General features: G+C 39.9%; 52 protein-coding genes (2 of these 52 running past the window's edge). 20 read left to right on the forward strand and 32 right to left on the reverse strand.

Features of this window, described 5'->3' with window-relative positions:
- The 22 genes from MusilaSJ_RS19065 to MusilaSJ_RS19170 all read right to left on the reverse strand — a co-directional run.
- On the reverse strand, window positions 1-1,133 hold the 5' portion of the coding sequence (locus MusilaSJ_RS19065; protein ID WP_274986444.1) for a glycosyltransferase. The gene continues 13 nt to the left of window position 1, outside the view; only the first 1,133 of its 1,146 coding nucleotides appear in the window; the start codon lies at window positions 1,131-1,133; the stop codon falls past the left edge of the window.
- Complete coding sequence (locus MusilaSJ_RS19070; protein WP_274986445.1) at window positions 1,112-2,011, reverse strand: NAD-dependent epimerase/dehydratase family protein; 900 nt, start codon at window positions 2,009-2,011, stop codon at window positions 1,112-1,114. The genes MusilaSJ_RS19065 and MusilaSJ_RS19070 overlap by 22 nt, the downstream gene beginning before the upstream one ends.
- Window positions 2,008-2,634 (reverse strand): acyltransferase, encoded by a 627-nt coding sequence (locus tag MusilaSJ_RS19075; RefSeq protein ID WP_274986446.1) that lies wholly within the window; start codon window positions 2,632-2,634, stop codon window positions 2,008-2,010. Before MusilaSJ_RS19075 ends, MusilaSJ_RS19070 begins: the two co-directional genes overlap by 4 nt.
- Window positions 2,634-3,542 carry a nucleotide-diphospho-sugar transferase gene (locus tag MusilaSJ_RS19080; RefSeq protein WP_274986447.1) on the reverse strand — a complete coding sequence of 303 codons (909 nt, stop codon included), beginning with the start codon at window positions 3,540-3,542 and terminating at the stop codon, window positions 2,634-2,636. Before MusilaSJ_RS19080 ends, MusilaSJ_RS19075 begins: the two co-directional genes overlap by 1 nt.
- A gap of 4 nt (window positions 3,543-3,546) precedes the next feature.
- Entirely contained in the window at window positions 3,547-4,575 is a 1,029-nt protein-coding gene (locus MusilaSJ_RS19085) for a glycosyltransferase family A protein (protein WP_274986448.1), read from the reverse strand.
- Window positions 4,572-5,153, reverse strand: coding sequence for a hypothetical protein (locus MusilaSJ_RS19090; protein ID WP_274986449.1), 582 nt, complete (start codon window positions 5,151-5,153; stop codon window positions 4,572-4,574). The genes MusilaSJ_RS19085 and MusilaSJ_RS19090 overlap by 4 nt, the downstream gene beginning before the upstream one ends.
- Window positions 5,146-5,676, reverse strand: a complete 531-nt coding sequence (locus MusilaSJ_RS19095; RefSeq protein WP_274986450.1) for a glycosyltransferase family protein — start codon at window positions 5,674-5,676, stop codon at window positions 5,146-5,148. The genes MusilaSJ_RS19090 and MusilaSJ_RS19095 overlap by 8 nt, the downstream gene beginning before the upstream one ends.
- The gene (locus MusilaSJ_RS19100; protein ID WP_274986451.1) at window positions 5,669-6,772 is read right to left on the reverse strand and encodes a DegT/DnrJ/EryC1/StrS family aminotransferase; all 1,104 of its coding nucleotides are present in this window, start codon (window positions 6,770-6,772) and stop codon (window positions 5,669-5,671) included. Before MusilaSJ_RS19100 ends, MusilaSJ_RS19095 begins: the two co-directional genes overlap by 8 nt.
- A 39-nt stretch (window positions 6,773-6,811) precedes the next feature.
- A complete protein-coding gene (locus MusilaSJ_RS19105) occupies window positions 6,812-7,816 on the reverse strand; it encodes a ketoacyl-ACP synthase III (RefSeq protein ID WP_274986452.1) in 1,005 nt (334 codons plus the stop codon).
- Between the two features lies 1 nt (window position 7,817).
- Window positions 7,818-8,564 (reverse strand): SDR family NAD(P)-dependent oxidoreductase, encoded by a 747-nt coding sequence (locus tag MusilaSJ_RS19110; RefSeq protein WP_274986453.1) that lies wholly within the window; start codon window positions 8,562-8,564, stop codon window positions 7,818-7,820.
- Entirely contained in the window at window positions 8,557-9,615 is a 1,059-nt protein-coding gene (locus tag MusilaSJ_RS19115) for a 3-oxoacyl-ACP synthase III family protein (RefSeq protein ID WP_274986454.1), read from the reverse strand. The genes MusilaSJ_RS19110 and MusilaSJ_RS19115 overlap by 8 nt, the downstream gene beginning before the upstream one ends.
- Entirely contained in the window at window positions 9,615-9,854 is a 240-nt protein-coding gene (locus MusilaSJ_RS19120) for an acyl carrier protein (protein WP_274986455.1), read from the reverse strand. Before MusilaSJ_RS19120 ends, MusilaSJ_RS19115 begins: the two co-directional genes overlap by 1 nt.
- 4 nt (window positions 9,855-9,858) lie before the next feature.
- Window positions 9,859-10,365 carry a GNAT family N-acetyltransferase gene (locus MusilaSJ_RS19125; protein ID WP_274986456.1) on the reverse strand — a complete coding sequence of 169 codons (507 nt, stop codon included), beginning with the start codon at window positions 10,363-10,365 and terminating at the stop codon, window positions 9,859-9,861.
- Window positions 10,366-10,392: 27 nt separating this feature from the next.
- Window positions 10,393-10,815 (reverse strand): sugar 3,4-ketoisomerase, encoded by a 423-nt coding sequence (locus MusilaSJ_RS19130; protein ID WP_274986457.1) that lies wholly within the window; start codon window positions 10,813-10,815, stop codon window positions 10,393-10,395.
- On the reverse strand, window positions 10,805-11,209 hold the full coding sequence (locus MusilaSJ_RS19135; protein ID WP_274986458.1) for a sugar 3,4-ketoisomerase: 405 nt from the start codon (window positions 11,207-11,209) through the stop codon (window positions 10,805-10,807). Before MusilaSJ_RS19135 ends, MusilaSJ_RS19130 begins: the two co-directional genes overlap by 11 nt.
- 6 nt (window positions 11,210-11,215) lie before the next feature.
- Entirely contained in the window at window positions 11,216-12,481 is a 1,266-nt protein-coding gene (locus MusilaSJ_RS19140) for an ABC transporter ATP-binding protein (RefSeq protein WP_274986459.1), read from the reverse strand.
- Entirely contained in the window at window positions 12,481-13,344 is an 864-nt protein-coding gene (locus MusilaSJ_RS19145; RefSeq protein WP_274986460.1) for an ABC transporter permease, read from the reverse strand. The genes MusilaSJ_RS19140 and MusilaSJ_RS19145 overlap by 1 nt, the downstream gene beginning before the upstream one ends.
- Complete coding sequence (locus tag MusilaSJ_RS19150; protein ID WP_274986461.1) at window positions 13,337-14,458, reverse strand: glycosyltransferase family 4 protein; 1,122 nt, start codon at window positions 14,456-14,458, stop codon at window positions 13,337-13,339. Before MusilaSJ_RS19150 ends, MusilaSJ_RS19145 begins: the two co-directional genes overlap by 8 nt.
- A complete protein-coding gene (gene asnB / locus MusilaSJ_RS19155) occupies window positions 14,448-16,235 on the reverse strand; it encodes an asparagine synthase (glutamine-hydrolyzing) (protein WP_274986462.1) in 1,788 nt (595 codons plus the stop codon). The genes MusilaSJ_RS19150 and asnB overlap by 11 nt, the downstream gene beginning before the upstream one ends.
- Window positions 16,236-16,395: 160 nt before the next feature.
- Window positions 16,396-16,893: a UpxY family transcription antiterminator gene (locus MusilaSJ_RS19160; RefSeq protein ID WP_274986463.1), complete on the reverse strand. Its 498-nt coding sequence runs from the start codon at window positions 16,891-16,893 to the stop codon at window positions 16,396-16,398.
- A 36-nt stretch (window positions 16,894-16,929) separates the two neighbouring features.
- Window positions 16,930-19,350, reverse strand: a complete 2,421-nt coding sequence (locus MusilaSJ_RS19165) for a GumC family protein (RefSeq protein ID WP_274986464.1) — start codon at window positions 19,348-19,350, stop codon at window positions 16,930-16,932.
- A complete protein-coding gene (locus MusilaSJ_RS19170; protein ID WP_274986465.1) occupies window positions 19,351-20,133 on the reverse strand; it encodes a polysaccharide biosynthesis/export family protein in 783 nt (260 codons plus the stop codon). It lies immediately after the preceding gene.
- Between the two features lie 106 nt (window positions 20,134-20,239).
- On the opposite strand from MusilaSJ_RS19170, the gene MusilaSJ_RS19175 reads away from it, so the two are divergent.
- The 7 genes from MusilaSJ_RS19175 (at window position 20,240) to MusilaSJ_RS19205 (ending at window position 27,512) form a co-directional block, all read left to right on the forward strand.
- Window positions 20,240-20,977 (forward strand): glycosyltransferase family 2 protein, encoded by a 738-nt coding sequence (locus MusilaSJ_RS19175; protein ID WP_274986466.1) that lies wholly within the window; start codon window positions 20,240-20,242, stop codon window positions 20,975-20,977.
- A 79-nt stretch (window positions 20,978-21,056) separates the two neighbouring features.
- Window positions 21,057-22,154, forward strand: a complete 1,098-nt coding sequence (locus tag MusilaSJ_RS19180) for an MraY family glycosyltransferase (protein ID WP_274986467.1) — start codon at window positions 21,057-21,059, stop codon at window positions 22,152-22,154.
- A gap of 92 nt (window positions 22,155-22,246) precedes the next feature.
- The gene (gap, locus tag MusilaSJ_RS19185) at window positions 22,247-23,254 is read left to right on the forward strand and encodes a type I glyceraldehyde-3-phosphate dehydrogenase (RefSeq protein ID WP_274986468.1); all 1,008 of its coding nucleotides are present in this window, start codon (window positions 22,247-22,249) and stop codon (window positions 23,252-23,254) included.
- Window positions 23,255-23,379: 125 nt separating this feature from the next.
- Window positions 23,380-23,814 carry a GNAT family N-acetyltransferase gene (locus MusilaSJ_RS19190; RefSeq protein WP_274986469.1) on the forward strand — a complete coding sequence of 145 codons (435 nt, stop codon included), beginning with the start codon at window positions 23,380-23,382 and terminating at the stop codon, window positions 23,812-23,814.
- Window positions 23,815-23,914: 100 nt separating this feature from the next.
- Window positions 23,915-25,105, forward strand: coding sequence for a phosphoglycerate kinase (locus tag MusilaSJ_RS19195; RefSeq protein ID WP_274986470.1), 1,191 nt, complete (start codon window positions 23,915-23,917; stop codon window positions 25,103-25,105).
- A 137-nt stretch (window positions 25,106-25,242) separates the two neighbouring features.
- Entirely contained in the window at window positions 25,243-26,958 is a 1,716-nt protein-coding gene (locus MusilaSJ_RS19200) for a GMC oxidoreductase (RefSeq protein ID WP_274986471.1), read from the forward strand.
- Window positions 26,959-27,074: 116 nt separating this feature from the next.
- Complete coding sequence (locus MusilaSJ_RS19205) at window positions 27,075-27,512, forward strand: GNAT family N-acetyltransferase (RefSeq protein WP_274986472.1); 438 nt, start codon at window positions 27,075-27,077, stop codon at window positions 27,510-27,512.
- Between the two features lie 300 nt (window positions 27,513-27,812).
- Here MusilaSJ_RS19205 and MusilaSJ_RS19210 read toward each other — a convergent pair whose 3' ends face one another.
- Complete coding sequence (locus MusilaSJ_RS19210; RefSeq protein WP_274986473.1) at window positions 27,813-29,042, reverse strand: endo-beta-N-acetylglucosaminidase H; 1,230 nt, start codon at window positions 29,040-29,042, stop codon at window positions 27,813-27,815.
- A 387-nt stretch (window positions 29,043-29,429) separates the two neighbouring features.
- Between MusilaSJ_RS19210 and MusilaSJ_RS19215 the strand changes: the two genes are divergently transcribed.
- The 4 genes from MusilaSJ_RS19215 (at window position 29,430) to MusilaSJ_RS19230 (ending at window position 35,721) form a co-directional block, all read left to right on the forward strand.
- Entirely contained in the window at window positions 29,430-31,301 is a 1,872-nt protein-coding gene (locus tag MusilaSJ_RS19215; protein ID WP_274986474.1) for a CocE/NonD family hydrolase, read from the forward strand.
- A 98-nt stretch (window positions 31,302-31,399) separates the two neighbouring features.
- Window positions 31,400-31,822 carry a hypothetical protein gene (locus MusilaSJ_RS19220; RefSeq protein WP_274986475.1) on the forward strand — a complete coding sequence of 141 codons (423 nt, stop codon included), beginning with the start codon at window positions 31,400-31,402 and terminating at the stop codon, window positions 31,820-31,822.
- 145 nt (window positions 31,823-31,967) lie between these two features.
- Window positions 31,968-34,430, forward strand: coding sequence for a TonB-dependent receptor (locus MusilaSJ_RS19225; protein ID WP_274986476.1), 2,463 nt, complete (start codon window positions 31,968-31,970; stop codon window positions 34,428-34,430).
- 55 nt (window positions 34,431-34,485) lie between these two features.
- Window positions 34,486-35,721, forward strand: coding sequence for a PepSY-associated TM helix domain-containing protein (locus tag MusilaSJ_RS19230; RefSeq protein ID WP_274986477.1), 1,236 nt, complete (start codon window positions 34,486-34,488; stop codon window positions 35,719-35,721).
- A gap of 24 nt (window positions 35,722-35,745) precedes the next feature.
- Here the strand turns inward: MusilaSJ_RS19230 and MusilaSJ_RS19235 are convergent, their stop codons facing one another.
- The 8 genes from MusilaSJ_RS19235 to MusilaSJ_RS19270 form a co-directional block, all read right to left on the reverse strand.
- Window positions 35,746-36,375 carry a GNAT family N-acetyltransferase gene (locus tag MusilaSJ_RS19235; protein ID WP_274986478.1) on the reverse strand — a complete coding sequence of 210 codons (630 nt, stop codon included), beginning with the start codon at window positions 36,373-36,375 and terminating at the stop codon, window positions 35,746-35,748.
- 463 nt (window positions 36,376-36,838) lie between these two features.
- Window positions 36,839-38,143: a nucleotide-binding domain-containing protein gene (locus MusilaSJ_RS19240; RefSeq protein WP_274986479.1), complete on the reverse strand. Its 1,305-nt coding sequence runs from the start codon at window positions 38,141-38,143 to the stop codon at window positions 36,839-36,841.
- Window positions 38,140-38,658, reverse strand: a complete 519-nt coding sequence (locus MusilaSJ_RS19245; RefSeq protein WP_274986480.1) for a Pycsar system effector family protein — start codon at window positions 38,656-38,658, stop codon at window positions 38,140-38,142. Before MusilaSJ_RS19245 ends, MusilaSJ_RS19240 begins: the two co-directional genes overlap by 4 nt.
- Before the next feature lie 2 nt (window positions 38,659-38,660).
- Window positions 38,661-39,908 (reverse strand): hypothetical protein, encoded by a 1,248-nt coding sequence (locus MusilaSJ_RS19250; RefSeq protein WP_274986481.1) that lies wholly within the window; start codon window positions 39,906-39,908, stop codon window positions 38,661-38,663.
- A 280-nt stretch (window positions 39,909-40,188) separates the two neighbouring features.
- Window positions 40,189-40,782, reverse strand: coding sequence for an RloB family protein (locus tag MusilaSJ_RS19255; RefSeq protein ID WP_274986482.1), 594 nt, complete (start codon window positions 40,780-40,782; stop codon window positions 40,189-40,191).
- Window positions 40,766-42,085 carry an AAA family ATPase gene (locus MusilaSJ_RS19260; RefSeq protein WP_274986483.1) on the reverse strand — a complete coding sequence of 440 codons (1,320 nt, stop codon included), beginning with the start codon at window positions 42,083-42,085 and terminating at the stop codon, window positions 40,766-40,768. The genes MusilaSJ_RS19255 and MusilaSJ_RS19260 overlap by 17 nt, the downstream gene beginning before the upstream one ends.
- 191 nt (window positions 42,086-42,276) lie before the next feature.
- Window positions 42,277-42,621, reverse strand: a complete 345-nt coding sequence (locus MusilaSJ_RS19265; protein WP_274986484.1) for a hypothetical protein — start codon at window positions 42,619-42,621, stop codon at window positions 42,277-42,279.
- Window positions 42,622-42,626: 5 nt separating this feature from the next.
- Complete coding sequence (locus tag MusilaSJ_RS19270; protein WP_274986485.1) at window positions 42,627-43,214, reverse strand: recombinase family protein; 588 nt, start codon at window positions 43,212-43,214, stop codon at window positions 42,627-42,629.
- Window positions 43,215-43,494: 280 nt separating this feature from the next.
- On the opposite strand from MusilaSJ_RS19270, the gene MusilaSJ_RS19275 reads away from it, so the two are divergent.
- The 6 genes from MusilaSJ_RS19275 (at window position 43,495) to MusilaSJ_RS19300 (ending at window position 53,149) form a co-directional block, all read left to right on the forward strand.
- The gene (locus MusilaSJ_RS19275) at window positions 43,495-46,290 is read left to right on the forward strand and encodes a type I restriction endonuclease subunit R (RefSeq protein ID WP_274986486.1); all 2,796 of its coding nucleotides are present in this window, start codon (window positions 43,495-43,497) and stop codon (window positions 46,288-46,290) included.
- A gap of 1 nt (window position 46,291) precedes the next feature.
- Window positions 46,292-48,157 carry a restriction endonuclease subunit S gene (locus tag MusilaSJ_RS19280; protein WP_274986487.1) on the forward strand — a complete coding sequence of 622 codons (1,866 nt, stop codon included), beginning with the start codon at window positions 46,292-46,294 and terminating at the stop codon, window positions 48,155-48,157.
- On the forward strand, window positions 48,150-48,638 hold the full coding sequence (locus MusilaSJ_RS19285) for a hypothetical protein (protein WP_274986488.1): 489 nt from the start codon (window positions 48,150-48,152) through the stop codon (window positions 48,636-48,638). The genes MusilaSJ_RS19280 and MusilaSJ_RS19285 overlap by 8 nt, the downstream gene beginning before the upstream one ends.
- A 54-nt stretch (window positions 48,639-48,692) precedes the next feature.
- Window positions 48,693-50,597 (forward strand): DUF262 domain-containing protein, encoded by a 1,905-nt coding sequence (locus MusilaSJ_RS19290; protein WP_274986489.1) that lies wholly within the window; start codon window positions 48,693-48,695, stop codon window positions 50,595-50,597.
- Window positions 50,598-50,674: 77 nt separating this feature from the next.
- The gene (locus MusilaSJ_RS19295; RefSeq protein ID WP_274986490.1) at window positions 50,675-52,156 is read left to right on the forward strand and encodes a class I SAM-dependent DNA methyltransferase; all 1,482 of its coding nucleotides are present in this window, start codon (window positions 50,675-50,677) and stop codon (window positions 52,154-52,156) included.
- Window positions 52,157-52,207: 51 nt separating this feature from the next.
- Complete coding sequence (locus tag MusilaSJ_RS19300) at window positions 52,208-53,149, forward strand: toll/interleukin-1 receptor domain-containing protein (RefSeq protein ID WP_274986491.1); 942 nt, start codon at window positions 52,208-52,210, stop codon at window positions 53,147-53,149.
- A 625-nt stretch (window positions 53,150-53,774) separates the two neighbouring features.
- On the opposite strand, the gene MusilaSJ_RS19305 is transcribed toward MusilaSJ_RS19300, so the two are convergent.
- On the reverse strand, window positions 53,775-54,146 hold the full coding sequence (locus MusilaSJ_RS19305) for a helix-turn-helix domain-containing protein (RefSeq protein WP_274986492.1): 372 nt from the start codon (window positions 54,144-54,146) through the stop codon (window positions 53,775-53,777).
- 184 nt (window positions 54,147-54,330) lie between these two features.
- Between MusilaSJ_RS19305 and MusilaSJ_RS19310 the strand changes: the two genes are divergently transcribed.
- The 3 genes from MusilaSJ_RS19310 to MusilaSJ_RS19320 all read left to right on the forward strand — a co-directional run.
- A complete protein-coding gene (locus tag MusilaSJ_RS19310; RefSeq protein WP_274986493.1) occupies window positions 54,331-56,442 on the forward strand; it encodes an integrase catalytic domain-containing protein in 2,112 nt (703 codons plus the stop codon).
- Window position 56,443: 1 nt separating this feature from the next.
- The gene (locus MusilaSJ_RS19315) at window positions 56,444-57,190 is read left to right on the forward strand and encodes an AAA family ATPase (RefSeq protein WP_274986494.1); all 747 of its coding nucleotides are present in this window, start codon (window positions 56,444-56,446) and stop codon (window positions 57,188-57,190) included.
- Between the two features lie 474 nt (window positions 57,191-57,664).
- A protein-coding gene (locus MusilaSJ_RS19320; RefSeq protein ID WP_090529909.1) for a division/cell wall cluster transcriptional repressor MraZ crosses the window boundary here: on the forward strand, window positions 57,665-57,671 show its beginning. The gene runs 455 nt beyond the window's last position; the window shows 7 of its 462 coding nt (coding positions 1-7); the start codon lies at window positions 57,665-57,667; its stop codon lies off the right edge, out of view.

Here is a 57,671-nt window from a genome sequence, read left to right on the forward strand (position 1 = left end):
TGCAGAAATGTTCGGCCAAATTTTTCAACGCTTTCATGATAAGTGTTATTTTCAAAGAGCAGGGGAGGGGTTTGATGTTCATTGAACTGCTGAAGCAGTTGCGCTAACTGATTAACATTATGTGGATCAAAAAAGTGGGCCGAGCTGTTAACCAACTGCTCCCTGTGGATCTCAATATCTGAAACCAGTAAAAATTTATTCATTAGCTTAGCATCCTCCACAACAGTGCTCCAGCCTTCAAACAATGATGGCTGTATAATGGCAATGGCATTATTCATCAATTGAAGCTGATCACGCCGGTCGATAAAACCGAGGAACTTAACGTTGTTGCCGATGTTATTGTCTTCAACAAACGCCTTCATCTCTATAAAATAATGTGGGTTTCGGTAGTCGTTGGTATTACCGGTAAAAGCTACGGTAATTTCAACGCCTTTCGCCTTTAGTTCTTTAACTGCTTTTAGAACTGCCAGCTGGTTTTTATGTTTCCAGAACTGGTTAGGGCAGATAAAATAATGTGCAGGCAACTGATATTTTTCAAGCAGTAATTTGATGTTGATATTCTGGTACGGAGGATGCGCTACCGCGAAAGGCAGAACGCTTACCTTAACCGTATGCTGAGGGAAAATGGATTTGAAATGTCCGAGCGCAGTATTGCTGCTCACAATTAAATGCCCCGTCGAGGCCTGAATTTCCTGCTGGTTTTGCAGGCGCGCGGCAATATCATTTTTACTGAAAAACTCTGGGGCAAAATGTTCCTGGAAATCAGCTACCCAATATATTTTCTTTTTAGCAGCCGATTGTTGCTCACTTTTATAATAAGGAAAAACAGCATCAAGGGCTTTAATTTTCTGGCTAAACAGACGAACTTTAAACAGCCGGTTTGTTATCTTGTTTAGTAATTGGAAACCTTTGCTTGCTTCGCCCGAACCAAGCTGAAAGCTGATATAAGGATAGTTGAATTTTTGCTGCGCCGTCCAAAAACTTTCGTAACTATCGGTAAGCAAAACAATATGCGGCTTTTCCTCATCATTAAGGGCGTTTAACGCATTTATCAGATTTTCGATATAGTAAGTGCCGCCGATCCAGTTTTCGTTGTAGATGTAGCTTAGTCCTATTCTTTTCCTTTTAGCCATTTACAATAGGTATTAATACCGTCCTCAAAATTTACTTTTTGTTGGTAACCCAGGCTAATTAGCCGGCTATTATCGGCTTGCCAGTATAACGGATCGCCAATGCGGTTGGTGCCTGTAAATGACAAACCGCCGCTAAAGCCTATATATCTCAAAAAAGTTTCGGCTGCTGTTGTTATAGTGATGGTATTATTATTAGCGATGTTTGTAATGCTGAACCCTGGCCTATCGGCATTGATGAACAGGTTCATGGCATTTACAATATCGGTAACATGAATAAATTCGCGTGTTTCGTTACCGGTACCGAACAATGTGATATTTGTTTGAGTCTGCGATTTTTTGTAAAGGTCCCAAAACAGCTGCTTTTTCAAACCGGCTCCATATGCCGAAAACACACGGAAGATATGAACATTTAAGCTAAAATGATCATGATATAGCTGGCAGAGTTCTTCGGCTTGTTTTTTATGTACACCATAGGGTGAAAGCGGGTTAAGCGTATGGGACTCTGTAATAGGTAGTATTTGCGGATTACCGTAAACTGCCGCGCTCGACAGTTGGATTAGCCTGCAATTGGCATTACCTTCTTTTATTGCATTGAGGATGCTCACGAGGAGATGAACGTTTAGCAGGTAATCGCGCTCAGGGCTATTGAATGATTCGGGCACTGATGCAGCCCCTGCACAGTTAATACACCAATTGAACTGTTGCTCATGAAATACCTTTTTAAAATCGGCGTTGGTGGCATCAATTAAAAAGTAGTTGGGATCGTCATATTCTACCATCACATCGGCGCCATAAACTTCATAACCTGGCTGAATTTTAAAATAGCTGTAACAGGCCGAGCCGATAAATCCTTTGGAGCCTATGACAAGTATTTTCATTGCTGTGGTAATGTTTTTATAAAACATGCCGGGTTACCGGCAACCATGGTAAACGGTTCAACATCTTTAGTAACTACTGCTCCTGCTGCTACGATAGCGCCTTTCCCAATGGTAACGCCTTTTAAAATTACAGCGTTCAGGCTGATCCAGGCGTAGTCATCAATTATTATCGGTGCAGTGTGTACATTTCCTTTATCGGCCCAGTGCCCGTTGTGTACCAGGTCCATCCATCGTTTGGCCCTTTCAATGGCTTCAAGCTCATGCGCATTTGTGTCTATAATATTTACATTATGTGAGATTTGCACAAAATTACCAATGGTTATACTTTCGCCCGACCAGATCCTGGTATGATCGCCAATGTAGCAGTTTTCGCCAATTACAATTTTGCCGCCGTACTTAAATATATTGAGCATCCCCCGGATATGGGTTCCTTTGCCAATTACTATTCTCGATTTGTCGAGCGAGTTCGAAACCACCGCCTCCGGATAAAAAGTGGCCCCGAGATCGGTAATGCTTAACTGAATGTTGCGTTTTGCCTGTTTTTCATTAAGCAGGTAAATTAAATGGACAAGGTTTACTTTTTCAAAAAGGCCAAGCAATAACCGTTTTATGAATTGTTTCATTATGCTATCTTAAAAAATTTAAGCGCCCTGCGTATAACAGAACTTTTGTATTTTTTGTTAAGCCGGGCATAAACCTGTTTTAAATAAGCGACATCCAGAAGCATTTTTTTAGGATGTTTTAGCGGGAATGTCATTGTGCCCAATGGTAGATAGGTAATAGCATCATCTGCCGAATGAGTATGTGTCCCATTTCCATAGCCTATATTCTTTACAAGATTTACGCAAGGATTAACGGCCATGCCACCGTTGATCAGAATGCTATAGAACCATTGAATATCCCAGGTATTTAATGATTTGTTAAAGGATGATTCAAACATACCGTAATAACTATTGTACCAGTCGGTAGTACCAAGCTGCGCTTCAACTCTATCTTTTGTTTGCTGCTTGGGCCAGTCTTTCATTTCTATATCATAAAGGTTCCAGGCACGTTTCCAGGTTGCCCAACCCCAGATACCGCCATGCCCCCAATGATATGATTGGGCATCTTTTTTCCAGCCATCGGTTAGTAAATTTGAACCGGATATTGACATTACCTTATCATCAAAACGGTACTTTGTCAACAGTTCTTCGCAAAAGGGAAAAAATGTTCTATCGGGCAGGCAGTCGTCTTCTAAAATGACTCCTTCGTTAACATTTTCAAAAAACCAGTTGATGGCTTCGCTAACTGCCGATTTGCAGCCGAGGTTTTTATCCCTTAATAATGTTTTAACTTCACAATCCCAGTTTATGCGCTCAATTAACGAACGTGTTTTGGCGCACAGGTCGATATCATCGGGTTTATCAGGCCTTGGTCCGTCAGCAGCTATATAAAGGTATTTAGGTTTAATTTCAGCTATAGCTTCAAAAACCATTTCTGTAAAAGCCGGGCGGTTAAATATTAAAAAAAGTATCGGTACGGAATATCCCATAAGCTTAATAGCTTGTGAAAGCCTGGGCTGTTTTTACAATTTTTAATAATTGTTTTATATGCTGGTACTGATTTTTTATCAGTTGCCTGTTAGTTAACAGCGATTTGAGCTGGCCAGATTTTTGGTAGTATGAGATTTTTTGTTCGACGCTTACAGGCCGGAATCTGATAACCTTTTGATAAAACAAGTTAACCGTTAACTTGATTAAGGATTTTGCTGCGGAAAGCAGATCGTGATTTATGATCTGTTTGATAGGCCGTTTATTATCATTAACCAGTGCAAAATAGCCATTGAGCAAAACGCTGCTGTAATTTAACCAAAATGCAACCTTTAATATATAGTTGATATTTTGCCTTTGATGGGGAACAAAGTGTTTAAACTTTAGGTTATCATCGGCGATGATCTTATAGCCCATCAAATAATTCATCAGGCAAATCTCAACATCCTCGCCCGAAAGCAGTTTTTTACCTATCCGGCCGGTTGTTACCTGCCTCCAATTGGCGTTCTTCAGTTCAAGCAGGATGCTTTTCCGGTAAACAGCCCCGGCACCGTAAACCCAATGGCTACCGACTGCCCAAGTTTGGGGACCCCAAACGGTAGTAAATTTCAGCAGGCTTTCGGAAAGTAGGGCCGGTTGTTCAGCTTCTATTAATCCACATCCCCCCAATACACCTATTTGGCTATCACAGTTCATGATTTTAAAGGCACGCTCAATATAATTGTCGAAAAGCCAATTGTCATCATCGCAAAAAAGAAGGTATTCATATCGAGCGTGATTTAAACCCATATCCCGCGCATGACTTAGCCCTGCAATGGGTTGACTCAAAACACTGAACGGAACATTGGTTAAATTGTGTTTTCCCCATTCGGCCCTGGCTGTGTCCGCTGTGCCATCTGTTGATGCATTGTCAACAATTATAACTTCCCAGTTAATATATGCCGGTACCTTTTGTAAGGCCAGGTGTTTAACAGTTTCGGGCAGCCGTTTGCTACCATTGTAACAGCAAACAATAATTGATACCCCGCTATTCAATTTACTCTTCGTAACTTTTGGTAGTTGGTTAATTCACCTGGCAGCATCATATCCAATAGTTTTTGTGCCGAAGGAAGATCGAGGGTAAATCCGTTTATCACTTGCTGATTGCAAAATATTATTTCCTCGTCAAGCTTAATCTGATTGGCTCTGATAGCTTTTATCAATGCGATCAGTTCGTCAGTTGTCCGGCAATGGGTAATCAAGTTTAAGGGCTCATTTTCCAATGTTTTATCAACATTGTAAAGAATGGTTTTGAATCCATTTTTAATTCCTTCCAACCCCGAGTATCCGGTAAATTGGCCAATCGTGAAATTTATAAAATATCCGTTTTTTATTTCGTCAGGTAATTCCTGCAATGGGATTGAAGTTTTAGTAAAGGAGATATTTGATGAAACTCCCAATTTACCGGCCAAATCAAGTATATTTTGATAAACCTGGTTGCTGTAAATTGCGCCTATGAAAAGCATATGTACATCAGTAATACCATCATTTTTTAGTAGGTGAAGTATTTCAACCAGGTTAGGAAAAGAGTTTTTGTCGTCCGCAATCCGTGAAACTACATTTAAGTTAATCATTTAAAAAAAGCTTAAATAATATTTTTTTGCATTTTACCGGGGTGTTTTTTTCGTAGTTGCTGAACTCGGTTTCCTGGTATGGATTGATATATACTATGGTATCATTAGCATTATCAAAATAACTTTCAGGAAAATTATAGGCTCCCTGGATGGCATTGGTAATGTGCCAAAAAAACCTGTGATTGTGAATGATCGTATCTTTTACGCGATAAATATTATATAATCCGATTACATGAATACTGTCATATATGGAGTTAGCTAAAAATTTCAATTTGAATGACCAGTACAGCGACCTGCACATTCTTAAAGGTGATCTGAAGTTTTTGACGCCCGTAAGCCTGGTTCTTACGACTTTAATTTTTTTTTGCTTAAGTATATCGTCATAGTATTCTTTTTGGTAGTTCTCCAAAATCAATACAGTAGGCTCAATATTATTTTTTTGCGCGAAAGTTGCCAGTTCGTAAACAAGCTTTTCTGCGCCACCGATAACCAGCTGGCCATTTACAATTAAAATTTTACGCATAAAACTTGTTAATAGTTTTAGTTACGTATTCAATTTCCTCATCGCTCATGCCCGGATTCAGCGGAAGGCTCAGGCAGGTTTCTGCCAATTCCTCAGCTATCGGGAAGTCACCTTTTTGGTAGCCGAGATGCCCGTATGCTTTTTGCAAATGCGCCGGTACAGGGTAGTGGATTCCTGTGCCTATTCCGTTGTTGTTCAAATGTTTTTCCAGTGCATCGCGCCTCTCAGTACGGATCACATATAAATGGTATACATGTTTTGCTCCCGGTGCAGTTACCGGTAATATAAGTTTGCTGGTGCCTGCAAGCTGTTGGCTGTACGTGGCTGCTATCTTTCTTCTTTCATCTATCCATCCGCTAAGATATTTTAGTTTAACCGAAAGAAAAGCAGCCTGCAATTCATCCAACCTTGAGTTTATGCCGATAACCTCGTTGTAGTATTTTTTTTCGGAGCCATAATTACGCAGCAGGCTTGCTTTTTGTGCCAGGCCGGCATCGTTGGTAGTTAAAGCTCCTGCATCGCCATACGCGCCCAGGTTTTTTGTTGGATAAAAGCTGGTAGCGTTAACGTGGCCGAAGCTGCCGGTAAGCTTGTTGTTGTATATGCTCCCCTGCGCCTGTGCGTTATCTTCTATCACAAAAAGATTATGCTTATGGGCTATCTGCATAATAGCATCCATTTGGCAGGCCTGTCCGTAAAGGTGTACGGGTATGATAGCTTTTGTTTTTGGGGTGATGGCTGCTTCAATCAAACGCGGGTCTAAATTATAAGTATCCTTATTTGGTTCAACCGGTACAATGGTAGCCCTTACCTGCGATATGGCGAGCCAGGTAGCTATAAAGGTATTTGAAGGGACGATCACTTCATTGCCTTCACCAACTTCAAGCACCCGTAGCGCAATACACAGGGCATCAAGCCCATTGCCTACGCCAATGCAGTGTTGTACTTTATTGAAGGCAGCGTAAGCATTTTCAAAATCGCCGACTTCTTTACCAAGTATGTACCATTTATTTTGAAAAACACGATCAAATGCTGCACGGATCTCTGCTTCAACTAAATTATTCTGACTGCTAAATGATAAAAAAGGAATATTCATTGGTTTAGCTCTAAGCCTTAGACGTTCTGCTTTTAGCTTTTATATAAATGCTATTACGGTTCCGGCCCATGAATAACCTACGCCAAAGCCGGCCAAAAGCCATTTTGCCTGCGGACCGGTCTGTTTTTCTTTCATGGCCTCATAAAGTGCAATAGGCACCGATGATGATACCGTGTTACCCACATCGGCCATATAGATATAAAAATTTTCGGGGGCTATATCCATTTTTTTACGCAGGTGCTCCAGCATGTACCGGTTGGCCTGGTGCAGGATAAATTGCCCGATATCGGCTTTGCTTACCCCGTTTTTTTTAAGGATTTCAGTTATTAACACGGGGACCTCCGTCGATGTAAAAGCAAATATCTCAGGCCCGTCCATATGTAAATTGCCTGGCGATTGCTCGTTACCATAGCCATCATGTATGGTATCTGCACTTTTTTCGGGATGCCGGATAGCACCCTGCTTTACGATTAGATTTTCGGCGCCCTTGCCATCGGTACCCAACTCAAAGTGGCCTATGGCGGCAAAGCCATTGGTACTGATGAGGGTAGCGGCTGCGGCATCTCCAAAGATGGTGCGGTTGCCTTTGTCTTTAGGATGTATAAATTTTGAGTAAGTTTCGGATGTAAGCAACAGGATATTAGTAGCTATGCCGGCTGCTATCAGGCCCTTGGCTAAAGCGAGTCCGTACACATAGCCCGAACACCCCAGGTTAAAATCAAGCGCGCCTGCCTTAACCGGGATCCCCAGCTTATCCTGAATAATGCAAGCTGTTGTAGGCAAAAAATAATCAGGGCTTTGGGTGCAGTAAAGTATAAAGTTAATATCTGCCGGGCTGATATTATGTTCAGCAAAAAGCTTTTGTGCTGCGGCGATAGCCATGTCTGATGCAAATTCATTATCGGCGGCAATGTGCCGGGTGTCGACACCTATTTTGTTGGCTATCTTTTCAATTCCCCATTCGGGAAATAGAACCGATAGCTCGGCGTTGGTAAGTTTATTTGGGGGCAGATAGTACGAAATTGCTTTGATGTAAGCGATCATGTTATTGAACAGAAAAACCTCCGTCTAACACCAATGAAATGCCGGTAACCCACTTGCTGGCATCTGATAAAAGGTAAACAATAGCATTGGCGACATCGCTGGTTTCGCCATAACCGAGGGGGTATTTTTTTGCATCTTCCTCAATTTGTTCAGCAGTGAATGTGGTTGAGTTTTCCCACATTTCTGTACGTACCATGCCAGGCGAAACGTTGTTCACCCTTATTTTTTGCGGGGCCAGCTCAAGCGTTAGTACTTTTTGAATAGCATTGATTGCGCCTTTTGACGCGCTGTACATAGCGTTACCCTTTGCGCCTATAAAATTACCGCCAATTGAAGACACGAATACAATGGAGCACCCTTTGTTCAACTTTTTGAGTTTGATAAGCTTGCTGAGTAGCAGGACAGGTGCAGAAAAATTTGCCTGCATGATACTATTGAGTTCGACGGCGTTTATAAATTTAAACGGAAGCGTTTTGGTTATTCCTGAGGATAATACTACGCCATCTAATCCTGAAACTGATTGTACCAGGGTATCAATGTCCTGTTCGCTGGTTAAATCGGCGGTTTGCATCGCATGCCCTTCGCCTTCAAGCTCATGAAGCGTTGCCGTGAGCCTTTCGGCATCGCGACCGCTTATATGGAGTTTTGCCCCCATGCCGGCCGATGTAAGCGCAGTTTTTTTGCCGATACCGGATGAAGAGCCGGTAATAAGAATGTTTTTTCCGGTTAATGAAAAGGGATTATTCATAGATGATCAGGTCGGGGATCACAAGGTTTTTAGTTTGGCAAACCATACTTCCCCAGGATAATCCTACACCAAAGCCACAGGCAATGATTGCATTTTCGCCGTTTTTCAAGGTTTCGGATGTTTCGGTTATCATGGTAATAGGGATACTGGCGCTGCTGGTGTTACCGAAATTTTTTAACGAGTAAGGTACCTTACTTTCGGGTAACTGGAGTTTTTTCCTGATGCGCTCGTTCATCATCAGGTTTGCCTGGTGAAAATAAAAATAGTCGACCTTATCTTTATCGATGTTAAATTTTGACAGCAACAGGTTCACACTTTCGGGAGCTTTAGAAATCCCGAACGAAAAAACGTCCATACCATCAAGTGATAGCTGCAGATTGTTGCGAACAATACCATCATTTACCTGATGTGGCTCAAGCGAAACCAGACTAAACCTGTTACGGTACCCGCCATCGGGTATAATGATGGAGTTGAAACCACTTCCATCGCTTTGTAAAATGAATTTCAGGCCTTCATCTCCCTCGTTGTACTGAAGAGCAGTGGCAGTTCCCGAATCGCCAAAAAGCGGATAGGTGCTTTTATCACCCTTTGAACATGATATGGATGAAGTATCGCCAACCAACAACAGCGCTTTTTTGATCATGCCGCTTTGCATATAACCGGCAAGCGTACTTAGCCCGTAAATATACCCGGAGCATCCCAAAGAAATATCAAGCGTGAAACAATGCGGTGAAAGGCCAAGCCTATCCTGTAAAATGGCTGATGTAGCAGGTAAAATATAATCGGCAGATTGTGTTACAAATACCAATCCTTCAATTTCGTTTTTATTCCAGTTTAATTCAGCAATGAGTTTCTCTGCAGCAGTATAACATAAATCAGATGTGCAGGTACCGGTATCAACTATATGCCGGCGTTCAATACCGGTAGTTTTGATAAGTTTTTCAAGATCCGGCGCCGGGATATTCTGTATATCAGCGTTTTCTTCAATTACAGAAGGCACGCAGGCAGCAAGGCCTTTTATCACAACATTTTTAATATGCAGAAAAGCCATTATTGAGCAGTTACCCTTGAAGCTACAATATCGTAAATATCTTGTATAGTTGATGATTTGCGGATATCGTCGCCGGTTAGCCTTACATCGTAACTGTCATCAACAAGGGCTATTACGGATAGCGCTGTCATTGAGCTCCATTCGTCGTTTTCTTTAAATTGGGTATCTGCAGCAAAATTGTCTGTAGGTATTTCATCGAATTGTTCGGCAAATTGACTGACAAATTGTTGAATATTCATGGTGTTATATTTCTGGTTCAATTATATTAATTAAGTACTTGTATTTTTTTTCATAAGCTTTTCTGTCCATCATCAAATATAGACTATTTTCATCCTCGTTTATTTGGGTGGCAAACATTTTATGAAAGCGTACTACCTTTTTATTGTCTTTGCGCACATCAAAAAGGCATTGTTCAAAACCCAGTTCATCCAGTGCAAATGATGAGATAAAAAGGTCTGATTTGATGGCAGTCAAGATATCACCGCCGGGCTTTATAAGCCAGCTGCCGCTATTGTAAGTTTTGTCCTTAAAGTCATATAAACGTACAACACCAAGCGGTTCGTGGCTGGTACTTTCAAATAAAAAGTAATACTCTTCGCCCCGGGCCTCACGTTCCTTGTATCCGCGGATCCATAAGCGTTGTTGCTCAGGGTCGTTATCTGTTGGCGATAAGTGCCTGGATAGTTTAGGATCGGTTCGCAGGCTTAAAATAAATTCGGCATCGCTTTCTTCAACCAATCTGAATATCAAGTCAAATTTATAAAAAGGGAACTGCACTTATAATGATTTGTAATTTTTGAATCGGTTATAATCTCTTAAATAATCATCTTCAGTGTATAACATGGAAGCAAGTACAAGGCAAATAGCGCCCGACGAAAAATTTGAAATATCGCGCCAGATGCCAGGCTTAATATGCAATCCCATGTATGGACGGTTCAACTGCACTGTTTTTTTGTTGATACCATCATCAATAGTAATGTCAAAGCTGCCGCTGGCCGCCACTATAAATTGTTCAAGTTGTTTATGTCCGTGTGCCGCGCGTGATTCGCCGCCCGGAATATCATATAAATAATATACCCGTTTAACAGCAAACGGAATATGAATATTGTTTTCGACAGGGGTGATGTTGCCTGCGCGATTGTGGATGCGCTGCAAGTGGATAATGTTACAGTCAAAAACGGTCGACGATTTACCTTCCATGTTTGCTGCTTATAAATTGATCAAAATCCCTGATATATTCATTTTCTTTATACTTATCATCGGCCAGGATCAGGGCCAGCGAATTGGTAGAGAAATTCTCGATCTCGCGCCACATCATTTTGGGTACATATAGCCCATAATACGAACGGTTAAGGCTAAATCGCATTTCCTTTTCGCCATCATGAAGTACAACATCGAAGCTGCCGCTAATAGCAACTATAAATTCCTGCAGATTTAAATAAGCGTGGCCGCCCCGCCGTTCGCCGCCAGGTACGTCATAGATCCAGTAGGTACGCTCAATTCTAAAGGGAATATGATTGTTTTCTTCAATAAAAGAAAGGTTCCCCCTGTCATCTAAAAACTTGGGCAATTGTATGATGTGCGGAGCTTCCATATGCTATTATGCCTGGTAACTAACAGTAAAATCAAGTTTAGGGTGAATTACACCCGGAGCTAAAGAGCTGTTACTTCCCTTGCTCTCATTTTCAACCTCAAACCCGATAAAATCATCGGCGCCGAATAACAGGTAACGTTGATTTTCACCAAAAATTAACTTAAATGAATAATTGCCGGCATTTAACAGGTTTGGCGGGATAGTACACCTAACGGTATATAATCCGGTTTTTGAATTGTTATTGGTTGATATAAGTACGCCGTTATGAAACACCGGGATTTCATCGCTGTTTTTTAATTCAAATGTAGCATCGAGGTTAATATCTGCTTTTTGATTAAAAAAGATCATCTCAAAGCTAACACCAGTCGAAATGGAGATGCTGTCGCCGGTAAGCGGGCGGATGATAAATTTAAGTATCCTAATATTTTCATTCCCCGGTGCCGAGCTCAGATCGCCATGATGCTCAAAAGTTGACCGGGTATTGTTATTGGTTTGATAAAAGCTAACAGCTTCGAGCTGTTTGTTTTCATATATCAGCTGCCCGTTCGCAAGAACAATGCCCCGGTTACATAATGTTTTAACGGCAGCCATGTTGTGGCTTACAAATAAAACAGTACGCCCTTCGCTCTTGCTCACCTGCCCCATTTTGCCGAGGCATTTTTTCTGAAATTCGGCATCGCCAACTGCCAGTACTTCATCTACTATCAAAATTTCGCTTTCAAGGTGCGCGGCCACTGCAAAGGCCAAACGAACATACATCCCTGAAGAATAACGTTTAACCGGAGTATCAATATACCTTTCAACCCCCGAAAAGTTCACGATCTCATCAAACTTCTGTTTAATCTCGGCTTTACGCATCCCCAGGATGGCGCCGTTGAGATAAATGTTTTCCCGGCCACTCAGTTCCGGGTGAAAACCTGTGCCCACTTCAAGTAAACTGGCTATCCTGCCCCTTAGCTTTACCGAACCCGTAGTAGGGGAGGTAACGCGGCTTAATATTTTAAGCAGGGTACTTTTACCTGCTCCGTTGCGGCCTATAATGCCAACGGCATCGCCCTGTTCAACTTCAAAATTAATATCGTTCAAGCTCCATACTACATCACTTTCACCCTTGATAGTACGGTCGTTTACTTCACCTATTTTCAAAAAAGGATCTTCCTTACCCCGCAGACGTGCCCAAAAACGCTCCAGGTCGCGGGAGATAGTGCCTGTGCCAAAATCGCCTAACTGATAGGCTTTTGACAGGTTTTCAACTTTTATTGCCTTGCTCATTATACGGTATCAACAAAAGTTTTTTCAACCTTATTAAATATCACTATGCCTGCCATTAGTATTAAAACAGTGCTAACGATGCTGTAAGCTAACAGCTCCCAGCTAAAGCTACCCTTGCCCAGGCAGCCATACCTGAACGTTTCAATTACGGCCGTAATGGGATTAAACTTGATAAGCCAGCTGTATTTGGGATATTTGGCCTGCGCTACCGATAAAGGGTATATAACCGTTGTTGCGTACATTAAAAGTGGTACGCCAAAGGCTACTATAAAAGCGATGTCCCTATATTTTGTGGTAACTGCCGATATGATCATACCCAGGCCCAAACCCAGCGATGCTATCATAATAATAAGCAGCGGCAGCAGCAGGGCTGCTATATTGGGAACGATCTGTTCTCCCTTTAAAACAAAAATAATGTACAAGATAATGAAAAGTAAAACCTGAACCGCAAAACGGATCAGGTTTGACAGCACAATGCTTAAGGGCATAATAAGCCTTGGAAAATATACCTTGCCCAGTATACCGGCATTATCTTTAAAAACAGTTGAGGTTTTGTTCAGACAGTCGGCAAAGTAATTCCAGATGATGGTACCGGCCAGGTAAAAGAGTGGTTTGGGCAAGCCATCAACGGGGATACCGGCCAAATTGCCAAATATCAGGGTATAAAACAGGATGGTAATAACAGGCTGAACAAAAAACCACACCGGCCCTAAAATTGTTTGTTTATAAAAAGAAACGAAATCGCGCCGAACAAGTAATATGAGCAGGTCTCGGTAGTGCCATACTTCTCTGAGTTTAAGGTCAAACAGGCTGCTTTTGGCATTTATTTCAATGTCCCAGTTTTTCGGGAGTATCTCACTCATTTATTAACTGCTCAAGCTTGGTCATATAATCGTGTTCGTTAAAATGGCTGATGCACTTTTCCTGTAAATTTTTGCGGGTATCAGCGGCTATGTGTTTTTGTAAGTGCCCGGTTATAGCGTTATTAAGTTCAGTGAGATTATCAGGGTCGATTGCTTCTCCCAGTTCTCCGTTGCGGATTGCATCAATGCTGCCATCGACATCGCCACAAATAACCGGTAAGCCACATGCAAGAGCTTCAATAAATACAATGCCGAACCCTTCTTTTTTGCTTGGTAAAACGAACAGGTCGGCCAGTAGAAAATGATCGGTAAGTTCGGCTTCGTCAATAAAGCCGGTTAAAATTACCTGCTCACTTACATCATGCACTGCAATTAGTTTTTTTATGCGGATATATTCCTGGCGGTCATATTTACCCGAAAGCATATATTTTATTTGCGGGAATTTTGACTTCAGGCTGCCCAATACGCTGATTACCTGGTCATACCCTTTGTATTGCTCGGTAGATGCCAGGCGGGTTAACGAAAACAGGATAAGATCATTATCGTGTAAACCGTAGCGCTGTAACAGGCTTTGTGGTTTTGTGAAGGTATTGGGTAACCGCATAAAAGGGTCAATAGCATTATTCAGTACAATGCATTTTCCGGCATCCAGGTTATGCCGGCCTATCATTTGTTGTTTGGTGTAATTGCTTACACAAATCACGCTATCGCAGCGCTTAAGCATTATGCGTTTAAAAAACGAAAGCGGTCGCCAAACCTCAATGCCATGTGCTACAAGCCATAACCGGCATTTAGGATTAATCAGTTTAATTAACAGGCCAATGATGGCCAGGTTAATATGGCTTAATATAGCAACATGAGGCTTTGTGGAATGACCGATGGTTTCTAAAACAAAACCCGCCCGGTTTACGCCAAACCCTTTGAAATTTGTGGAAGGTAAATATTGCGCCATCAGGTCATCCTGCTTATCATAAGCCGACCAAAGCTCAAAATTCCAATTGTTTTTTAAGGCAGCACGATGCAAGGAATGGCCAAGTGTGCGTGTCATTTTCTGGATGCCGCCGGTAGCGCTAAATGTTTGTAAAGTAAAAAGAATTACATTTTTAGCCATCATTTTGAACCTGGTATAAGGCAAAAGCTTTTGACCAATGAACGCCGTCGTTTTTAAACTGTTTTATAACATTTTGTGCCGCTTTTCCTTTGTAATTATCAGTATCGCTAATTAGGTGGTGCTCCTTCATCCATTTTTGTAAGGGGAATGTGAAACCCATTTTAGGCCTGTTCCAAATTTCAGGCGGAATAAGGTTGTCGAAACTTTCAATAAGAAGTTTTTTCGGCTGGTGTTTATTAAATCTGATGCCTGGTGTAATATTCCGGGCTGCATGGTTAAAATCTTCATCCAGAAACGGGACCCTGACTTCGAGTCCATGGTTCATGCTCATTACGTCGGTATCCCTGAGCAATTGGTTTTGCATGTAGAAATGCGTTTCAAACCATTCTGCATGCTCGTTATTATAACCATGTGGTGCGGGCGACAAGGCTGCGCCGAACAATACATCATTAATATGATCTATGCTTGTATCCAGTAAAGCAGAAACATCAGCTAATGAAAACAATCCGCGTAAAGCCAGGTAATCAGCTATCGGGTGGTTAACAGCAAGGAATGTCAACCTCTTATAATGATCAGGCAAAAAATGACCAGACATTTTTAACATCCATGGTGGTAGTTTACGCAGATAGCCAAGATATTTTATGCGGTTAAATGAGGGATAACCTCCAAAAAGTTCATCGGCGCCAACACCTGATAATACGGCTTTCAAACCATCGTCATGAGCATATTTGCTTATAAACCAGCTGTTAATGCCATCGGTGGTGGGCATGTCCATAGCGCTTATGATTTGCGAAAAAAACGCTTCAAAATCTGATTTTTTTACCAGGTGTGAAAAGTTTTGGCCATTTATTTTATTGTTGATGACGGTTTGATAGTTGCGTTCGTCATAACTTTTTTCATCAAAAAATATTGAAATTGTCTTAAGCTCCTCTTTTTTTTGCTGATTGGCCAGGAGTGTGAGCAGGCTTGAATCAATCCCACCGCTTAAAAATACACCTATCGGCGCATCGGCAATTAATTGCCTTTTCACACCCAAACTAAGTGCATTATGGATTAACCGATGGGCTTCGTTTTTATCAGTTACTATACCTTGCAAACCATCAATGTGATATTTGCTTAAAGTATAACCTGCACTCCTGTGGTTCCAGCATAAAAAATGTCCTTTGGGCAGGCTGAATACATTTTTTAATGTGGTATAGGGTTCAGGAATATGGCCAAATGCCAATAGTCTTACCGGCCAATCCGGGTCTTTTTCGATATTTAGTCCCGATTGCTTAAATGCCCGTACTTCAGATGCAAAATAAAGCTCGTTGTTTACAGCCGAATAATATAGCGGTTTTATGCCGGTGGTATCACGTACAAGATAAGTAAGGGCTTTGCCAACATCATACAAAGCAAAAGCAAACATCCCCCTGAACCTTGCAAAGGCCGCAGTGCCCCAGTTAAGGTAGGCCTGGAGGATAACTTCGGTGTCAGTGCCTGACTTAAATTGTACTCCTGATCTTAGCAATTCCTGTTTTAAGTCAGGGTAGTTGTAAATTTCGCCATTGAAAGTGATCCATGCATTTTGGCCCACATCTGCCATGGGCTGGTGCCCGTTGCTGCTGAGGTCAATAATTGATAGCCTGCGGTGGCCGAAAACAAGGCGGGCTTTTTCATCTTCAAATATGCCCTCATCATCCGGGCCGCCGTGCTGTAACGCACTGCACATTAATTTTACGCTGTTCCTGATCTCGTTTTGGGATATTTTTTCAGAAACGATTCCTGCTATACGGCACATGGTTCATTAAATTTCATAGCTTCGCCCCGTAAGTTACATTGATGTTTTGTAACTAATTAATTATTAATTACTTGTGTTGCAGGGCACAAGCTGTCTATTTATTGAATTTTCGGCGCAAATAATGAAATATTATCTATTGTCCAAAACAATTCCTTTTATTTTAAAACCGCTCAATGAGCGATGCAGCAACATTAACGATAATGGAGTAACCAATGCTTTCCAGGCGTAATATCAGTTGTTTTTGCGATCTGCGTGATACAACTTCACCAGTTATGCCCTTTAGGGCACCCGCTCTGATGATAATCTTCTCGCCCGGCTGCAGATCTTCCTCTGTTACCTCCAGTTCATATGGGCTTGCCATGAGTAATTTAAGTTCATGGATCTGCCTATCAGGCATAACAGCAGGCTTGCCCGAAAAATAAAGGAACCGCGCAATGCCTTTGGTCATTAAAACTTCGGCCTGCTCTTGTTCGGCAATATTTACAAACAGGTATGATTTTAAAAATGGTTCCTCAACCCATTTCCTGCGGTCGCTCCATTGTTTAAGCTGACGGTGCAGGGGCAGGTAAACATTAATGCCTTTGCTCATTAATGCTTCATACGCCTTTTTTTCGGCTCGTGGGTTGGTGTAAACCGGGTACCATTTGTTTACTGCCATATTGATTTTAGTAACAATCTTTTTAAATGAACACGCTTATTTAAACCATCGTTTTAAATTCCACCATTTTTTCTTTTCATCATCAAGATAATAGCCCGAACCTTCGTAGCCGCTGTAGTCTGAATAATAGTAATAGCGTGTACCTGCATTTTCGCCGGTAAATTTGGTAGTGTAATATCTTGAATGCAGCAAATCTTCTTCGAACGCATTTAAAATTATCACGGTATTATCCAGGTGATATTCCTGTGCTATGCGCTGTGGCACCGTTGCGGCATAATATTTTGATTTGCCCGACCGGATCACAAAAACATTGATATCACTTACCCTGATAAGCGGTATAGCATCTGATACCAGTCCAATCGGAGCGGTATCAATCATCACTATATCATACATCGTTTTAAGTGTTTCAATTAAAACGTTCATCCTTTTGCTGTGTAATAGCTCTGATGGATTAGGCGGTACGGGGCCCGACACTATAAAATCAAGATTTTCCTGTTCAGAGTGATGAATGATATCATCAATTTCAGTTTGGTGGGCAAGGTAATTGGTCAAGCCAATATCATTGGCCACATGAAAAGTTTTATGTAGCCTGGAACGCCGTAAATCGGCCCCTATTAATATTACCTTTTTATCAATAAGTGAAAGCGTACTTGATAAATTTACAGCAACAAATGATTTGCCTTCGCCGGCTACTTCCGAGGTTATGCAAATAACTTTGCTTGCTTTTTCTGACGAAAGGAAACTAAGGTTAGTACGTACAGAACGGACCGATTCGGCAAAAATTGATTTGGGTTTGCTGATAGCAAGGATCTGTTCGCTGCTTTCGTCAAGGGCATAAGGAAATTTTCGGATAACGCCCAGGATAGGTATGCTGGTAAGGCTTTCAATGGTTTCCTTATCATAAATATAGGGGTTTAATATCCTGATGAGAATGATAAGCCCCAGGCCTATAGCCAGCCCTAATATAGTAGCAGTACGGTGGATATTATGTTCATTGGGCGAAACCGGATTAAAGTTTGGCTGAGCCAGCTCAATAATGGTTGCGCCTGGCAAAATCCCGGCACGGCTGATCTGCGCTTCCAGTTTTTTTTCGGACAGAAAAGAGTACACCTTATCATTAATATCAAAATCACGCTGCAGGCTTACCATATCACGCTGGGCGGCAGGCAATGCCGCTATAGTTGAGTTAACCTGGCCAAGTTGATTATCAAGATATTGAATGTTTTTTTCAATGCCGGCCCGGATCTGTTTTATATTGTTTAAAGCAGTGGTTTTAATTTGGATAATGCTTTGGTTAATGTTTTGAATAGGCTGCGAATCGGCATTATAGGTAGTTAATAAACTTGCCCGTTCTGTAATCAGGTTGTCCAGGCGGCTTACCATAACTTCTAACGATGGCAGATTAGCGCTGCCTACATTAAAGTTTAAGGTTACATTGTTTTTTTCCCTGGCTATTTCGCTGCTAAGCTGGTCGAGCGCTATTAATTGTATTTTTAATAACGATTTGTTTGATTCAAGCTCGGTTGCCTTGGTTACAGAAGTAGTTGATGCAGATGTGACGTCGAGGATCTTTGATTTTTTCCTGTATTTTTCTATCGAGTTTTCAGAGCCTTTTACTTCAGCCGACAGGTAATCCAGCTGACTGTCAATAAAATCAATCATTTGTGAAGCTGACTGCGCCTTTTGGTTCCGGTCAAAAATCACATAATTGTTCATGATCGCATTAAGTACATCTGCTGCAAACTGCGGATTGGAATCTGTTTGCTGAATGGCAATTATATTTGAGTTTTTTGCTGTTTCGCCAGCATATAAATTACCCTGTACCCGGCCGATAAAATCTTCCGGGATATTGAACTTAAATAAATAAATTGTTTTGGACGGAATTAACCCCGGGTATTTAATTCGGAAACTGGTATTGCCAATGGTTACAATATCTCCGTATTTGTAGTTGTTTTGAATCTCCTTACCGTTTATGCTATAGGTAAGATTGAAGGTTTGAGCACTGACTGGCTTAAAAGTTATCAGGCTATGGAAAAAATTAAGGCTATCAAACTTTACCAGGGTAATATCAAGAGGCTTTTGAGGATAGGTTTCGGAGGTACGCACCCTGCCCGAGATATAAAAGCTGATACGATAGTCGAGGTCTTTTATTGCCGTTAGAATAAGGGTACGGCTGGTTAACACCGAAGTTATACTTTGAATTTTTGACGGGCCGCGCTCGGGCGTGGTCATTACACTGATAATGTCAGAAATCTCTGATTTTTTTTCTTCTACCTTAAGCGTCCCCCCGGTGGCATATGTTTTAGGTGTATACCATAAATAAGTGTACGAGATAGCTGATGTAATAACGACGGATGCCAATATCCAGTACCAGCGGCTGAGTAGTATTTTGCCGATCTTAAAATAGTCAATTTCCTGGTTGGGCAGCTTTCTTTGTACTTTTTCTAACTCTTCCATTTACCGATGAGAAAGCGTAAAAATAATTAAGGCGGTATTAAGCAGCAGTAAAACCGGCTGTGTTATTACTGAAAGGTTTTGCAATTTATCATTGCGTACGGCGCGCTTGTTTTGTGCAATATAAATAACATCTCCGCTTTGAAGTATAGCACGGGGATTATTTATTGATTGGATATCCCGAAGGTTAATTTCAGTAACCTGCGGGTTTTTTTGATCGCCTCTTATTATTTTTACATTTGCTTCATTAGCCTTATCTGTCAGGCCTCCTGCTTCTCCAATCATTTCAACCAAAGTGGTCCTGTCTTTTGTTAACGTATAATTTCCCTGCCCTTTTATTTCGCCAAGTATGGTAACCTTGAGGTTAACTATCTTTAGTTCAATGATAGGGTCTTTCAGCAGGTTTGTACGATAAAGCTCCTCAATTTGTTTTGCTGCTTCTGGCCTGGTAAGGCCTGCAACTTTTACATGGCCGATAACCGGGAGCGCAACAGTGCCGTCGTCTTCAACCTGAAAAGTTTGCCCGGTAGTGCCGCCTCCCCCGCTGCCTCCTGCATTGGTAGCAGGCGTTTCATCAACTATATATTTTATGCTTTGCAGGTTCCTGATCTGCAGTATATCCTGTGCTTTAATGCGGTACGGGCCTGCTGCGGCATCGCTTCCTTTTGATGCGGTATCGGTAACAGTATACTTTTGTTCAAAAAGATATTGATATTGTTTGCTTGAGCAGGAGGTTAACAAAAAAAGTATCCCAGTAATTAGGCAGATAGATGTATAATTGCGCATGTTAAGCTATAAAGTTCCAAGTTATATTTAATATAATTAGGCTTCAAAGTCAAAATTACATAATTTCGGGGTATTAATACGTTGTATTTTTCCCAAAGTTGCAAGGTTGAAGATCTCGGTTATCACTGTCGTTTACAATGCCCAGGATACTATTAAAAGATGTATCGAATCTGTTATCGGTCAGAATTACAACAACATTGAGTATATTATAATTGATGGCGGCTCAACAGATAATTCCCTGCAAGTAATTGATCAACATAAATCGCACATCAAAGTTTTGATATCTGAGCCTGACCAGGGCATTTATGATGCAATTAATAAGGGGATCCGTTTAGCAACAGGCGAAATAGTTGGTACGCTTAATGCCGATGATTTTTTTGCAGATCAGGAAGTTTTATCAGCAGTGGCACAGGCTTTTTCAAACAGTGATACAGAGATCGTTTACGGAAACCTTGATTATATAAATTCTGCAGGGAAAATTACCCGTAAATGGAAAAGTCACGCTTGTGGAAAAAATTCCTTTAACCGTGGTTTTATGCCCCCGCACCCTACCTTCTATTGTAAACGCTATTTGTTTGAGAAACATGGCTTTTACAGCCTTGAATATGGTTCTGCAGGCGATTATGAATTAATGGCGAGGTTTCTGCATAACTGGCAGATAAGGAGCTTTTATCTTAACAAAGTCTTGGTTAAAATGCAGGTAGGGGGTATCAGCAACAGCAATTTAATGAACAGGTTTAAGGCGTGGTCATTTGATTTGAAAGCAATGCGCGAAAACAATGTGTTTTTACCTGTTTTTGCAGTTGTGCTGAAACCCATTAGGAAAATTTCACAATTTCTTTAATCTTTAGTTAACCTTTTATGTTTCCTGTCGTATAAGTATTTATAAATGAATAAGCCGGTCACTAACACATTTATAGCATATGCTTGAATTTCTACGCTCTTATCATTTTGTTTACAATTTGCTGATAGTTGCATTTTCAATTCTTGTAACATTATTATGTATCCCTTCAATTTTACATGTTGCACGTGCACGTCATTTATATGATGATGTTGGCCATTTCAGGAAACAGCATGACCACGGCATTCCCCGTTTAGGCGGGGTGGCTATTTTTGTAAGCTTCACTATTACAGTTCTGCTGTTTATTGATAAGTCGTTGCCCATTAGTTACCTGCTTACCGCATGTATAATTTTGTTTGCAATGGGGTTAAAGGATGATCTTTCGGGGGTTAATTCAAGCACTAAGTTCATGATCCAGTTTGTGGTTGCTGCCATACTTGTTATCCCCGGAGATATCCGGATCAGCAGCATGTACGGGGTTTTTAATATTACGGCCTTGCCATATATACCCAGCATAATATTGTCAATACTGGTTATTATGCTCATCATCAATTCTTTTAACCTTATTGATGGTATAGACGGCCTGGCTGCAACTACGGGTATTATTGCCAACAGCACTTTTGCAGCACTTTTTATTTATATGAACAAGTATGAGCTTGCGGCAATTTCGCTTGCTATGGTTGGGGCGGTGGCTGGTTTTTTGCGTTTTAACATAACCCCCGCTAAAATATTTATGGGCGATACCGGAGCCCTGCTTATTGGCCTGGTATCTGCAGTAATGGCTATTAGATTTATTGAGTTAAGTAAGGTTTCGACTGTTAAATTACCTTTTATATATACAGCTCCGGCTTTAATTGTAGCAGTACTTATAGGCCCTGTTTTTGATACACTCAGGGTTTTCACTATCCGGCTCTTAAACAAAAAATCCCCTTTTGATGCAGACCGCAATCACATTCACCATCGCATGTTAAAAATGGGCTTAACACATCTGCAAACTACCCTTGTTTTAGCATGCCTAAACCTTGTTTCGATAGTAATGGTGCTGGTGTTAAGTAACTTAAATAACTCCTGGCTTATTGTTCTTATATTTTTATTGTCGATATCCTTCAACGGGATGGTCACTTATTTTATCCGTTCAAAAAAAGATGAAGCCTTGGTAGTCCGGAATTTTAGCGACTAATAAACAATTGTAACCTGCAAGTAGTAATACCGGAAGTAAACAAATTAACCATCCATCTTCATTAACTTTGATGCTTTATTTATCAGCATACAATGAAGATAGCTATAAATGGGTTTGGCCGCATTGGCCGCATATTTTTAAGAAATATTTTATTGCACCCCGAAATACAGGTGGTTGCTATAAATGACCTTACCGACACGCAAACCCTCGCGCATTTATTTAAGTATGATTCTGTTCACCGGGGTTTTAAGGGTACGGTGAGTTTTGATGATAACAGTCTTGTTATTAACGGTAACCACATACAGGTATTTGCCGGGCGCGACCCTCTTAAACTGCCCTGGAAAGCACTGGATATTGATATCGTAATAGAATCTACAGGTAAATTCACTTCCAGGGGGAGTGCTGAGGCTCATTTAACCGCCGGAGCACGGCAGGTTATCATATCTGCACCATCAACCGATAAAAATGTACCAACTGTAGTGCTTGGCGTAAACGACGGGGAGATTGACCTGCAATCCCCTGTGCTGTCAAACGCATCATGTACAACTAATAATGTTGCCGCAATGGTAAAAATATTAGATGAAAACTGGGGTATCATTGATGGTTACATTACTACCGTTCACTCCATGACCGGGGATCAAAGTCTGCATGACGCACCTCATAAAGATCTTAGACGGGCAAGGGCCGCATCGGCTTCTATTATACCCACCACTACGGGTGCTGCTAAAGCAATAACAGCTATATTCCCCCATTTGGACGGCCGTTTGGGCGGAGCAGGAATTCGTGTACCGGTACTTAACGGCTCATTAACTGATTTTACCTGCAGCCTCAAAAAGCAGCCAACCATAGCTCAAATTAATAAAGCATTTAAACAAGCTGCAAACGGGCCAATGATAAATGTATTGGAATATACGGAAGATCCTATTGTATCAACCGACATATTGGATAACTCCCACAGCTGTATTTTTGACGCCCAACTAACGTCAATAGTGGGCGGCCTTGTAAAAGTTGTTGGCTGGTATGATAATGAAATGGGATACAGCAGCCGGCTGGCCGATTTGGTGGTACAAATAGCCGAAATTAAAAAACAGCCTGCCTAAACAATAGCATAAGTTATTTTCTGTATAATTTGAGTGGCTCCCAGGATACCCGAAATAGCTCGTTGCCACTGTAATTTTAGTGGAATTAAAATTTTCGGTCCTATGAATTTTTCCAATTTTGCAGCATGATCAGGTTTATAAAAGTAGATGAGCTGCTGCATGTACGTAACGAGGTACTGCGCGAAGGAAGGCTCACCCTTGATGAATGCCGTTTCCCGTCAGATAATAATGACGGTAATTTCCACCTTGGTTATTTTGTTGATGATGAATTGGCTTGTATCGCTTCATTTCACCCGCAAAGTTATCGGGAATTTAAGGGTACCGGGTACCAGCTCCGGGGCATGGCCACCATCGAAAAATATAGAGGGCAGGGCTTCGGCAATCAGTTGGTTAACTTTGCTTTGGTATACCTGCGAAGGCAAAAGGCGGATTATCTGTGGTGCAATGCCCGTAAAAAAGCAGTTCGCTTTTACAGTAGTCTCGGTTTCGAGATCGTTTCGCCCGAATTTGAGGTGCCGGGCATTGGTCCTCATCATGTAATGTATGTTAAAATAAGATGAAATTTTGGCCGATTAAAACAGCTTTTTTCGTTTTTCGTTAAGTATTTTGAATTAAAATGCTCAATTTGCGCCGTTCATTACAAATGACCCTTTAATAGATATGAAAACAGTAGATCAAATTAGTTTTGCAGGTAAAAAAGCCCTCATCAGGGTTGATTTTAACGTGCCTCTTGACGAGAATTACAATATTACCGACGATAACCGTATGACGGCAGCTTTGCCAACCATAAAAAAAATATTGAAAGATGGCGGCAAAGTTATCCTGATGTCGCACCTTGGCAGACCGAAAGATGGTCCTACAGAAAAATATTCATTAAAACATATCGTATCTCATTTGTCTGATCTGTTGGGTCAGCAAGTTCAGTTTGCTGATGATTGCATTGGTGAGCAAGCTGTTGAAAAAGCAAAAGCGCTTGGTAACGGCGAGGTTTTATTATTAGAGAACCTGCGTTTTTATAAAGAAGAAGAAAAAGGTGATGTTGCCTTTGCAGAAAAGCTTTCGAAATTAGGTGATGTTTATGTGAACGATGCTTTTGGTACCGCTCACCGCGCACACGCTTCAACCGCTATCATTGCCCAGTTTTTCCCTGAAGCTAAATTTTTTGGTTACCTGATGGCAGCCGAATTGAATAATGCTGAAAAGATCCTGAACAACGCTCCTAAGCCTTTTACTGCTATCATGGGCGGTTCAAAGGTTTCTGATAAAATTGAGCTTATCGAAAAATTACTTGAAAAAGTTGATAACCTGATCATCGGCGGCGGTATGGCTTATACCTTTGCTAAAGCAGATGGTGGTAACATTGGTACCTCACTGGTTGAGATGGATAAACTTGATCTGGCAATCAGCCTAAGGCAAAAAGCAAAAGACAAAGGCGTAAACCTGTTATTGCCTTTAGATAATATCATTGCCGATGCATTTTCAAATGATGCTAACACGGATATTGCTAAAACAGGCGAAATAAAAGACAACTGGATGGGCCTTGATATTGGCCCTGAAACTGTTGCTTTATTCAACAAGGTAGTTGAAGAATCAAAAACCATTTTATGGAACGGCCCCATGGGTGTATTTGAAATGGAGAAATTTTTAGGCGGTACTAAAGCAATTGCCGAAGCTGTAGCTAAAGCAACAGAAAACGGTGCCTTCTCGCTGATTGGTGGTGGTGACTCTGCTGCTGCTGTAGCCAAATTCGGCATGACTGATGAGGTAAGCTACGTGTCAACCGGTGGTGGTGCATTGCTTGAATACATGGAAGGTAAAGAATTGCCAGGCGTAAAAGCAATCAACGACTAATAAGAACTAAAACAAACAAAAAAAGGCTCCGGTGACGGAGCTTTTTTTGTTTAAAGCCGTTGCCGATCAATTTATCCCTGATAATTATCTTAACTTCAAATTGAGTTTTGCATTGTTGTTTAAGCCAATTATGAAATATGATCAACATTAATTCGGGAGGAGAGGCTCAACACACGTTTGACGCCATAGTGATTGGATCGGGTATTAGCGGCGGATGGGCTGCCAAAGAACTATGCGAAAAAGGACTGAAAACATTGGTGCTGGAACGTGGCCGGAATGTTACTCATTTAAAAGATTATCCAACCGCTACTAAAAATCCCTGGGATTTCCCCCATCGGGGGCACTTACCCAATACCATAAAAAGCGAAAATCCGATAGCCGAAAAGTGTTACGCTTTTAGCGAGGCTACGACTCATTTTTTTGTTAAAGATAAAGAGCATCCATATGTTCAGGAAAAACCATTCGACTGGATTCGTGGGTACCAGGTGGGCGGTAAATCATTGCTATGGGCCAGGCAAACCCAGCGCTGGAGCAGGTTTGATTTTGAGGGCCCGGCAAGAGATGGCTTTGCTACAGCATGGCCTATAAGTTACAACGATATTGCACCATGGTATAGTCATGTAGAGTTATTTGCCGGCATTGCCGGTAACAAGGATGGATTGGAAACGCTGCCGGATGGCGAGTTTTTACCGCCATGGGAAATGAATGTGGTTGAAAAGCAGATTCAAAAAAGAATCATGGATGCATACAAAGACAGGCATGTTGTTATTGGCAGGTGCGCACATTTAACTAAACCGCAACCAATTCATTTACAACAGGGCCGGGGGCAATGCCAGGCCAGGAGTTTATGTGAGCGCGGTTGCCCGTTTGGTGGTTATTTTAGCTCTAATTCTTCAACCTTGCCATGGGCTGCTAAAACGGGGAATCTTACCCTCCGGCCCGATGCCGTAGTACATTCAATTATTTACGATGAAAAAAAGAGAAAGGCGACAGGTGTCAGGGTAATAGATACACATACCAAATCAGTCACAGAATATTATGCCCGCATCATTTTTGTAAATGCTGCTACGTTAAACTCTAACCTTATTTTACTCAATTCAAAATCAGGCAGGTTTCCAAACGGTTTAGGGAACGATAACGATTTGCTTGGCAGGTATATCGCATTTCATAATTACCGCGGATCGTTAACGGCAACCATTGATGGTTACCTGGATACCTATTACTATGGCCGGAGGCCGGCTGCGGTTATGATGCCAAATTTTAGAAACGTTTATAAACAGGAAACCGACTTTTTAAGAGGGTATATGACGTTTTATAGCGCTACAAGGAGCAGTTGGGGGCATGCTGTTGACGGCGATCAGATTGGGGCCAACTATAAAGACAATATCTCCGAGCCAGGCAACTGGAATGTATACATGATGATGCAGGGTGAAACCATTCCCAAGGCTAAAAATAGGGTGAACCTGAGTAAAGACCAAACAGATGAATGGGGTATACCATTACTATCCGTTTCGGTAGACTATGATGATAACGATGTGAAATCAATGAACGATTTTTTGCAGCAGGGTGCCGAGATGCTTGATAAGGCCGGCTGCAAAAATATAGCCCCTAACGATAGCAAGCAGGCGCCTGGTTTAGATATCCACGAGGTGGGAGGAGTAAGGATAGGAACCGATCCTAAAAACTCATTGTTAAATAAATGGAACCAATTGCATGCATGCCCCAATGTATTTGTAACCGATGGGGCTTGTATGACATCAACCGGTACTCAAAACCCGTCGCTAACTTTTATGGCCCTAACTGCGAGGGCTGCAAACTATGCGGCAGATGAATTGCGGAAAAACAACATATGATTTTTGTCTTCGATTGGTTTCGAAAAAGATAATTTAAAGGAAAAACTTATGGGTGGATTAAGTTTGCTTGACCTTCAAAAAGGTTGGATGATTAATAAATAATACTTTCGCAGATATTGAAATTAGTTAATTTACATATCCGGAGTTTTGAAGAGGGGGATCGCGAAAAACTCCGGGAGCTTTATTTGCTATGCCGGATCCAGACTTTTTACTGGATGGATAGCTCCTTGTTTACATTGAGTGATTTTGATGCTCACACACGTGATGAAGATATATGGGTAGCCGAATGTGATGATCAGATAGCAGGATTTATGGCTGTTTGGCCTCCCGATGCTTTTATTCATCATTTATATATTGATACGGTATATAGAGGAAAAGGTATCGGTAAAGCGCTGCTTGCTTTGGCACTTCAAACTTACCCAGCTCCACTTAGTTTAAAATGTCTTGTTAAAAATGAGGCAGCAGTTCAATTTTATCGTGCCTTAAATTGGGAAGTGAGAGACAATGGTGCTGATAGCCTTGGGGATTATTTTTTAATGCAGCGAAACATATAAAAAAAACGAGGCTGTATCACATAATCGTGATACAGCCTCGTTTTTTTAACTTATTCGAATACTTAAACAATATATAGTCTGAGGTTGACTCTATTGACAAAAAGGGGGTTAACAGGGTTAACACAATTTAGGGTTAATATTTATTTATGTAGTTCATTATCAAATAATTGTGTGCTTTTTATGCAAAAATATGTTAACCCCCTTTTTGTATAAATATTATCGGCTAAATTTCAATTCATAGGTAACACAACACCAACACCAAGGATGGTCAATTTGATTTATAACACAGTTCCGTTTATTTTATTGAATCTTAACCGAAGTTACCACGTCATTGGCATTAGGTGATAATGTAGTAAAATTAGCTGTGTTCGATGTCCGTATCCAGGATGTGCCTGTAGAGTTATTGTTTGCGTACATGGTGACTGTCCAACCCGTTGGGATTTTTACCGATGAAGCCCAGTTATCCACGAAGCCGTAGGCCTGCAATTGGGCAAGGGTATAGGTGCCTTTAGGGATGGCGCTGGTAACTGTGCCCCCGTAATTGATATCCTGGTAAAAAGTTACCCCTGTAGCACTTGTACCCGTATAAACTGTAGGCTTACCGTATAGTGCGTTGGATACGCTCGAAAGATAGGTGTGCACATCTGTATTCGGTAAGTTATAGGACAGGTAGATGCCGTAATTGTTATTTACTGTTTGAGTAGCCAGCGACGCCGCGGTTGATGAACTGGTGCTTTGAATATCAATAGCGGCCGGGCCAAGGTTGGCGGCGGTGAGTCCCGGAACGTTCGGCACAGAATAAGTGCCATAAATAGCGTTCCAGCTATAGTTAACTTTTGAGCCTACCGTTACTCCATTATAGCTCAGCCGTGATGCTGCCGGGCCATAAAAGTAAAACGAAATTATTTTGCCTGGCATCAGGTTACGCAGGGCAGTAACGAGGTAAACAAATGAACTGTCATTTGGCTGGCCGGTACCATTGGTACCATAATCAGCATATTCATCATCAAAATCGATCCCGTCCAGCCCATAGGTAGTAACCGCGTTGCTCAGCAACTGGGCAAAATCGTTGGCTGCGGCCTGGCTTGGGAAATTGCTGATGCCGGCGCCCTGGTGATTGCCTAAAATTGATAGCAGTACTTTAATGCCTTTAGCCTGTAAGCTTTGGATATAGGTAGCTTTATTATTGAGCACATTGGTTACCTGCGGATTAAAATAGAGTTCGGCTTTTTGGGTTGTGGTGTTGTAGTTGATGTTTGCTGCAAATATGATACCGATATCAAAAAGCTGCTCGCCGGTTGAGAGCGTGTAATTACCCACATTGCGGATATCATTGCTGTTAACCTCTACATAGCAAACAGTCTTTGGTCCGGCTACACCAATGGCGTCGGTATGCAGTTTTGATGATGAAGCGCTTGGATCAGCAGGTGCCGGCGCGTGGTCTTTGTTACAGGCTGCGGTAATCAGTAAAGCACCCCCCAACAAGGTGGTAAGGGATTTGGTTAATAATTGATTAAAGTTTGTTCTCATAATTGGTGTGTTTGTTAAATTGTTTATAAAAGATAAATTGTTTTAGCATACGGTTGCGTAAAGCAGGCCCAGGTCATAGCCAGGGGATAATCACTATCTCTTAAAAAAACTGTTTAAATATTTTAGGTTTCCGGGCGCTTTAGGTCCTCGCTCCGATATTATTTTGGTTCAAGGTAATAGACCATTAAACGTGTATAATTGCCTACAGGTTTTAATTATTATTTTATAAAAATATTATTATGGTTAATAAAGGTATTTATTACACTTAATTTTAACTATAACAAAAACCCCTGTTCTGTAACAAAAACAATGCTTTGATTAAATCGCAGCATCGTTAGTTGCCCATTTTATTTTATTGGTTACATTTGATTGACTGACAAAAATTTTATGAAGAAAAATTTACTTTTCGTTCTCTGCCTTTTGCTTTCGGCATCAGGCCTTTATGCGCAACCCAAAGCGCCCGATGCTGATTACATTAAAGCCAATTACCAGAAATATGAATACCAGATCCCGATGAGGGATGGTAAAAAGCTGTTTACCTCGGTATATGTACCTAAGGACCAGTCAAAAAAATATCCTTTCATGATGGACAGGACCCCATATAGCGTGGCGCCCTATGGTACGGAACTGTATAAAGGCAGCCTTGGGCCATCATCATTATTCGCTCACGACGGTTACATCTTTGTTTACCAGGATGTACGTGGCCGTTGGATGAGTGAAGGTATTTATGAAGAAATGACCCCCGAAAAGGAAGATCATAAAACCAATAAAGATGTTGATGAGGGTACCGATACCTATGATACAATTGATTGGCTGCTGAAAAATATCCCCAATAACAATGGCAAGGTTGGGGTATGGGGTATTTCGTATCCGGGCTTTTATACTACTACAGCTTTGTTAAGCCGTCACCCGGCATTGGTAGCTGCATCGCCGCAGGCGCCAATTGCCGACTTGTATCGCGATGACGCATTTCATAACGGTGCCTTTATGCTGGTAGCAAACTTTGGTTTTTATCCGGGCTTTACCAACAGGCAGGATGATAAACCAACTCAGCGCCGCGGCGGAAGGTTTGATGCAGGTACGGAGGATGGGTATGACTTTTTCCTGAAAATGGGCTCAGTTAAAAATTCAAACACTAAATATTATAAAGATACTATCCGCTTGTGGAACGAAATGCTTGATCACCCTAACTATGATCAGCATTGGAAAGATCGTAATGTACTTTATCATCTTCATGATATAAAAACAGCGGTACTGGTAACCGGAGGCTGGTATGACGCCGAAGATCTGTATGGCGCTATCAATACCTATAAAACGCTGGTAAAAGAAAACCCTAAAACCCCGATTTATTTTACCATGGGGCCGTGGGTACATGGCGGCTGGGCGCGCGGTGATGGCGATCACCTGGGTGATGTTGGTTTCGGTGGCCCTACCGGCCCGTTCTATCGTGAAAAAATTGAGTTCGCTTTCTTTAGTCACTATTTAAAAGGTACTGCTGATTTCGACCTGAAGCCGGTATCTACCTTCGAAACCGGTGTTAACGAGTGGAAAACTTATAACACATGGCCGCCAAAAGAATCGGCAGAAAAAAATCTGTACCTGCTGCCGGGCGGTAAATTGTCATTTACTGCTCCAACAGGCGTAGCCGATAGCCATGACGAATTTATATCCGACCCTAACAAACCGGTGCCTTTCATTAATAGCATTGATATGGATATGAAGCGCGAGTACATGACCGCTGATCAGCGTTTTGCATCGCAGCGCCCGGATGTGCTTACTTATGAAACTGATATTTTAGATAAAGATGTAACTATTGCCGGTAATATCTGGGCCAATCTTAAAGTATCAACCACAGGTACCGATGCCGACTGGGTGGTTAAGGTAATAGATGTCTATCCTGACTCTACCAAAAACACCAAATGGGCGGGTAAAGACGTATACCTGAGCGGTTATCAGCAAATGGTACGCAGCGAGGCTATGCGAGGTAAATTTCGTAATGGTTTTGATAAGCCAGAACCTTTTGTGCCTGGTAAAGTAACCCCTGTTAATTTTGAACTGCAGGATGTGCTGCACACCTTCAAAAAAGGGCACCGCATGATGGTGCAGGTTCAAAGCACCTGGTTCCCGCTTATCGACAGGAACACCCAGCAGTTCCAGGATATTATGAAGGCTAAGGATACAGACTTTAAAAAAGCAACTCATAAAGTTTATACCTCAAAAGCTAACCCAAGTTATTTGAAAGTTAGGGTTATTGAATAACGTATTTTATTGTAAACGTAACAGCATCAAGTGATTAAAGTAGGCTGTTACGTTTTATAGAGGATTAACGTACTGGTTATTAATTAACCCCCATAGCCATGCGCAAATGCGTTTTTCTTTTCCTGTTAGCTGTAACTTTTTTGGGTTGTAAAAAACATAACCAGCAAAAGGGATGTTTGGCCCAGGCCTGCACTCTTGAGTTTGCTTCAATAACTGTGCGCTTTGTTACCACGGAAGGGCTGCCTACGCCAGGGAAAAATGTAACTGTCATCAATTTACGAACTCATCAGGCTATAATTGCCAAAGGTAATGGCGCAGTTGTGCCATCTGCCGGGCCTAATTTATTTACTATTGCTACAGATAATAATAAAAGTGAGTTTTCAACTGAGGGCGACGATGTAGAACTTACTGCAACTGATGTTATTACCAATATTACCAAAACCACCACGTTTAAAATTTCAGGTGGGTGTAATTGCCACATCGCCAAAATATCCGGCCCGGATAAAATAACATTTAATTAATAAAATTTTTTTTGAACAGAGGACTGCACAATAATAAAGGTGCGGTCTTTTTGTATTTGATGTTATTTAAACTAATTATAAATAAAACTTGCAAAAAGAAAGTCTTTTTATACTTTTGCGCTTAATTAGACTTAATCTAAATAGAATGGCAAGCAACCTTTACTCTTCTCTGCGTACAATCACTTTTTTAATTTTATTCTTGTTTTCAAATACCCTGATACTGAAAGCTGATGACGAAGGCAATAACGGCAAAATTACCGGTGTTGTTAAAACCAGCGATGATCAACCGGCCGTTTTTGTTAACGTGGCCATTAAAGGCTTAAACAAAAGCACTGTCACAACCGATAACGGATCATTCACTTTTAATAATATTAAGCCCGGTACTTACACCCTGATTGCTAAGTACATTGGTACAAAGACAGAAGAGCAAACTGTAAATGTGTTTGCAAATAAAACAACTACAGTATCTTTTAAACTTTATGAAAGCTCGGCCGAGTTAAATGAAGTTGTGGTTTCTTCTACAAAAACAATTAACCGTAAAAAATTAAATATTGGCAAAATGAACATATCGCCAATAGACCTGCCACAAAGCGTTACCGTAATAGGCCGGGATGTGCTTGATCAGCAACAATCATTGCGTTTAAGTGATGTCATCAAAAATGTGAACGGTGTTTACCTTTATAGCGGTCGCGGCAATACCCAGGAAACGTTTGGTGCCCGCGGTTATAATTTTGGAAGCAACAATATTTTTAAAAATGGTTTCCGGGTTAACTCGGGCGTTGTGCCGGAGATTAGTTCACTGGAACGTGTTGAGGTATTAAAAGGTAGCGCCGCTTTGTTATACGGAAACGTGGCACCCGGCGGCATCCTGAATATGGTAACCAAAAAACCTTTATTTGTACAGGGCGGCAAAGTGTCAATGACTTATGGCAGCTATGATCTTTACCGTCCTTCGTTTGATGTTTACGGCCCTATATCTTCCAAATTAGCTTACCGCGTAAATGGTACCTATGAAAATGCCAAAAGCTTCCGCGATAATGTAAAATCAGAAAAAGAATACATCAACCCTTCATTCTTATACAAAATAAATGATAAAACAACTTTGATTGTGGAGGGCGATTATCTTAACTACGATTTTACCCCCGATTTCGGAACCGGGCAAATCAATAACGTTATCGCCAAAGTTCCGCGCAACAGGTATTTGGGCGCGTTATGGTCAACAGGTAATACCAAGCAAACTACTGCAACAGCAACCATTAACCACCAGCTCAATAGCCTCTGGCAGTTAAGCGGTGGCTTTTCATACCAACATTTTAACCGCCAGTATCAAACAACCGAGCGTGTATTACCTGATGCCAATGGCGATTGGGGCCGTACCCTAAACAGGGCCGAAACACTTGAAGATTATTATACAGGTCAGTTTAATATTACCGGTCAGTTTAACACAGGTTCTATAAAGCATAATATATTGGCCGGTGTTGATGCCGATTGGTACCGCAATAATGCTTACACCTATGTTGCTACGGTAAATAAGGTATCAAGCTATCTTGATCAAAATAATACCCCGCAAAATGCTGTTTATGATAAGATCAATATTTTTGACCTTGATAAATACACCCTCCGTACCGATAAGCCGCAGATGAACCCGTTTTATAGCATTTTAACACCTACTAACCGTTTTGGTGCCTATGCTAACGACCTTATTAGCTTATCCGAAAAAGTTAAGGTGCTTGCCGGCATCCGTTGGTCATATCAATATATATCACCAACATCAGTTAGCAACTATAATACACTTGCTACTGCTACCCCGGCAGCCGGTAAAGAAGATAAGGCATTTTCACCGCGTGTAGGCATCGTTTACAAGCCAATAGCTAATACAGCCCTGTTCGCAAGCTACTCCAATTCTTTTGTAACAAATACAGGTACCGACATTAATAACAATCCGCTTGATCCCTCAATGATTGATCAATACGAAGTTGGTGTTAAAAATGATTTCCTGAACGGCAACCTGTCTGTAAATGTAACAGCATACCGCATTAAAAATAATAACCTGGCCCAAACTGCACCATTCCAGGCTGATGGTGCTACGCCAAATATCAACACCAACATCAAAGTACTGAGCGGTGAAACAAAGAGCGATGGCTTGGAGGTTGATATTGCCGGCCACCCGGTAAAAGGCCTGGATGTATTGGCAGGCTACAGCTACACCAATGCCAAATACACCAAAACAGGAACTGCAGTTGGCAGCAATATAGCCGGGCAGCCATTATTGAACACACCAAAGCATACAGCTAACACCAGCGTGTTTTATACGTTTTACAATGGCGATTTGAAAGGGTTTAAAGTAGGCGCATCTGTTTACTACCTGGGCAACCGCGTTGCTGGTAACGCTAATACAGTAGGTCAAACCCAAACAATATCAAGGTTAGTTAATGTACCTGGCTTTACCACGGTTGATGCTTCGGTAGGTTATACTTATAAAAAGATCTCTATTATTGGTAAGATCTCTAATATTGGCAACGTGCTTAATTATAATGTGCACGAAAATTATAGCATTAACCCTATACCGCCAAGGCAGTTCTTAACCTCATTGAGTTATAAATTTTAATAACAAAACTAACCGGGCATGGCAACATGCCCGGTTTTTATGCTTATAGCAATCGATGAAAGCATTTTTCCGCACCATACACCTTTATTTAAGCCTTGCGGCCGGGGTGGTTATTTTCTGTTCATGTTTAACAGGTACGATGCTGGTTTTTGAAAAAGAAATTCAGCAGGCACTTCATCCGCAGCGGTATTTTATAAAAGCGCAGGATAAAAGGTTGCCGCTGGCTGTTTTAACGGAAGGTGTGTTAAAACAGGTGCCTAAATCAAAACTGGCGACAGTTATGGTTTATGATGATCCGGAACGTTCGGTTGAAGTGGGACTTATAGTGCCCGAAAAAAAAGGTAAGAAACCAGCGGATGCGCCTAAAACAGAAAAGCATGCCGGAGTTCATGGAAAAAAAGATGCGAAGCCAAAAGATGTCGAGCGATCAAACCTTACTGCTTTTGTAAATCCCTATACCGGGCAAATAGTTGATCAGTTTAACCGCAGGCAAACGTTCCTGTATTCGGTAGAAATGTTTCACCGCTATTTGTTAGGCGGAAAGAATAGTGTAGGCGATTGGGTGATCAGTATTTCGACTTTGTTTTTCCTGGGGATACTGATTACAGGTGTAATACTTTGGTGGCCTAAAACCAAGGCCATTATGAAGCAGCGACTTAAGATAAAATGGGACGGCAGCGGCAAGCGCCTCACACATGATCTGCATATTGTCACCGGTTTTTATACCTCTATATTTTTGATCATTATTTGTGCTTCGGGCCTGGTAATGACTTTTAAGTGGGCAAATAATACCTTGTTTTTTCTTACCAACTCAAAGGTGGTTGCCAAAGAAGATATCAAAGCCCCGCTTTCGGTTTACCAGCCGGGCGTTGCCGCCATCTCGCCGGATGCGGCTGTTAGTGCCTTAGGCAACAAAATAACCGGTGCCGAAAATTACACTATCCGTTACCCGCGCGATACGGCAGCTGTGTATACTTTTAATGTGCTCAAAAAAGGTTCTGTTGAACTGGCTACCGATACTTATTATATAGATCAGTACACTGGCAAACTTGCCGGATCGGCTTTATATGCTGATAAAAGCCTTGGTCAGCGTATCAGAGGGGTAATTAAACCCATTCATACAGGTTCCATTTATGGCTGGCCTACCCAGGTTTTGGCTTTTTTGATTACGTTGGTGTCGCTTATTTTTCCGGTAACTGGTGTAATGATGTGGCTTAACCGTACTGGTAAAAAGAAGGATAAAGCCGTGCGCAGCAGAGGGAAAGCGGTTGTTCCGGCAGAAGCTGTCTAAAATGAAAAAGATTATCTTTTCTCATCAGGGCCTCTCGTAAAGAACCCCTGATGAGACTTTTAAAGGTTCCCTGATCATAATCCAGTAAGGGCAGCCTGTAACCGGTTCGCTTACTTCCTTTGCTATTTTATACCCCATTCGTTCATAAAACCTGATGTTTCGCGGGGTGAACGTTTCAAGATAGGTTGATATCCCGTTTTTATCTGTTTCGTTAAGTATTTCCATCAACAGATTAGCCCCCAATCCCTGTCCCTGGCTACTTGGTTTGATCCCGGCTATCGACAAATACCAGGCATCGTGCAGTATCGGGTCAAGTTGTTCGGTCATGAAAGAAAGTATGGTTGAATAAGCTTTTAATGCCGGTTCGCCCATATGTGTTTTTATAAAATCTTTCTTTAACAGGCTCTTTTCATTATCTGTAGCCGGGTTTAAGGGCTGGCTCCATATGGTGGCACCGTAAGCAGGATCACCGGCAATAGTTAACCGGCCGTACTTTTCTCCTTCTTTCATCGAGTAATCCATATACTTCATCAGTATTTCCCGTTTTTCGGGCTCGCCACCGAGGATCTCCCGTAACAATTCTATGTAAAAAGGGTCAGGGATGAGAGCTTCATATAACGCAAAAGCCAGGTCTTTATATTTATAGGTGTACATGTTTTTGTTAAGTTCAAAGGCTTAATATACAAAATATTAGTCCCCTGCTATTAGTTAAGCAATTGTAGTTTATCAAAGCGATGATTCGGTAATAAATGGTTTTTTCTCCCACTTTTTCATGATTCAAAATTTATAGCTATGAGTCGGTTCAAACAAATTGTGAATTTCTAAAATTTTCCTTTTACGCTGAAATCAGCGTTTATATACGCTGTAGTCAATTTTTTGACCGTTTATGTGGTTCAAACAAATTGTGAATTTTTACCATTTGAGAAATGTTAACAAAATAAATTGCGGTTTTTTGTTTGTAATTAACTGGTTATTAAGTTTTTGTCTTGTTTTATTGTGGGGTGCTATTTTATAAATTACTTATTAGTTTTCTATGTTAACCTTTAAATTTAATCGCTAATTGCTTTTTGTCATTTGTAAAAGGCCACCAGTAACGTTGGTGGCCTTGGCTTTGCTTTTACTGAATGAACACGTAGAACATCGCTGTAACCGTTGCACTATTAGGCCTAATGATTTTACATTTGATATAATGATGACCCAAGTAGGCAGCATTCAATTCGCAGGTCGTGCTATTTTTGAAGTTACTTCCATAATCAGGTTCCAAGTTGTTCACGGCTTTGGCTTCAGCGCCTTGATTGATGACCTTCCACTCGATGGTTTCGTAATCTCGCCTGCAATAGGTTGAATTCCTAAATCTCAAGATGAATCGGATTTGTTTCCCCTTGTCGATAGAACGAGAATTCTGGTAATAGGTTTCCGGCCCCTGTGTGCTATCAAAGACTTCGCAGTATAGTCGGTAATCTGGCTCAATAATTTCCAGGCTACCATCCCCAGCACGGTTCACAAAATCATAGGTAGGCAGGTATTTTCGCCATAAGAATTCATATTGCGGATAAGAAATATCGCGGATAATATAACGATCAATCTCTTTTTGTCCGTCGCTTGTCTTATAAACGTAATCGTAATAAGTATTTGGTATGTCCAGTTCTTTAACCACATTTCCACCAATAACAATGGCGTTGGATGAAGCTTTTTGCTGAAGCTTAGCCGCCAGGTCAGTATGAAGACTGGTGGTGGTCAGTTCCGCGCAACCAGGTACACCGTAGTGTGACCATAATACTTCCTGATCAGGGCCATAATCTATTCCAATCCGGATCTTGATCGGCTCAAGTCCATGCTTCCTGAAGATCGCGCTCAGATTTTTTTCAACGAACTGGCAAAGTACAGCAGCGGCGTTTAAGGCATTGATTACTGAGTCGTTTTTGTAGTGTCCACGGCGGGCGAACTGTACAAAAACGGCATCACCTTGTAGTCTATGGATATGCCCGCCAAAAAAATTAGCGACATGTATACATAGTGTGAGTAGAGAATCTTTGATGAGCCGTACGCGCTCCAGCGGGTATTTCAGCCTTAACCTGGATGAGCCCTTGATATCAACGAACATAGATGTACAATGGTGGTACTCCATTTCATTGTGACCAATATGGGCGAAATCAGGGTGGCTGCCAATGACGATCTGCTCGAAGGAACTCCTGTTAGTGCCAAATAATTTCTGTAACCCATTACGGTCAAAATTCAGCAAGGCTTTATCTCCGTTAAGTTGCAGGCTTTCATTCTGCTCGGCAAAGAGTTTGACCGACGCATTACCTTTTAATATATCGTTCCTGACAGACCTAATATTATCGGCACCATTAAAATGGTTATACGTATCTCCGGTTAGCAATTTGTCGATATCCTGGGTGTAATTTTCAAATAATCTCATTTGCTGAAAAGTATTAAGGCCAAAATACCAAGTACCAAAGTCAGTTGAATAAATATGAGCACTGTTGCCCAAGACAGATAATTATATTTTTTGCGCAGGCCCTTAGCCAGTTGAAAAGCTTGCTTTGAGACATCATCATTAAAGGCTTGCTCATCTACAGCATTAAGTGCCTCCTGGTATTTAGTGACATTATCAAACATGCTTACAGAACCAAAATAGATCAGCGAATGGTAACGATCGATTGAGGAGTTTCCGGATTTGAGGAACGGAAAGATCGCGAACAATACAATGACCAGGCTGCCTACACCTAAAATAAAAACGCACAGTACCGCCAATTTATAAGCGGTTAACCAGTCTGTTTCTACGAAAGTGATCAGCGTTTTATAATTCGATAAAAGTCCACCGCAGAGGAAACTGTTAAAGGCGAGAAGGAAGGCGCCTTTGGTATTGGCGCCTCCTATATACGTATCGTACCGTTGTACAATAAATTTGATTTGATCTATTGTTGCTCCCATTGTTATTTTTTACTTAAAATAATATCCGAAATGATATACCGTAATTTATCTTTCAGGTCGTAATCGATTTCCAGTTGCTCGGCCTTATCACACATGGCAAGTAGTTTTGCGAAAGCCGAAATCTCGTTGTCAATTTTTGTCTTGAAGATATCCCGCAGTGCCATAATATCCCGGAAAGCACTCCGGCGATTAGTTAGCTTATATTCAATGCGTGCCCTCAATTCATCCGGGGTCTTGATGGCCTTAACGGCCAAAAGGTCCTTAATAAAGTCTTCGGTGTCATTAAGGATCGTATCCAATTCAGTCAGGTTTTCCAGTGTTTTTTTAGGGCTGGTGCGATGCGAAATAATCAGTTTGCTATTGTTCGCTTCTTCATTACTGTTGAACAAGTAAACGCCGCCGTGTAATCTACCTCCAACACGGATGATTTTACTGTAGTTTAGTGACCCTTGCCCTAAATCGTTTGTGGTGACGATAATTGCAGAGGAGGCCTTACCGAATGCTCCTGCATCTTTCAGGCGCTTATCGGTAATGATCAGCTCCAATTTAGATTCAGAGCTTGCCGCGCTGCTGATGGCATATTGATTCCCCTCATTTCTTTTCATGTCGCGATGCAAAGCGAGCATGGTTACCACGAAAGTAAAATCAACCCCATATTCATAATAACGATCAACCGAAGTGATGCCGCGTAAGAACAACTGATCGCTGTTGGCCACCAGCCGGTAACTACGATAACGGTTATAGCGTTTATCTGCTTCGGCCAGTTCTTTAAAATAGTCCAGATTGTATTGCGCCAACTCACTCAAGCCTGTTTTGAAAAGACGGTTCGCATATTTGGCCATATCATAGGTGTCGAAGTAGGTATTTTTCGCATCATAAATGGCATAGCAGTTCAGGTCGCTCTTGATCTCATCAATTTCGGCATATTCCTCAAAATTGAAAATGAGCGGAAGCGGATTGGCCAGTTCTTCCACCGGATCTTTACTTTGCCGAATATTGATATGTTTACTTTGGGCACTAACGGAAAATCGCTGAAAATGTTGGTTAATATATTGAATACGCTTAAATATTGTATCGATATGGTCAACCTGAATATATTCACCTGCGATTTCATCTGTTTTGAATGTTGCTGCTACCTCTGCTTGGTAGGGGTGCTCACGCAACAAACTCATCAGCAGGCTCACCTTAAGCCTGCCGCTACTGTGGTCATCATTTAGGATGACTGGTTTTTGTATAAAACGATCTGTCATTGTCTTTATTCCTTTAATGTTTCTATTGATGTGGACTATCCTGTGATAGCTGTACAGGGCAGGCGAAGGACAATGACAGGTAACGTCGTTTTTATTTGCTTAAAAGGTAATATTTTATACCTTTGAGCGTTCAAAAAACAAGAGGGCGTGAAAAACCTCGTTCGTTCGCTGTGATTTACCTTGCGCGTATGGACTATAACTTAAAGCTCAGGAGGCTGAATTCCTGGGCTTTTTTTGTAGCGCATACCTTTATTTCTGTTTGGTATCCTTATTTGCTACGTCATATGCTTTCCTCCTTCAATCTTTCAAAAAAATTAACTAATCTTTGTATGGTAAAGTAAGGGTTTCGTATGTGAATAGGTGTTTCCTCGTCTTGTCGATGATTAACGAGTTCCGCACGCTCCATAGCCAATGCCAGCTGTTCTCTCAAGTGCTTGTAATGATTTAGCCTGGTCTTGTGGTACTCAGGCCATAATTTGGTCAGATGTTTTAGTGCTTCTTCACCTGTTTGAAATGACCTGCCACAATGTTCAAAATGTAAAATGAACCAGTGCTCAATAGCTATAGCGGAATAGGCGAATTCAAACCGGTCGCGCGTAATCTGCCTGAACGTCCCTTCCAAATCCTGACATTGGGCCTTATCAAAAAAGAGCCAGACCATATCATAAGGGTTTCTTTCCTTTATTGCAGCTTTCAGCTGTCGGTGTGCTTCTGCAACCAACTGTTTCAGGTCATTTTTGGTCGAATAAAAGACTTCCACGGAAATAGACTGCTGCAAAGAACGCGGCAGCTCCGATCGGAGAGTTTTGGCGTAAAGGTATTCGGTTACTCCTTCGCACAAAATCAATATTCTTTTATTAACCTTCCACTTCATCCGATTGCATTTCAATTAAAAAATCCGCATCATTAATGATTGGCGTAGCTCCAAACCTGCCTGAAGCGTACCATTTATCTAAAGGGGTACCCAAACGTACACCGTCTATATCGGAGCACCGATACAACGAGGTGGCTCCATATTCATTCTTCTGGGTGAACCATACCTGGTCTCTTCTAAACCGGTCGTTTGAAAGCTGCGTGATATCATGAGTTGCAAATATCAGCTGAGCATTATTCTTATTAATAACAGGATTATGAAAAAGCTGGATCAAAAAGCCCGTGATGTTGGGGTGGAGATTTTTTTCAAACTCATCAATAATCAATACACGACCATTCGTTAAAGCATCTAATATAATACCGCCTATAGCAAACAGACTTTGCGTTCCCGCCGATTCTTGTCTAATATCGAATGAAGCAAAACCAGCCTTTTCTGTCTTGTCAAAGACAAGATGCTGTGTTTTGATATCATATTTATAATCTTCTTGAAACTGTTTTTTGACTTCATCCGGCATGTGTCCCGGAAACTTGTAATTGTTCCAGTCCACTTCTTCCACCGACACTGAACTAATGCCGGTATCAAGCGCACAAATCATTGCATTAAAGCGGTTCGTGAAAGCTTTTTCTTTATCCTCAGCCAGGCGTTTGGCGTAAAGCACCGTAAGATTATGTTCGTGATATGATTCCATTATAGGATATACCCTGAGTTTGGCGGTAAAGAACCGAATAGCCATCAAAAGCACTTCATCGGCATTGTTTTCAGCAGCCTTTGATAATAATAATTGATTGGAAGACAAAAGCTTCTCCAGGGTCTTTTTAGGTCCTTTAAAGTAGTCCCCAAATTTGATTTCTTTTTTCGTACCGCGAGAATATAGCAAGCTTTTTGAACTGCCTGGATAATAATATAGTTCTTCCTGAACTATTTGGTTTTCATCGATCACAACCATGTAATCATACTGCCACTTATTAATGAAACTAATTTCAAAAGTAGTCGGCATTTCAGCATAATTCTTTTCCAAGCGATGCGGCTCATACGGAGCAATGTCTTCATCAGCCTTAAAACTGGCCGATTCTTTTACAAGATATTTTAATGCATTAAATGCGGTCAGAAAACCCGATTTGCCAGATGCATTAGGCCCGTAAATTACAGCAGACCTTAAAAGTTGTTTTTTTCCGGTGCTTTTGAAATAATTCGACACCAAACCTTTTGCCGCTGTTTTAAGCGTATTGATTTCTATCCGCTCACGGATAGATCTAAAATTGGTTACTGCGAATGATAATAACATAGAAACATTTTTCTTCAAATCTAAGCATTGAAATTGAATAATTTAACGATAACTTGATAAAAAATGATTATTTAATGCAGATTAACTTGTTTTATCGGATAGAATATCAAATGGTATGTATTTTCAGCAAATCAGCTATAAATTGATTTGTAATAAATCACATCAATGACCAATCGCCTTTCTATGAAAGACTTTGATCCGAATGCTATTTATATTTTTGAGGGATTGCTACTTTTGAGAGTATTATATTCTGACAACTCAATGTCTATCATTTGTCTTAGTTCAATAGCATAAATATCTACTGCTTTCCTTTTTGATTCCCAATCATTATATCGATAAGATCTTTTTAGTCTTCCTATTTCTCTAAATCGTTTGAAAAATTGTTTTTCCTTCTCGATATTGTGTTTAGCTTCCGGCCGCTTTGATTCTTTATAATAAAGTCTAAAATAAACACCTGATAAACCATTGAAAACACTCTCGAAGGTTTCGTCAATAGCAAATATTTCTATTCCCAGCGGGTCATATATCGGGTTGTCTTTTTTTATTCCTTCCATAAAACCTATTTGTTAATTAACTGAGGAGTATTGGTGACTTGTTTTAGATATCTATAAAAGGTAGCCCGGCCAATATTCAACTCGGTCAAAATTTCATCAACTGTTTTTTCTCCAGAATTATATAAGAGGGTTGCTGTCTTAGCTTTTGCTAACTTCTCTTTGGACAAGCCTTTGGGCCTACCGCCAATTTTCCCTCTTGCCCTGGCAGCTGCCAAGCCGGCCTTTGTTCTTTGCCTAATAATATCTCTTTCAAATTCTGCGATAGATGCAAATAAGTTAAAAGTAAAACGTCCGGTAGGGGTACTGGTGTCGATGCTGTCATTTAAACTTATGAAGTTCACATCCAGTTTTTGAAACTCACCTACTAAATCAATTAGATCACGAAGCGATCTTCCTAAGCGGTCAAGCTTCCAAACCATTACTTTATCACCAGGGCGTAGTATACTGATCATTTTCTGTAGCTCAGGCCTCTGGATATTTTTACCAGAAATGTGTTCTTTGAAAATTTTATTACAACCTGCTTTCAAAAGATCGTCAATTTGTAAATCCAAATTTTGTTCTTGGGTGCTTACCCTGGCGTATCCGATGATCATAATTACTAATAAAGTATCATTAACTCAATCAAATATAAATAAAATGAGATTTATTTATGGTACGTTTTTTTGAGAATATGTCGCCTCGGGTTTTATATATGATAAAACTGAAAATTTAAAAGAAGAAATTTTTGAATAAGTGTCGCGTAAAAACGGACGTATTATGATACATAGAAAATTAACTAATTGATACCTTTTGTAACTAATATTCTTATTGTCCGTTTATATTTCCAGTTTACATACCGAAACATTACTTTTATCGCCAACCTGATTCTTATTAATGAACCAAAACCCTGAACAAATAGCCCGTGATAACATAGACAAGCAATTACTGCTTTGCGGTTGGGTGGTACAGGGTAAAAAGCAAATTAATTTAAGTGCAGGTAATGGTGTTGCTATAAGGGAGTATCAAACTGAAACCGGCCCTGCTGATTACATATTATTTGTTGATAAAAAACCTGTTGGTGTAATTGAAGCAAAACGGGAGGATGAAGGATTGAAGCTTACCGTAGTAGAAGAGCAATCAGCTGAATATGCTACCTCGAAGCTAAAGTATCTTAATAATGATTCCTTGCCATTTGTTTACGAAAGTACCGGTGAGTTAACACGTTTTACAGACTATCGCGATCCCAAACCTCGTTCCAGGCCATTATTTACTTTTCATAGGCCAGAAACTTTCCAACAATGGTTAAAGGAAGAAAAAACGCTTCGAGCCAGGTTGCATGATACTCCTGTATTAGAAACTGATGGTTTACGTGATTGCCAGATCACGGCAATTACCAACATTGAAAAATCTTTTCGCGATAACCGACCAAAAGCATTGATACAGATGGCTACAGGATCGGGTAAGACATTTACTGCCATTTCATTTATTTATAGACTGTTAACGTTTGCAAAAGCCAAACGCATCTTGTTTTTAGTTGATACGAAGAATTTAGGTGAACAGGCCGAACAAGAATTTAAACGTTATCAACCACAGGATGATAATCGTTTGTTTCCAGAGTTATATGCCGTAACCCGTTTGAACAGTTCCTTTATTCCAGGCGATAGTCAGGTATATATTAGCACCATACAGCGATTGTATTCTATTTTAAAAGGGACTGAATTAGATGAACGGGAGGAAGAAGAAAATCCAAACGAGAAAAAATCAATAGTTAAGGAACCATTACCAGTTATATACAATCAGAGAACCCCAATGGAGTTTTTTGACTTTATTGTAATTGACGAATGCCATCGCAGTATATATAATCTTTGGAAACAAGTGTTAGATTATTTCGATGCGTTTCAAGTCGGGTTAACCGCTACACCTGATAACCGCACCTTTGGATACTTTAACCAAAATTTAGTGTGTGATTATGGCTATCAAAAAGCGGTAGAAGATGGTGTGCTCGTTCCTTACAATGTTTTTGAGGTTGTTACAAAGATAACGCAGCAAGGCTCAAAGATTGAATTGGGCGAATATATCGGTAGACGTGAAAAACTCACTCGCAAGCAATTTTGGAACACATTAGACGAAGAAGTAGAATACAACGGCAGGCAGTTAGATGATAAAGTGGTTAACCCTAACCAACTGCGCATGATTATTAAAGCAGTTAAAGATCAATTACCTGTCATGTTTCCTGATCGTCTCATTCCGGCCACTGAATCTTCATCCGAAAGCTTTGAAGTACCTAAGATGCTAATATTTGCCAAAAGCGATAGCCACGCAGATGATATAATAAATATAGTACGTGAGGAGTTTGCCGAAGAGAACAAGTTTTGCAAAAAGATCACCTACCGTAGTGAAGAAGACCCCAAAAGTATATTACAACAGTTCCGCAATAGCTACTACCCGCGTGTAGCCGTTACCGTTGATATGATTGCAACTGGGACCGATATACGTCCGCTTGAAGTTTTATTGTTTATGCGGGATGTAAAGAGCAGGAGCTACTATGAGCAAATGAAAGGCCGGGGCACCCGCACTTGCAGCCTTGAGGAATTAAAAGCCACAGGTACGCCTGGCGCAAAATTCACGAAGGATCATTTTGTTATTATAGATGCTATTGGTGTAGAAAAGAGCCAGAAGACAGATAGCCGCCCGTTGGAGAAAAAACCGGGACTATCTTTAAAGGAAGTGATTGAAAGCGTACACATGGGTAATACCGATGAAGATATGCTCACAACTCTCGCTAATAGATTGATCCGTTTGGATAAGTTGATTAACGAAAAAGAGAAAATGACCTTTGCCGAAAAAGCACAGGGCCAAACCATTAATCATGTAGTTAAGCAGCTATTAAATGCGTATGATCCTGATACATTGGAAGGTATTCGAATAAATATTAACCAGAGGATGCCTGGAGCTGCCCCAATTGAAAAGGAAGCGGTATTTAAAGAACGGCACGAAAAACTAATTGAACGGGCTACCCAGGTATTTAACAGTTTTGAATTACGTAATTATGTGGTTGATATACGTAAGCAGTATGACCAGGTAATAGACCATGTTAATTCTGACGAATTGTTAAACATAGGCTGGGTTAAAGACAATGTTGTGATAGCCGAAGGGTTGGTGCAAGACTTTAGAACATGGATTGAAGATAATAAATCAGAAATAACCGCACTACAATTATTTTATGGACAACCATACCAAAGGCGTGAGTTAACTTATAAGATGATTAAAGACCTGGTTGAAACCATCAAGATAAGTAAACCACTATTGGCACCGTTAAATATCTGGCGTGCGTATGCCCAGTTAGAAAAGGTAAACGACCAGCCCAAAAACGAATTAATAGCCTTAGTTTCGCTGATCCGCAAAATTAGCGGGGTTGATGAGAGTTTAACCGCGTATGACAAAACGGTCGATTTAAACTTTCAGCAATGGGTATTTACCAAACAGGCTGGTACATTGAAGTTTAACGAAGAACAAATGAAGTGGTTGCGTATGATTAAAGATTATATTGCCTCAAGCTTCCATGTGGAGCAGGATGATTTTGAACTTGATCCATTTAATAAACAAGGTGGGTTAGGTAAAATGTGGCAGTTGTTTGGTGATAGCACCGGCGATATTATAAATGAATTGAACGAAGTTTTGGCGGCTTAAGATGATTGACGAAAAAGAATTGCCGAAAGATTGGGAAATTGTTGCATTGGGAGACATCGTGGAAAAAATGACCAATGGTGCTTCTGTTCAGCAGTTTGAGGAAAAAAATGGTTACCCAATATCCAGGATTGAAACTATATGGAATCAAACGATAGATTTAGACCGAGTAAAATATATCAAAGAAAATGATCCTGCATTTGTAGAAAAATATGCGATTCGGGAAAATGATATTTTATTTAGTCATATTAATAGCGACCCCCATTTGGGTAAAACTGCTATTTTTAAATTAAAGAATTTCACTTTAATCCACGGTATAAATCTTCTTTTAATTAGAGCGTCACAAAAAGTGTATGCTGACTATCTCAATTATCAGCTAATTTATTTGAGACGAACAGGGATATTTGCGCGAATTGCACAAAAATCTGTAAATCAATCCTCTATAAACCAAGCTAAATTAAAGAAACTTGAAATTATTCTTCCACCATTAAACGAACAGTATCGGATAGTAGAAAAAATAGAAGAATTATTTAGCGAACTGGATAAGGGAATTGAAAATTTAAAAGCTGCACAGAAACAACTTAAAGTTTATAGGCAGGCTGTTTTGAAATGGGCTTTTGAAGGTAAGTTGACAGATGGTAATGTAAAAGACGGGGAACTGCCGGAAGGATGGCAGTTAAAACGAATTGCCGATATGGCAGATGTTAATCCAAAGATACCCAATAAAGGATCGATACCTGATTCAATGGATGTTCAATTTCTACCAATGAAATTAGTAGAAGAGGTAAGTGGCAAAATAAATTTGACTGAGTTGAGGCTATATGGCGAAGTGAAAAAAGGATATACGCCTTTTATAAATGACGATGTAATTTTTGCAAAAGTCACGCCCTGTATGGAAAATGGTAAGATAGCCGTAGTAGATAAATTAAGAAATGGTATTGGATTTGGTTCGTCAGAATTTCATGTTATTCGCTCTAAAGGAGAGGTAAAAAGTCAATATCTCTTTAATTTTCTTGTTCAAGAAAGATTTAGGAGCGAAGCGGAGAATTCAATGACGGGTGCAGTTGGACTGAGGCGTGTTCCTAAACAATTTATCGAAAATTATTTACTCCCAGTACCGCCTGATAATGTGCAGGACTTGGTTATCCAAGAAATCGAAAGCCGCCTAAGTGTCTGCGATAAAATAGAAGAAACTATAACTAATAGTCTGCAACAATCCGAGGCATTAAGACAAAGCATTTTGAAAAAAGCTTTTGAAGGTAAATTGGTAAAGGCTGAAATTAAATCGCTATATAAACCCAAAAACACCTATTTCTATCAAATGCAGTTGTTAGGTATAGTTGCGGCCGCGTCAAAAGAAAAGGGTATTAACCATGGAGAAATGACCATTGCAAAGTATGCTTATCTATTAGATAAAGTCTATCAGATACCTACTTATTACGATTATAAACGATGGCATTTAGGGCCCTACCCGCCTGAGATAAAAAAAGCCATTAACAATGCTAAGTTTTTCACAAAAAAAAACAATGCGATTGAAGTTAAAGACATAGATACTTTAACTAAATATACTTATCCTTATAGCGATAAATTAAAGGATGCTGTTGATGACCTATCAGATATTTTTGCAAGATATACAGGTAATGAAAGACCGCATCAAATTGAGTTATTAGCAACTGTGTGTAAAGTAATAGAAGATATACAATCTACTGATTTGAAGACTATCAGAGCATCAATGACTGAATGGAAGATCGATTTGGCGACTACTCGCTTTAAAAATAAGGCAGAAAAATTTAGTGAGGAAGAAACCGAAAAATGTTTGAAACTGATTAATAATAAAGGCTGGCATTTAAAGCTCTTAAGAAATGAATAAGTTTATTTGGGCTACCATTTTAGCACCTTTGTTAATAGCAATAATCTATGGTGCAATTTCTCTTACATCTATCCCCACAAATAATTACACTATTTTAATAGCTTCAGCAGGAGTAACAGCAACTTTATATTTAGGATTAGTGAAATATTGGATCGATTCAGACGGAATGTTTAAGTCACTGTTTATTGAATTCAATTTACGGTTTGATAAACTTAATGAAGAATTGAACAATGTAGCTGAAGGGAAGCCCCTTACAGGTGAGAAGACGTCTGAGCAAATTATTCAAGATTATTTAAATTTATGTGCCGAAGAGTATTATTGGTTTAAGAAAGGCAGAATACCGAAAGCCGTGTGGATTTCCTGGTCTGCCGGAATTAATGATTATATAGTTTTGCCGCCAATTCGAACCTTTTTCAAGAATCAATTGCCTTATAAAGACTCTTACTATGGCTTTTTAAACTTTGTAGAAGATAAGCTATAGGGAATAATGCTACAATTCGGTGTTACGATCCAAAAACTAAACCTAATATATATCATGGAATTAAAACAGTTACCACATTTTTTTAATAATAAGGTGTACACTATCCCAGATTATCAACGGGGTTATAGTTGGGCACCAAAGCATGTTAACGATCTTTTGACTGATATTTCAAATGCTATTTTACTTGATAAGCCCCATTATGTAGGTACAATATCCCTACACCCACAAAAAGATAAGGTAAAAGTCGGTGTAAATAACTTCATAAATTATCATGTTGTCGATGGACAGCAGAGATTTACTACGCTAATATTAATTCTGTCATATATTTTAGGTCAATTATCTAATAGGGAAGAGACGAAAGAGGATGCTGAAGAAAAGGTAAAAAGTTATCTTAGAAATAGAGATAGTTATATTTTTAGATACGAAATTGACAAAGTGAGTGACGATTATTTCAGATCAGTAATTCTTGAATTGGAAAGAAAAACAACACTTGATGAAAACCTTTATACCAGGAACCTTTTAAATGCCAAAAATACAGTCAGAGATTTTTTTAAAAGCAATAACTCTACAGAGACTTTATTAATTTATTTAAATGCAATTGAAGAAAAGTTGGTTTTTAACGAATTTCTTTTATCAGATGGAACAGAAATTGGGGTCGTTTTTGAAACTATGAATAATAGAGGAATCGACCTGACCAACCTGGAAATTGTAAAAAACCGACTATTGTATCTAATTTCAAAAGTTCCTAATACAGATGACACAGAATCAGAGCTGTTAGAGTTGAGTGCACTTATTAATAAAAAATGGAGTCATATTTTAAAAAATCTAACATTGCCAAATAAGGTATTAGATGAAAATACTTTTTTAAGCAATCACTGGATAATATATAAGGGTTGGACTAAAGACAACACTACAAGAAAGGATATTTTAGAGCGCCACTTTACCATAAATGAGATGATTAAGCATCCTGATAAAATGGCAAAAGAAATAAGAAAATACATAACGTCCCTTTCGGAAAGCTCCCTCGCTTGGCGACATTTGAACTATCCTGAAGAAAGTGGTGCTTTTTCCCAGATTAAAGATATAGAAATACGGAACGATGTTTCATACACATTGGGTAAATTGAATCGTCTAAGCAATAGCACAGTTAGACCTTTAATCTTGGCTTTTTACCCTTTGTTGGAGCATAATCCTGCTTATGTTTTACAATTGATCAAACTTGCCGAAATATTTTCATTTAGGCTTTTTTCAATGAATAAAAAGCGGTCCGATACTGGGAAAAACGATATTTATCGTCAGTGCCACAATTTCCATATAAACGTTACGAATGAAAAATATCAAAAGTATGCCTTATTCTTTTTGGCTTGGTACATTGAAATACATGGCGATTGGAAACGATTTGAATTAGAGAAAGATGATTTGTTTAATTCTCATAGAAAGCTCGGATTTTATAGTTGGTCGGGGCTTTCTTACTTCCTATATGAATATGAAGAAAGTTTAAGAAAGGGACAGTCCTTGAAGGTGGAGTACAATTTCGCCAATCAAACCACTAAGAGTATTGAACATGTCTTGCCCCAAACACCCACCAAACCTTATTGGGTAAATGTATTGAAAGGTCTTTCATCAGTAGAAAAGAAGCAATTAACACATTGCTTGGGTAACTTGCTTTTAATATCTTCTGAAAAAAACAATCAATTAAAGAACAGTGAGTACCCGTTAAAAAAGGAACATTATAAAGTTGGATCTTACAGTGAAAATAATTTAGCTAAGCACAATATTGATTGGAGTAAAGATGAAATCAATAAACGAAATGATACATTGTTAAAATTTATTAAGAAACGCTGGCGCTTCGACGACAATTTTTGGAAATTATATCCTAATCCTTTTAATGAAGATGGTATTACAGATGAAACAGAAGAAGATTTAGAAATATTAGCGGAAGACGGATTAATTGATTAATCTATATCAGGTCGAATTACATTTAAACAGATGGAACCGAAATGTTTAAATACCATTAAATAACATACTATAAACTAATGACATCATCGGCAATAATATCCAAAGTTTGGTCTTTCTGTAACACATTACGTGATGACGGAATGAGTTATCAGGATTATTTGGAACAGTTAACCTTTTTACTATTCTTAAAAATGGCTGATGAGTATAGTAAGCCGCCTTATAAACGGCCACTACCTATACCTAAAGAGTATCAGTGGGATAGCTTAACGTCAAAACGAGGGGCAGAACTTGAACTACATTATTCTATTTTATTACGTGAGTTAGGGCAACTAAAAGGTGTATTAGGGCAAATATTCACCAAGAGCCAGAACAAGATACAAGATCCAGCAAAACTGTTTAAGCTCATAGACATGATCCATCGCGAAAATTGGGTGATGATGGACACTGATGTTAAAGGTGATATATATGAAGGATTGCTGGAGAAGAACGCTGAAGACACTAAAAGTGGTGCCGGGCAGTACTTTACACCTCGCGCATTAATAAGCGCGATGGTGGCGTGTATTCGCCCCGAACCAAATAAAACCATTGCCGATCCAGCGTGTGGCACTGGAGGATTTTTTTTAGCGGCATACGACTTTATTGCCAATGAAAAAAACTATAAGCTCGATAAAGAACAGAAGCAGTTTCTTAAGTATAGTACCTTTTACGGGAACGAGATTGTAGCAGGGACCCGGCGCATGGCTCTCATGAACTTGTTTTTACACAACATTGGTGATATTGATAGCGATAATAACATTTCACCAGCGGATGCCTTGATAGCGCAGAGTAGTATTACTTACGACTATGTTTTGGCTAATCCGCCATTCGGAAAAAAGAGCAGTCAAACATTTACTAATGAAGAAGGTGAACAGGAGAAAGAGGACTTAACTTATAACCGTCAGGATTTCTTTGCTACCACCAGTAACAAACAGCTAAATTTTGTTCAACATATACGTACTATGCTCAAAACAACCGGGATGGCAGCGGTAGTGTTGCCTGATAACGTTTTGTTTGAAGGTGGTGCAGGTGAATTAGTGCGCAAGAAGATATTAGAAACTACAGATTTACATACTATCCTGCGTTTGCCTACAGGTATATTTTACGCAAATGGAGTAAAGGCAAATGTGGTTTTCTTTGATGCCAAACCATCCGCAAAAGATCCGTGGACAAAAGAGATATGGTATTATGACTATCGTACTAATGTACACCATACGCTTAAAAAGAACCCGCTTAAGCTTGATGATTTACAAGATTTTATAAATTGCTATCAACCGGGCAATCGACACACTCGGAAAGAAACATTTAATGCCGAAACCAATCCCGAAGGACGTTGGAGAAAATTTGGCTACGACGAGATTGTAAGCAGGGATAAAACAAGTTTAGATATAACATGGCTTAAAGATAAATCTTTAGCCGATCTGGATAACTTACCCGACCCTGATGTATTGGCCAATGATATTCTGGAAAATCTTGAAGCAGGGTTAGAAAATTTCAGATCAATTATAAAACAATTGCAGTAGAAAAAGGCTATTATAACATCATCTATCCATAAACCGCTAATTTATTTCAAAATGTCTAAAGCCTTTATTTCATATAGTCATATTGATGAAAGAATACTTGAACGCTTACATGTGCACATGGCTGTACTAAAACGGGCTGGCAAGATTGTTTCATGGTTTGACAAAGAAATTTTAGCTGGTGGTAATCTTGATGCGAGTATCAGCAGCGCATTAAGTAATTCAGATATATTTTTAGCGATTGTAAGTCCTGATTACCTGAACTCTCAGTATTGCTATGAAAAGGAGTTTCAAGAGGCATTAAAAATGCAGGATCGTGGTGAAATAATAATCGTTCCCATTATTGCACAACCGTGCGATTGGAAATCTTCTCCATTTGGAAAGATGAAGGCGGCACCCAAAGATGGTAAGCCTATAAGTGAATGGACTAATGAAAATGTCGCATACCTAAACGTTATTGATGAATTGAGGCGATTAATAGATGCTAAACAATTCCCAGGCAAATCTTTGAATGTTACCAAAGTGCCTGTTCAAGTACCTTCAAAAAATTATAAAGTAAAACGTGATTTTACCGAAGTTGACCGGTTGAATTTTAAAGATGAATCATTTGAGACAATAAGGAAGTACTTTAAAGATTCATTAGAAGAAATAAACGGAGTTGAGCAAATTCAAGCTCGTTTTGTTGACGATGACAAAAAATCGTTTACTTGCCTTATATCAAACCGGGCGAAAGCAGATAGTAAAGGCTATATAACTGTTTTGACTTCAGCCAGTAGTGCTTTTGGCAGATCAGACCTTTCATATTCGTTAGCTGAAAAACCGGCCTCTAATGTCATTCAGTTAGATAAACTTTTTAGCATCGAACAAAGTGACTATGAACTTTTTTGGTCATTCAGAAGTATGTATGGTTCCCAAACAAATGAAGTCTTAAGTGCAAAAAAAATAGCAGAAAAACTATGGATGGAATTTATTGAACAAGTAGGAATTAGTTATTAAAATCGGCCCGTTCTACTTAAGGCAAGCCCTGAATTCTTTAATCCCTAATAATTTAAACCATAACTCAGCCTGCAATACCAAAAGCCAAGTACTATTCAAGTTAAGATTTGATTCTATGAGGATCAATTGAAAATTCTTGTCATCTTTACTGTTTAGCATTTTTATTTTATGATGGTACCTTTTGTGATCAATGTCATCAGGATAAGTATAAAGATCACAATGTAAATAAAAAAAAGAATCACTTAATAAATGAAGGATGTAAAACCGTTCATTAATTATTAAGTGTACAAACTCTTTTTCTTCAGGTTTCTGAAAGGAACTCCTTAAGCTCATTGCAGCTGATAAAATTGATTAGTTACCAATTACCAACCCGCAAAAAAAGTTATGGCGCGGGTTATTACCTATCCGGATTAGAGGTACTGGTATACCTAACAAACGAATAAGCAAGCCCACGCCAAAGCGTGAGCGTTGCGCTTATCCTCTCGTTTGTTTCAAAAATTACCAGTTTTCTAATCCGAGACTCTATGCGAACGCAAAGCATTCAAATATTTTTATATAGCTACCGCCATATTGGATATGAAGGTAGTAAAAAAAATGGAGATCATCCTATTTGGTTTACTCCCATCTATATCGAACTGATCATTTTGATTTCCTTTTGTTGTACATAATTGCTTAAAACTTCCAGCACTGCTTTTTTATCTTGTATCGGTAATCGCTGTAGACGCTCCACTACATTCTCTATTTCTTCCGTCGGATCGGCAATGTCAAACATGTCACCTGCAAGGTCTTCATATCTTACGGCAAGTGCTTTGCTTAGCTTTTTGATAATGGTTATCGTAGGTTTAGTGATGTTCTTTTCGTATCGTGTAATTTGCACATTGGACATATCTAATGATGCTGCTAACTGCATCTGAGTCAGGCCATTTTTAAGCCTTAGTTTTTTAAGACGCTCTCCGAAATTTTCTTCCGGATCCCTTGAAATTTCATCAAATTTCATGTGTTGTAATTTTATGTAAAGTTCTTATCTTGCTAATTACAATATATACATAAGTATCTGATTGTCAAATATATAAAAAAATATATTTAAATATACAACAAAGTGTATCTCATGTGTGAGAGTCACCGAAATGTATTATTATGCCCGGTAAGAATTTCGTTACAAATTTAAAAACAACGGTATTATGAATGACAAAAAAAACATTAAAAATCCAGGAATTCTTATTTGCGCTGGCATTTTTTATATCAAGGTTAGTGATCTTCATTCCTTCTTCTCCCTTCCCCAAAACGTAGTTAAATCGGTTGTTACTGAAGGATTAACTGACCGATTAGTATTTATCGATCAACAACATTGGGTAAATTATGATCACCTTCCTTTACATATAAGGGAAATGCGCAGTTTTCCAACCAAGACAGACTTATATAATTTTTACAGGCAGAACGGTGGAAAGGCCGCATTTCAGGAATATGTAATAAGTATGATCAAGGAGGAGTTAGTAACAATCGCAGATCAATCGCATATACACTCGCTTCTTTTTGTTAAGAGAACAAACGGAACCGGAAATTTCCCAACGTTAAAAGCCTGTCGAACTTACTCTTTATTTGTGAAATTAAAGGAGCATACTATGCTGTCGATGACAATTAAGTTCCTACTTTATCTGGCAATAGCTGATGAAGAGTTTTTGTTTGTGACCCGTTCGCAAAGTGCGTTTCATAGCAAATTTTATAAATTTTTAAAAATCGGAATTGATACGTTTATTCATAAAAACTGTCTGAATGATAACGCACGAAAAGCTAACAAGAAAGATAGGGATTTTTTATTGGCCTGCTATGAAAATGGCCAGAACTTAAGCTTTAACGAGATCGTAAGAAGGTTAAATGCGAAAAAGATAGCCAGGGGGGAAGAACAACTGTTATCCAGATCAACTGTGAGACGTTTATTGTTGAATGACCCTCTTTACGGCGTTGCCACACTCGCTCGCGAAGGTTCTGAGGGTATTGCAAAAACAATTGCTCATGCCGATAGGCAGCCCGCTCGCTTTGCCGGCGATCTCTACCAGATTGACGGTACCAGATTTAATGTGTTGTATCAAGATGACTCAGGAAAAGTAAGCTTTTTGTGTATGGTGGTTGCCCTTGATGTGTACTCTAAAAAAGTGGTTGGCTATTCACTGAGTGCAACCGAATCATTTGCCAATTACATGGCAAGTATAAGGATGAGCGTTAAAAATACAAAATTCCTTCCTGCAGATATATTAACTGATAATTTTTCATCGAGTAATAATGTCAAGTATAAAGAATACGTGCAAACGCTCATGTCATTGGGCACATCAGTTTCTAAACACAAACCTGGAAACCCTCAGGCTAAAGGTAGCGTAGAAAACTGGTTCCACATTTTTGGTGATATGTATCTGAAAAGTGTAAAGGGGTATTTAGGCGATGGGATTAAATGCCGGAAAAAGGGTGGAAAGCCAAATAGTGATATGATTGCCGAAGCACGGAAGAGGAAGAATATCCGAACCGAAGCGGAGCTCGCTGCTGTTTTTTCAGAGGCCATTATCAAATATAATTCTACTTATGTATTTAAAAAATCAACGCCTAACACCCTGTTTGCTGAGTGCTTTGCGCAGAATGTGATTCCTTTGGACGATGATCTTTTACCTGTTGTAATGCAAGAAAGGGGTACGCGGACGATCCAGTTCAATTGTATTGATATATTTAAAGAGGGCATTAAATATCAATATATGATCTACGACAAAAGCTTTTTCTTTAAGTACTTAAGAAAAAAGGTAGTCATCCATTACGAAAAGTATAACCACGATGAAATTCTTGTGTATGAAATGGGTGGGTTGCAAATTATTTTACGACTGAAACTGCATAAAAAAATCGTGGAGGCAGCCGTCAACCGGAGCCCCCAGGATAACATAGAATTGTATGAGTATGCGGAAAGACAGAAAAAATGGGAATGGGATCTCACTGAAGAGGTTAAGGCCTTTAAAAAACTAATAAACCATGTCCCTATAGAGGCAGCCCATTACAAGATTGATGCAAAAGAAGTAATTGAAACTGCTGAAGATGCACTGATACAAAAAGAGATCGATGCATTAAACGTCAGCAGACCCAAACAACGTCCGAAAAAAGAAATAGCTGTTTCTCGCCACAAAACGGTGAAGGTAAAATCAATATCCAAGAGGGCATCAAAATTGATGATGGAAGTGAGAGAATCCTCGGAAGAGCTTGTGATTTCCTTTAATGATATGTTCAGGGTTGAAGGGTCCATTAAACTTTTGGATTAATATGAAATACAATTTTGACCCGAATGATTTTGATATGGAAAAGATTATCAAGATCAAAGATGAACTGCATTTAGAAACTTCAACTTTTTTGACTATAACAAATGCCTGCGAAGATGCTTTGGCTTATTCAAGCATGATCGGTATATTGGGGGATACCGGTAATGGCAAAACCAATGCATTAAAATATTTTAGTCGTAACCGTTCAAACGTCTATTATGTAAGGGGGCTTAAAAGTATGACAGCTAAAAGTTTCTTTCTCCATATTATGGAAGTGCTGGGAATCCGAAACCGATACACGGATGCCAATCTTTACAATTTGATCAGGAGTATCGGCTATTATCTTAATTCCTTTGAATCTAACGTGCTTCTCGTTTTAGATGAAGCAGGACGTTTGAGCGATAGCATACTGATGCATTGCCACGATCTGCGCAACGAAACAAACGAAAACGTAGGAATTATTTTTGCTTCCCCTCATTATTTAAAGCTTTCTCTTGAAAAACTGATTAAAGCAAACGTTAGGGGGATACCAGAACTTTATGGACGGTTTGAACTTTGGATCGAGGTTGAAGCCCCCCTGGTTGATGAGCAGGCACAGTATTGCATCCATCGCGGCATAAAAAATCGGGCGTTAATAGAGGCTCTTGTATTTGAAAATCAAAGTTTCAGGAGCTTGGTTAGCAAGGTTAGGAACTTTGGGAAAAAAGCGATCAGATATAAAAAACGAAGTCAGGATGTCCCGGAAGGATAGATACTTTCAATCGTATTTTATAACTGATTTTTGTATAAAGCCCGCATCTTTTCTTACTGCGAAATTCTCACGTTCGCTTCACCAGTAAAGCGCTTTCACGGCATAAATTCTCCTTCGTTTTCCTCTGTCCGATTTATTCCATGTCACTTGACAGGCTCGCTACACTATTGAGATTGGTTGCTTAACAAAAGAATGGTGCCGTTTTCGGGTGTATTTTTAACTAACTAATTGTCAGGTATATAGTTGTATCAATTTGTTTGGTTAACATGACTCATTTTGTTTGAACCGACTCAGCTAAGGTGCATTGTAACTGCTTGTTTATTAGCGGTTTTTGTCGGGGTGAGAATTTCAAAAAATCTTCAAAAAACATAAAACAGACCCGGCTAAAAATTGTTGAAAACTTTTAGTGGGGGAAAGTGGTAGAAAGTGGTAAAAGTATTTACTTTTACGTTACAAAATTGCCCAAGTCATACAATGTCGT

Source organism: Mucilaginibacter sp. SJ, assembly GCF_028993635.1.
GTDB lineage: Bacteria > Bacteroidota > Bacteroidia > Sphingobacteriales > Sphingobacteriaceae > Mucilaginibacter.

Coding starts and splice junctions, on each gene's coding strand:
- MusilaSJ_RS19315 (WP_274986494.1), top strand. CDS start 56,444: ATGAAATACAATTTTGACCCGAATGATTTTGATATGGAAAAGATTATC.
- MusilaSJ_RS19150 (WP_274986461.1), bottom strand. CDS start 14,458: ATGATGGCTAAAAATGTAATTCTTTTTACTTTACAAACATTTAGCGCT.
- MusilaSJ_RS19225 (WP_274986476.1), top strand. CDS start 31,968: ATGGCAAGCAACCTTTACTCTTCTCTGCGTACAATCACTTTTTTAATT.
- MusilaSJ_RS19165 (WP_274986464.1), bottom strand. CDS start 19,350: ATGGAAGAGTTAGAAAAAGTACAAAGAAAGCTGCCCAACCAGGAAATT.
- MusilaSJ_RS19105 (WP_274986452.1), bottom strand. CDS start 7,816: ATGATCGCTTACATCAAAGCAATTTCGTACTATCTGCCCCCAAATAAA.
- MusilaSJ_RS19130 (WP_274986457.1), bottom strand. CDS start 10,815: ATGGAAGGTAAATCGTCGACCGTTTTTGACTGTAACATTATCCACTTG.
- MusilaSJ_RS19080 (WP_274986447.1), bottom strand. CDS start 3,542: ATGGGATATTCCGTACCGATACTTTTTTTAATATTTAACCGCCCGGCT.
- MusilaSJ_RS19265 (WP_274986484.1), bottom strand. CDS start 42,621: ATGGAAGGAATAAAAAAAGACAACCCGATATATGACCCGCTGGGAATA.
- MusilaSJ_RS19110 (WP_274986453.1), bottom strand. CDS start 8,564: ATGAATAATCCCTTTTCATTAACCGGAAAAAACATTCTTATTACCGGC.
- MusilaSJ_RS19070 (WP_274986445.1), bottom strand. CDS start 2,011: ATGAAAATACTTGTCATAGGCTCCAAAGGATTTATCGGCTCGGCCTGT.
- MusilaSJ_RS19305 (WP_274986492.1), bottom strand. CDS start 54,146: ATGAAATTTGATGAAATTTCAAGGGATCCGGAAGAAAATTTCGGAGAG.
- asnB (WP_274986462.1), bottom strand. CDS start 16,235: ATGTGCCGTATAGCAGGAATCGTTTCTGAAAAAATATCCCAAAACGAG.
- MusilaSJ_RS19255 (WP_274986482.1), bottom strand. CDS start 40,782: ATGAAGTGGAAGGTTAATAAAAGAATATTGATTTTGTGCGAAGGAGTA.
- MusilaSJ_RS19235 (WP_274986478.1), bottom strand. CDS start 36,375: ATGTACACCTATAAATATAAAGACCTGGCTTTTGCGTTATATGAAGCT.
- MusilaSJ_RS19115 (WP_274986454.1), bottom strand. CDS start 9,615: ATGGCTTTTCTGCATATTAAAAATGTTGTGATAAAAGGCCTTGCTGCC.
- MusilaSJ_RS19280 (WP_274986487.1), top strand. CDS start 46,292: ATGATTGACGAAAAAGAATTGCCGAAAGATTGGGAAATTGTTGCATTG.
- gap (WP_274986468.1), top strand. CDS start 22,247: ATGAAGATAGCTATAAATGGGTTTGGCCGCATTGGCCGCATATTTTTA.
- MusilaSJ_RS19200 (WP_274986471.1), top strand. CDS start 25,243: ATGATCAACATTAATTCGGGAGGAGAGGCTCAACACACGTTTGACGCC.
- MusilaSJ_RS19160 (WP_274986463.1), bottom strand. CDS start 16,893: ATGGCAGTAAACAAATGGTACCCGGTTTACACCAACCCACGAGCCGAA.
- MusilaSJ_RS19290 (WP_274986489.1), top strand. CDS start 48,693: ATGGAATTAAAACAGTTACCACATTTTTTTAATAATAAGGTGTACACT.
- MusilaSJ_RS19230 (WP_274986477.1), top strand. CDS start 34,486: ATGAAAGCATTTTTCCGCACCATACACCTTTATTTAAGCCTTGCGGCC.
- MusilaSJ_RS19190 (WP_274986469.1), top strand. CDS start 23,380: ATGATCAGGTTTATAAAAGTAGATGAGCTGCTGCATGTACGTAACGAG.
- MusilaSJ_RS19285 (WP_274986488.1), top strand. CDS start 48,150: ATGAATAAGTTTATTTGGGCTACCATTTTAGCACCTTTGTTAATAGCA.
- MusilaSJ_RS19145 (WP_274986460.1), bottom strand. CDS start 13,344: ATGAGTGAGATACTCCCGAAAAACTGGGACATTGAAATAAATGCCAAA.
- MusilaSJ_RS19170 (WP_274986465.1), bottom strand. CDS start 20,133: ATGCGCAATTATACATCTATCTGCCTAATTACTGGGATACTTTTTTTG.
- MusilaSJ_RS19310 (WP_274986493.1), top strand. CDS start 54,331: ATGAATGACAAAAAAAACATTAAAAATCCAGGAATTCTTATTTGCGCT.
- MusilaSJ_RS19275 (WP_274986486.1), top strand. CDS start 43,495: ATGAACCAAAACCCTGAACAAATAGCCCGTGATAACATAGACAAGCAA.
- MusilaSJ_RS19075 (WP_274986446.1), bottom strand. CDS start 2,634: ATGAAACAATTCATAAAACGGTTATTGCTTGGCCTTTTTGAAAAAGTA.
- MusilaSJ_RS19095 (WP_274986450.1), bottom strand. CDS start 5,676: ATGCGTAAAATTTTAATTGTAAATGGCCAGCTGGTTATCGGTGGCGCA.
- MusilaSJ_RS19295 (WP_274986490.1), top strand. CDS start 50,675: ATGACATCATCGGCAATAATATCCAAAGTTTGGTCTTTCTGTAACACA.
- MusilaSJ_RS19250 (WP_274986481.1), bottom strand. CDS start 39,908: ATGACAGATCGTTTTATACAAAAACCAGTCATCCTAAATGATGACCAC.
- MusilaSJ_RS19140 (WP_274986459.1), bottom strand. CDS start 12,481: ATGAGCAAGGCAATAAAAGTTGAAAACCTGTCAAAAGCCTATCAGTTA.
- MusilaSJ_RS19240 (WP_274986479.1), bottom strand. CDS start 38,143: ATGAGATTATTTGAAAATTACACCCAGGATATCGACAAATTGCTAACC.
- MusilaSJ_RS19270 (WP_274986485.1), bottom strand. CDS start 43,214: ATGATCATCGGATACGCCAGGGTAAGCACCCAAGAACAAAATTTGGAT.
- MusilaSJ_RS19090 (WP_274986449.1), bottom strand. CDS start 5,153: ATGATTAACTTAAATGTAGTTTCACGGATTGCGGACGACAAAAACTCT.
- MusilaSJ_RS19215 (WP_274986474.1), top strand. CDS start 29,430: ATGAAGAAAAATTTACTTTTCGTTCTCTGCCTTTTGCTTTCGGCATCA.
- MusilaSJ_RS19120 (WP_274986455.1), bottom strand. CDS start 9,854: ATGAATATTCAACAATTTGTCAGTCAATTTGCCGAACAATTCGATGAA.
- MusilaSJ_RS19195 (WP_274986470.1), top strand. CDS start 23,915: ATGAAAACAGTAGATCAAATTAGTTTTGCAGGTAAAAAAGCCCTCATC.
- MusilaSJ_RS19210 (WP_274986473.1), bottom strand. CDS start 29,042: ATGAGAACAAACTTTAATCAATTATTAACCAAATCCCTTACCACCTTG.
- MusilaSJ_RS19180 (WP_274986467.1), top strand. CDS start 21,057: ATGCTTGAATTTCTACGCTCTTATCATTTTGTTTACAATTTGCTGATA.
- MusilaSJ_RS19300 (WP_274986491.1), top strand. CDS start 52,208: ATGTCTAAAGCCTTTATTTCATATAGTCATATTGATGAAAGAATACTT.
- MusilaSJ_RS19220 (WP_274986475.1), top strand. CDS start 31,400: ATGCGCAAATGCGTTTTTCTTTTCCTGTTAGCTGTAACTTTTTTGGGT.
- MusilaSJ_RS19245 (WP_274986480.1), bottom strand. CDS start 38,658: ATGGGAGCAACAATAGATCAAATCAAATTTATTGTACAACGGTACGAT.
- MusilaSJ_RS19100 (WP_274986451.1), bottom strand. CDS start 6,772: ATGAATATTCCTTTTTTATCATTTAGCAGTCAGAATAATTTAGTTGAA.
- MusilaSJ_RS19135 (WP_274986458.1), bottom strand. CDS start 11,209: ATGGAAGCTCCGCACATCATACAATTGCCCAAGTTTTTAGATGACAGG.